Origin of the sequence: Deinococcus deserti VCD115, assembly GCF_000020685.1 — a bacterium.
In the GTDB taxonomy this organism is placed as follows: domain Bacteria; phylum Deinococcota; class Deinococci; order Deinococcales; family Deinococcaceae; genus Deinococcus; species Deinococcus deserti.
Genome location: NC_012526.1, coordinates 535,001 through 591,636 on the forward strand (window position 1 = coordinate 535,001; position 56,636 = coordinate 591,636).

Sequence of the window (56,636 nt, forward strand, 5' to 3'; positions counted from 1 at the left end):
GTAGGCCAGCACCCCCTCACGTTCGTGGGCCGCGATCCGGATCACATCCAGCAGCCCGTCCTGGGTGTCGGCACTGGTCGCCATGCGCAGCCGGGGCCCGGTGGCCTTGGTGTTCATGACCTCCAGCAGTACATAGGGCATTTCGGGCAGAGCTTCGCCGTCCAGCGACAGCGCTACTGTTACGGGCTCGAACTCTCGAAGAGCCGAGCTGAGCGCCTGAGCAGCCCGCACCGGGCTCTTGCCTTCCTCGGGATCGTACTCGGCCATGACATCGGCAAAGGCTCCGCAGCCGCAGGCTTCCAGGAACAGGTCCTCACCCCACGGTGCGGTCACGCGTCCAACATCAAAAGGCTGGATCAGCGCGTTGCGGTAGGACGCGACCACCTCCAGGGGATGTCCCTGGACTCCGAGCATGCGGCCGATATTGTTCGCCGTACCCATTGGAATGACTCCCAGGGTAATATCCGGCCGGCCGGCAAGGTGGACGGCAGCGGCGCGAATGGTGCCGTCTCCACCCGCCACGAACACAGTGCCGTGAACGTCCGTGAGCGCGCGTTCCAGATCATCCTCGGAATCGGTGGCGCGGTAGACCGGACGAAACCCGAGCTTGTGCAGTTCTTCGACCAGGTGATCCGGCGAGCAGGTCTCGCTGCCTCCTGCATTCGTGTTGAAGATCAGGGTTGCAGTTCCCTGAAGGTCAAGGCGAGCAGGTGGTATGGCAGGACTCATACTGTGACTGTACTGCGGCGCACCGATGCAGATCTTGAGGAAATCTCGTTGAAGCGGGCGGCTCTGGAAAACCCAGTACCATGAGCTCGGTTCATGCCGTATCAGCGCGGCGTATGAGGCGGATTCAGTCCTCGGGCAGGACTGCGGTGCCCTGCTGTTTCTGCATGGCTGCCCAATCCTCGTAAGCCAGGGCGGGCAGCAGGACGAAACTGCCGACGAACAGGGAAGCAAGTGCTGCCGGTACACGGATAGGGCTGCGGCCGTTGAGAACCAGATACAGCGCTCCCAGGGTGCTGAGAGCGCCGATATCCATGAACATCACGCGGGCAAAGGGGCTGCGATTCAGGGTTTCAGCAGTGCTCAGGTCGCCGGGCCGTCCACGTCCTGCAACCGCCGACACCACCAGCAGCCCGAACAGGACACCGTAGAGCTGAAGCCGGGCAGGACCAGGGGTCCGGTACTTTTCGAGGGCATTCAGGCGGGTCATGTCCCAGCGTACCTTCTGATGGTCTGGATCACATTTATGCTGGCCGGTGCAGGGGCAGACTGGCTCATGTCCAGGCCTTCCTCTCGCGCGGCCCTGCTGGGTGCCGCCCTGCTGACAACCCTCGCCTGCGCCCAGGGTGCGCCCCAGGTCCGTTTCACTCCTTACGTGAGCGGACTGCGCAATGTGACTACACTGACCCACGCTGGCGACGGCTCGGGGCGGATGTACGCCACGTTGCAGGGCGGGCAGCTCCGGGTGATTCAGGGCGGCCGGCTGAGCCCGCAGGTTTTTCTGGACCTGAGTTCTCTGGTTCGCGCGGGCGGCGAGCGCGGGCTGCTGGGCCTGACCTTTGACCCCAGATACAAACAGAACCGTCGCCTGTACGTGCATTACACCGACCGCAACGGGGACACGGTTGTGGCGCGTTACACCGCTGCCGCCGACTTCAGCCGTGCCGATCCGCAAAGCGGTAAGACCCTGTTCACGGCCAAGCAACCCTATGCCAATCACAACGGTGGACAGCTGGAGTTTGGACCCGACGGCTTCCTGTACCTGGCGCTGGGTGACGGTGGTTCGGGTGGAGATCCTCAGAACAACGGACAGAATCTGGCCTCTCCGCTGGGCAAGATTCTGCGCTTTGACGTGCGCGGGGACGATGCCAAGCCGGCTCCCGGCAATCCCTTCCTGAATCGTCAGGGCGCCAACCCCAATATCTGGGCCTACGGACTGCGCAATCCATGGCGCTTTTCCTTCGACCGTCAGACTGGTGACCTGATCATTGCCGATGTGGGGCAGAACGCATTCGAAGAAGTCAACCGCCAGCCCCGTGCCAGCAAGGGCGGCGAGAACTATGGCTGGCGGGTGCGCGAGGCCAGTACCTGCTTTGAGCCGTCCACCGGCTGCCGCACCCAGGGCCTGACCGACCCGGTGCTGTCCTATGGCCGCAACGAAGGCCAGAGCATCACCGGTGGCTATGTATACCGGGGGAAGGCCATTCCCGCCCTGAAAGGACAGTACGTGTTTGGGGACTTTGCCAGCGGGACGGTCTGGGCTGCGCGCGCAGTTGGCACCACCTGGAATAAGGTCAAAATTGGTGAAGTGCAGAACCCGTCCGCCTTCGGTGAGGACGAAGCGGGCGAACTGTACGTTGCCGAGTATGGCAGTGGGCGTGTGCTGAAACTGGGGCGGTAGTACAGAGCAGACGTATGGCGAAAATTCCGGTGGTCAAGGTCACGACCAACCGAATAACCCCTTTGTTTTCGCTTCCTATGACTATTGTGCCACTTGGCTTTTAAGCCCATGTCAAATTCATGCGGAAATTGAGAGCGGATCAGCTACTTTGAAGGTGGGCCCTGAGAAATCTGCTTCCCTTCCATTGTTTGAGGTGATCCGTGTTCGCTGTGAAATCTCCCAAAGCCAAGGCCACATCGGCCGCGCAGCCACAAACCCCCGTGTTGCCCCCAAGGCAGACGCGGGTCGCTCCACTTAAGATTGCTGATCAGACGTGGACACGCAGCTTTAGTGGTGCGGCCAAAGGCGTAAATTTTCAGTTGCGTATTCGACGCGACCCTACCGGGCATCTTCATGCGCGGTATCAGGTCTCTCCTGGGCAGCGGAGTGAAGGGTGGCACCTGGAAGGGCAAGTGCGCGAGGATCATTCGTTTGTTCTGAAAGGTACAGAGAATGAAGCTGTCTTTGAGGGAAGATTCAGTCCGTCAGGACAACTGCTGAGTACTTCCTTCCGGAACAAAAAATTCAGCGTAGAAACTCTGCGCCTGATTCGCACTGGATCATCCACGCCAACAAAGGTCAGTCCTCGCCAGTCACATCTTGCTTCACCGGGCGAGACAGGTGGCAAGCACGTGTTGGTGCCTACTCAGACTGCCCCTTTACAAGCCGGTCAAGGTGGGATTTCTGCCTCAGATCCAACCTCAACTGAAAAGCAGTGGCAGGCCATAAAGACAGGCTTAAAGGGTTTTGACACCAACCCTGAAGTACAGCAGGCAATTTTATGGGGTGCACAGCAGTTGCAGGTCAATCCAAACGACTTGGCCGCCGTTATTGGTTATGAATCGGCTGGAACGTTCAGCCCAAATGTAGAAAATGAGGCGGCGCGGCGCAAAGGAAAGAAGGGGGCCGTCGGTCTGATCCAGTTCACACCGAGTATAGGCATTCCTGCGCTAAATCAATTTCTGGATACATTCGCCGGGCGGGCCAAAGCCAAACAGCTGGGTATTGCTGTAACGTCGGTGACCCGGGACGATCTGCTCAAGATGACACCGACGGAGCAGATGAAGTTTGTCGTGCTGTATTTCAGCATACCGATCAATCGCTTAGCGCCAGGCGATAAATATGATGTGATTTATCAGGAAATTCTGGCACCGGGCCGCGAATCGGAAATCTGGTACCGCGCGTCGGATAAGAACAGGAATTATGTCGATAACAGCCAGTTTGATGCGAACAAGGACGGATTAATTACGCGCCTGGAAGCTGCCAGTGAGATTCGGGAGCAGGGCTTTGTGACCAGCTACTTCAAACAGGTTCCAGTGCAGGCACAGGCCTCTGTTGCAGGGGTCTCTTCCGGAAACGGTGCCCAGGGACCGCTTGGAAACTCAGCTAGGCAGCCGACTCAGCATCCTGAAGTGGAGCATGTGCGTCCACAGTCACAACCAGGTGTCTTGCCACAAGACTTTGATAATCGGCTCACGCAGCAACTTGAAACCTTCACGGAGAAGTTTGTTTTCCCTGTGACCGTCAGCTGGCAGGTGGGACGGGAGAGAAAGTCCCGGGAGCTGATGATTCGCACGCCGTATTTCATCTTCAGTGGTGACATGAAAGCTGAAGTCATGGCCAATCGAGCGAAAATGAAGGCCACAGACCGCCAGGTCTTCAATCAGGCGCCTAAGTTGGCTACTTATGGAAAGGGGAGCCCCGAGGAAATGGCCAGTTTCACCCAGACACTGGTAAACATGAATCCTTTTGGCGTGTCAGCACAGAACATCACTGTAGAACTGATCACGGGCTGGCTAAAGAAATACGGTATTGGTGTGGACTGCTCCGGATTCGTAACTCAGGCGCTGGACTATGCGACGACCAATCTAGTCGGAAAGGACCCACACCTTGGTGATGCTGGCGTTCGCGAATACCGAAATTCTGGGAGTCTACATGGGAGCAAAGGGGAATTTAAAAGGGTGAATTCTCCTGCAGAAGTGAAGCCGGGTGACACGATGTGGCTCACCGGCCATATTCGCATCGTAACTCGCGTGGGGCCAGGTCCAGGCGGAAGAGGGATCCAGATGATGGTCGCCGAGTCCACGCCCAACGCACAGCTGCCTGCGTCCCTGGCTCAGGGCGGTGTGTACCGGATCGGGGTAGATAAGGCCATCTGGTGGTTTCCAGAGACCGACCGATTTACGTGGTCGGGTGTCAAGAAGAAAGTCAGTGGGTACAACTGGGGGGTGCAGCAAGACGACAAGTGGAAGACGCCTAACACGCTCAGTCAGGAAACGTTTTATTTCAGCCGTTATCAACCGCTGGAAGCAGGTCGCAAAAAGTGAATTTTAACTATAAGTGTCCCGAGGCGTTTCATCCCAACCGAATGAGAGCGCTTGTGGCTTTAGCAACCCTGCTAGGTCTGAGTGGGTGGAGCTTCGCTGCCCTGTCTCCCTTCATGCAGAACTTTGTCCATAGTTATGGCCTTAAGATTGTTTCGGAGCGCACGCACGTTGTTAGGGACTGGAAGGCAGTGGAACAGGTATTCCGGGCACCGTCGGGCGATGTCATGGTCCACTCGGTGACTCCAAGATTCGGCGGTCAGGTCACAACCGGAAGGTTCCTGAAGTATTCGTTTTCCAGTCCCAGAGATAACGTAACTGCCATTGAGATGCTCAAGGCTTTTGCGTTGGACGAAGAGGTTGATCAGCTGACAGCAGCAGGGCTTGAATCATGCCTGGAGCGGGCCCGTCGCCTTAAACCGCCGCAAGTCAAAACAATGCTGTGGCGTAAGGCAGGAAACGAACTGGTCAAAGTGTATTGCGGCGTGAGTGCTGTAACTGAGTATGTTGTCTTTGATGCTCGTGATTTGAGCTCTTCCTACTGGAGACTGAGGTCAACTTGGTAAGTTCTGTCAGAGGGTAAAAAGGAGAAGCAACGACGTATCACGTCGTTGCTTCTCCTTTTTACGTATCAGACGCCACGGTCTGTCTGAAGCTGATTGCTCATCCGCACTTGCTGTAGCCGCAGGCCTGGCACTTCAGGCAGCCCTCCTCACGGATGATGGCCTTCTCCTCGCACACCGGGCAGCGCTCGCGGGCCATGCCGTCCACACTCACGCCCTGGGCAGTGCTGGCAGCGGGCGCGGCGTCGGTGCTGCCCCCGGCCAGACGCGGAAGCTGCGCGGCGTCCATATCCTTCTGGAAGGTTTCGAGCGCCACGGCGATCAGGTCAGCCTTGCTGCCCACCAGACGGCCGTTGTAGCTGCCGTACAGGCCGCCGTTGATGCCACGCAGGGTCTTGACGATCGCCTGGGCCGGCACGCCGTGCTGCAGGGCGATACTGACCACGCGGCCCAGGGCTTCGCTGTCGGCGTTGGCTTCGTCACCGGCGCGGCCGCTGATGACCATGACTTCCACGGGCTTGCCGCCCAGCTGGTTGACGGTCACCAGGAAGCTGCGGCGGTGGCCGCTGGTGGGATCGGTCAGCTTGACCATGTCGGTGACGCCGCTCAGGCGGGTGGGCCGCTCGTAGTGCGGGCGGGCGGGGGCAGTAGCTGGAGCAGGTGCGGGTGTTACTGGGGCAGCGACCTCGGGCACGTGGGGAGCTTCCGCGCGCTGCTCGCCCATGACTTCGGCGGCAGCCTGAGCGGGCTGGTCCTCGGCCTTTTTCTCCTTCTTCTTGCTGGTGCTCAGCACCTGGAACTGGCGTGAGCCGTCGCGGTACACCGTAATGCCCTTACAGCCGGTCCGGTAGGCTTCGGTGTAGGCGTCCTGCACGTCCTGCACAGTGGCGTTGTTGGGCAGGTTGATGGTCTTGGAGAGGCTGTTGGCCGCGAAGCCCTCGGCATCGAAGGCCTGCTGCACGGCGCCCTGCATGCGTACGTGATCCAGGGGCTTGATATCGTGAGCGCACACGAACACCTGCTGCAGCGCGTCGGGGATAAACGGCAGCCCAACCACCGAGCCGTGGTTCTCGGAGACAGCCTCGGTCACCTTGTCCCAGTCCCAGCCGTCGCCCTGAGCCATACCGCTGGCGGGCGGGTAGCTGGAGAGCAGTTCCACGAACAGGGGGTGCAGCAGCGCGCGGTACTCGCTGCCGATCTTGCGCCAGATAAAAGGGGAGAAGACCGGCTCGATTCCGCTGGACACGCCCATCAGCATGCTGGTGGTGCCGGTGGGCGCCACGGTCAGCACCGCGACGTTGCGGCGGGGTGCGTGGGGCACCTTGCCGGGGTGACGCTCGTATACCGGGTAGACGCCGCGCTCCTGGCCCAGGCGCTCGCTTTCGGCAACTGCTTCATCACGCAGAGCACCCATGATCTCGGAGATGGCCTGACGACCTGCTTCGTTGTCGTAGCGCAGGCCCATCTTGATCAGGGCGTCGGCCAGCCCCATGACACCCAGGCCCAGGCGGCGCAGGTCCTGCGAGGCCACGCGGTTGTCTTCCAGCGCGAACACGTTCACGTCCAGCACGTCGTCCAGGAAGCGCACGCAGGTGCGGACATCCGCGCGGAAGGTAGGGTAGTCGAAGTCGCTGCCCTTTACATAGGCGGCCAGGTTGATGGCCCCCAGGTCGCAGGGCTCACCGACGGTCAGCGGAATCTCACCGCAGGGGTTGGTGCTGCGGATCTCGTAGCGCGCGCCGAGGTTTTTCAGCGCGGAAAATTCGTTGACGCGGTCGTTGAAGATCAGCCCCGGTTCACCGGTGCTCCAGGCGTGCTGGGCGATCTCGTTCCACAGCCACTGCGCCGGGATGCCGGTCTTGCCACCGCGCAGGGTGTAGACCGGCACGCCGCGGGCGTCGTCCTCGGCGCGCACCGGGAGTTCGGGCAGGGTGCCGCTGAACTTGCCTTCCTGACGGGCCAGGTAGTACTTCCCGGGCACCTCCTGCGCAGCCACCGGCCATACGCCGCCTGCTTGCAGGGTGTCCCAGAAGGCGCTGCTGACCAGAATGCTGATATTGAAGGTGCTGATGTCGCCCTCGGCGGCCTCGCGGTCCAGGTCCTTGGCGGTCAGGAAGTCCAGCACGTCGGGGTGCTCGATGCTGATGGTCGCCATACCGGCGCCGCGCCGCGTTCCGCCCTGACGCACCACGCGCAGGACCGGGGCGTATACGAAGCGCAGCGTGTTGATGGGGCCGCTCTGCTCGGCGCCGCGGTTGGCCCACTCCAGGAAGTTGTCGAAGATTTCCAGCAGGAAGCTGACCGGGCCGCTGCTGGTGCCGCCGGACCCCTTGATGGGCGCGCCTTCAGGACGCATGCTGCTCAGGTCGATGCGGGGCTCCAGGCTCAGCTTGGCATCCTCGGCCACCTTGCGTGCCGCGCCGATAATGCCGGCCATGTCGTCGGGAACAGGCTGGACGCCTTCAGGGAGAGCGCGGACCACCGAGACCCCGTTGGCTCGCGCCAGGGCCACCAGTTCCGGGCTGACAACCTGTCCGTACACCACACGGGACCAGTTGCGCACGGCGACCGGCTGCTTATCGCCGTCCGGCTGGGTCGGGGGGCGCATCAGGCCTTCGATAAAGTCCTGCACGTCCGCGTGTGCGGCGCTCATGTAAGCCCAGCCGCGCACGCCCGCGTCCGGACGGCTGCCCTCGCTGCGGGGGTGATACACGTCCAGGTTCACGCCGTTGCCGCCGCCGACCTTGGTGACCAGGGCGAGCTTGCGGGCCACTTCCATCACGCCCTCGAAGCTGCTGGGCTCGTGCTCGGTGGCACCCTGCACAAAGCAGTTCAGGACGTTGCCGTGCTGTGTGCCGGCCCCAGCCAGGACCCGTCCACCAGGGCAGAACTTCTTCTCGGCCATCAGGTCGAAGTAGGCCTGGGCCCAGTGCTCGCGCACGCTTTCCTGCTCAGCCCCCGCGACCCAGTTGGCAATGCGGCGGAACATACCACCCACGTCACCGTCGGTGGGCTGCAGGTACTGCCGCTTGGCAATGTGCTGGGCGTTCTCATCGAAGTTGGTCAGGGGCTGGGCAGAAAGGGTGGTCATGGCAGCAGGGCTCCTTGGAATGACGGACGAAAAATGGCAACAGAACACCTGCACCTCGCTTTATTGGAGGCAGCAGGAGTAAAGATCAGACACCGTCTGGTGTGGAATGAATGTAACAGACCGCCGGATCGCATACAAGGAGTTGTACTTTGCCCCTGAACGGGGTACAAGATACGGACCTACCGGCTGATCACGTAAAACGGCGTCCTGGACAGAGTTTAAGACTTTATGAAGATCAGATCTCAGTCATGACGTTCGGCTTTGGCCTCGCGTTCCATCAGGCTGGCAATGCCGGCCTTGGGGGTCCATTCGCCCCGGGTCACCTGAGCGACTGCCCGCACGATGGGCAGATCGTGACCGTGGGCGGTCGCCCAGGCGTCGAGCAGCCCGGCCGTCCGCAACCCCTCGACGACCTTACCTCCCTGACCTGGATGCTCCCCGCGCGCGATGGCTTCACCGGCTGCTCGGTTACGGCTGTGGCGGCTGGTGGCCGTGGCCACCAGATCACCCAGGCCGCTCAGCCCATAGACCGTGTCCTCGTGGGCCCCCAGAGCCACCAGATACCGCTGCATCTCCCGCAGGCCCCGCGTGATCAGGGCAGCCTTGGCATTGTCGCCCAGACTCATGCCGTCAACCATGCCGGCCGCCAATGCGATCACGTTTTTCAGCACGCCGCCCAGTTCCACGCCTATCACGTCGGTGCTGGTGTACACCCGCAGGCTGGGCGTCATCAGAGCCGACTGTACGGCCAGGGCCAGCCCCTCGTCATCGCTAGCGACCACGGTGGCCCCGGGTAACCCACGGGCAATCTCCTCAGCGTGATTGGGGCCACTCAGAACGGCCACACGCGCAAAACCCATGTCCCGGGCCAGTTCACTCAGGCGTCCTCCATCCGGGGCAAGCCCTTTGGCGCACAGCACCACACCCAGCTGTCGGGGCAGCGCTTCCAGCAGTTCCAGGACACCTACGCTGGGCACCACCACCAGGGCGAAAGAGGCCTGCCGGACCGCATCTTCCAGGTCGGCTGTGACCTTCACAGCCTCCGGCAGCGTGACGCCGGGCAGATACTCCGCGTTCACGCGAGTCTGGGTCAGCTGCGCGGCGAACTCCGGCCGCCGGGCCCACAAACGCACCGGTGCGGACCGGGCGGCGTTGATCGCCAGGGCTGTGCCCCACCCCCCAGCTCCCAGGACCGGCAGGTCCGGTGACGCGTTCACACCCCCTCCTTCCAGGCGAACACCCAGACCCTCGCCACGTCAGGGGCCGGGTCAGCGTAATCGGGGTATTCAACAATCTCAAAGCGAGTAAAACCTGCCCGGCGAAGCAGCGGCTCCAGATCCTGGGGGTCGTAACCCCGCTCGCGGTGAGTTTCCACGAACTCCTGCTCGCCAAGCCGGCAGAAGGCCTGCACCACGCCCAGATCAGCTTCAGGGTCGTAGTGGTGTGACCAGTGGTAATGCACCTCCTCGCCTCCGGGCAGCGGCGCCAGTCCTTCAATGGTGTCTCCCTCCCACAGCTCACGCACGCCCAGGCGGGTATTGACGTCAAAGGCCAGCAGACCACCCGGAGTCAGGTGGGCCCAGGCGCGTTCCAGGGCGGCTCCCAGGTCTTCGGGCGTCAGCAGGTTGTTCAGGCTGTCGAAGACACAGGTCATCAGCCCGAAGCGCTCCTGCAGCTCAAACGTCCGCAGATCCCCCTGCACGAAAGGCACGTCCGGCAGCCGTACGCGCGCCTCCCGCAGCATCTCGGCACTGCCGTCGAGCCCGGTGACCCGCAGGCCAGCCTTCAGCAGTTCCCGCGTAAAGCCGCCGGTTCCGCACGCCAGGTCCAGCGCGGTAACGTCCGGCACAGGAACCCCACCATCGCGTGCATACGACAGAACAAAATCAGCCCAGTGGTCGTACTCAACGTCCGCCATGATCGCGTCGTACACCGCGGCGAGCGCAGTAAAAGGCGGCCTCTGCATGAGGGCAAGTATAGGCTCCGCTTTTAAAGGCTCCGTCAGGTACCGACAACGAAATGAGGTGGTTCTGAGGTCAATGGGAAGAGAAGGGCCCTGGCCCCGCTGTTCCGGCGCGGCTACCGTAAACGGGCAACAGTTGACATTGCCGTTGTTTCACCCTCTTTCAGGAGGTCCACCCATGAAACGCATGCTTGCTCTCGCCGCTCTCGGCACCCTGACCCTCAGTGCCTGCACCCTGGCCGGTAACCCTCTGCGTAAAGACGTGACCGGGAACCTCAAGGGGTTCAACCCCAACCAGAACATCCGTCTGGCCATTGTCGGCTTCAGCAGTGCCGGGCAGTACACCGCCGACGGCACCCAGAGCCAGATCATCGACAAGTACCTGACTGGCGGCTTTGCGCTGGACCTGCCCACCAACCTGCCCTACGGCACTTACCGTGTGGTGGCCTTCCGTGACAGCAACAACGACGGCCGCTTCAATACCGGCGATGTGGTTCTCAGCCGCGACAACGGCAAGCGACTGGTCTACAGCCGCTATGACAACCAGTTCTACCGTGGCACCACCAGTGGCTGGAACATCTACAACCCCAGCAACAACACCGCGCAGACCCTGACGCTCGACAATTACGACCTCGAAGCGCTTTGACGCGGACAGGCTAAAAAAGACAGGGAAATGCAAAGGAGAGGCCATGCGCCTCCCTTTCTTTTCTGGTTGCTGTCGCCTCCTGCTTCAGGAACCCAGCAGGGTCTCCAGTTGCGCTTGGCGGGTTTCAAGCAGATCGTCGGAAACCACAGGGTCACCCGCCACAACCTCCGTTTCTGCCAGCGGCACCCAGCTCACGCAGCCCAGCATGCCTGGAGTTTCCGGCAGGGTCAGGGGCTGTAACAGCGGCCGCACCCGCAGCAGCAGCGCATGTACCCACGGGCGGTTGCGGTAGTGAAACCGCCGCTCGATGGCTCCGGCAGTTAGGGCCTGCCAGGATTCGAGCGCCAGAGCCTGCTCCAGCGCCTCGACCTTGTGGACGGCGACCACCTCAGCCAGCGCTGGAAAGTGAATGGTGCCGGGCGAGGGATCGGGGCGCAGGAGGTTGTGGTACGGCGGCTGCAATTCGGCTGGGTTCTGATGCAGGAAGGTCGGATACAGCAGAAACTGACGGTGCTCGACCTCAAAGCCGTCATGGGTTTCCATGATGCCGCCCTTGCGGATCAGCAGGGCTATGCGGCCCTGGGAGAGTAGCTGGCACTGGGCGTCCCATTCCTTGAGTGCAGACAGCGGCATAAGCAGAGCATAGCCGGGTCGTGGGAGCATGTACCCGGCAGATTGCCTGTGTCTGGCCGGTGAGTCCGCCGGCTTTTGGCCTGCATCTTCATGGTTGGGGGGGCGTCCGCACCCAGGGGGGGCAGGTCAGGGTGGTATGCTTTCAGGCAGTTCAGCCCGGGGCAGCTTGCCTCTCCGGGCGAATGGGCGCCCACCGCCCCAGTTTTATTTCATCTTGGTCCGTCCCGCGCACAGGCCGGCAATCTGGCCGTGGCCGGGACGTGCACCTGAGGAGAGCTCTGTTTGGAACTCACGCCACGCGTCCCCCCACACAGCAACGACGCCGAAATCAGCGTGCTGGGCAGTATCCTGCTGGACAACGATACTCTGTCGCAGCTGGGCGATACGGTTGCCCCGGAGATGTTTTACCGGGAAGGCCACCGCAAAATTTTCACCGCCATGCGGACCCTGCAGGAGCGCGGCGAGCCGGTTGATCTGGTTACCCTCAGCGAGGACCTGAGGGTCAAGGGTCAGCTTGATGAGGTGGGCGGTCTGACCTACCTGATCGGCCTGTCGGATCAGGTGCCCACTGCCGCGTACGCCGAGCATTACGCTCGGATTGTGCAGGAGAAGCACACCCTGAGGCAGCTGATCAGTGCCTCGGGCAAGGCGATGCAGCTGGCGTACGACGCCCAGCTGCCGCTGGAAGACCTGCTGGACCGCGCCGAGAAGATGATCTTCGAGGTCGCTGAGCAGAAGAAGAAAGGCGAAGCTTTCCAGGCGATGGGCGAGGTCGTCCACGACACCTTCGAGTACATCACGCTGCTGCATGCCAACAAGGGCATTCCCGACGGCGTCAGCAGCGGCTTCCGTGACCTGGACGAGCAGATCTCGGGATTGCAGAAAGGCAGCCTGAACGTGCTGGCTGCCCGCCCGTCGATGGGCAAGACGGCGTTTGCCCTGTCCATCGCGCAGAATGTGGCGCTGCGCGGTGAGAAGACGGTCGCGGTGTTCAGCCTGGAAATGCCCAGCGTGCAGCTGGCCCTGCGCATGCTGTGCAGTGAGGCGCGCGTGGACATGAACCGCATCCGCAGCGGACAGCTCAACGAGCGTGACTTCGAGCGGCTGGCACACGCGGCCGGCCGCCTGGCCGAAGCGCCGATGGTCATTGACGACGAGCCGGACCTGACCCTCAACGGCCTGCGCAGCAAGCTCAGACGTATCGCCGCGCAGCACGGTCAGCTGGGACTGGTGGTCATCGACTACCTGCAGCTGATGTCGGGCGGCAAAAGCAATGGCGGCAGCGACAACCGACAGCAGGAAATCAGCACCATCTCGCGAGGGCTCAAGGGACTGGCGCGCGAGCTGGAAGTCCCGATCATCGTGCTCTCGCAGCTTTCGCGTGCGGTGGAGCAGCGGCCCAATCACCGACCCATGCTTTCGGACCTGCGTGAGTCAGGAGCTATCGAGCAGGACGCGGATATCGTGATGTTTATCTACCGCGACGAGTACTACAACAAGGAAACCGATCAGCAGGGCATCGCGGAGATCATTATCGGCAAGCAGCGCAACGGCCCCGTAGGAACGGTCAAGTTGCAGTTTCACAGTGCGCACGTGCGGTTTAACGACCTTGCGCCGGAGGGCGTGTAATGGCCGAGGACCAACTCAAGGGCGCAACACAGGGCGGAGCGCAACGGCGGCGCCGGCGCCGCCGCAATCCACGTGGACCAACTACCCCCCAGGCACCTGTGCCGGGGCAGGTCACGAACGTCACAGCGGTGCCGGTGGTGGCTGCTCCCAGCAAACGCGGCCAGAAGCGGCCGCTGGCCGCCCCCCGAATTGGTGTGGGCTGCATCGTCCTGCGGGGCGAGGAGATTCTGCTGGTGCGCGAGCGGGGCCGCTGGTCCTTGCCCAAAGGTGGTCTGGAAACCGGCGAGCTGGTGCAGGACGGCGCGCGGCGCGAGACCTACGAGGAAACTGGCCTGGTCGTGGAATTGCGTGACCTGGCGTTCATCGTGGAATTCCAGGCGCAGACCTGGGGCCACCACCTGCAGTTCTTCTACACTGGCCGGGAAGTCGGCGGGAACCTCCAGCCGCGTGATCCGGACCGCGACGTGCAGGAAGCCCGCTTTGTGCCGATCCGTCAGCTGCGTGAGTTCATCCGCTTCCGGCCGCGCCTTGTGGCCCTGGAGACCTGGCTGCGCGAACGCCGTCCACGTCACTTTGTCTTCAATCTGGACAAGGAGCCGGCGATGCTGCGCAAACGCCGCAGGGTGGGTGTTGGAGCTGTAGAGCCTGACATGCCCAACGATCCGGTCGAGGAAGCCGACCTGTAAGCAGGAACCAGGGGCCCGAGCGGCCCCTGAAATCTACATCTTTATTCTGCTAGTATCAGAATATGAACCGCTCATTCCGTATGCGCCGTGCGGGAAGCGAGCCCGCTCAGGCTTTTCCAGACAGTGGGCGCGGCTACCGGCACGCCTGTCCCAGCTGTGGGCAGAATCTGACCCTTTATGACCTGCGTGACGGTGACCAGGCCTACTGGTGCGACCCCTGCGGCAAGGGCCACCGCGCCAGTGATCCGCCGCCAGGAGCACTGCAGCCTCTCCCCGACGTCAGCTGAGGGACTTGCGCCCGCAGCAGGAACGCTATGCTGAAGAACGTATGACCTCCGAGCGCCCACCTGTTCTTGCCCCCCATGCCCTGGCAGGGCAGGTGATTGCCGTGACTGGCGCCGACCAGGGCTATGGCCGACTGGTGGCCTCCAGCCTCGCCCGCGCCGGGGCCAGCGTGGTCTTGATCGGCAACAACAGTGAAACGCTCGCTGCTGTCGCCAGCCAGCTTGAACTTGCTGGCGGCACCGCAGTGCCCATCAAGGCCGACGTTGCCGTGCCGCTGGACTGGCTGAGCGCCCAGACCCGGATTCTGGAAATCTTCGGCGCGCTGGCCGGGGTCGTGCATGTGGCGGACAAGCGTTCTCAGACCAACTTTACGTCGCTCAGCGAAAACGAGTGGATGGACCTGTTCAACTGCAATGTAAAAAGCAGTGTGGCCATAGCCCAGATCCTGCGCCGGCGGCTGCCAGCGACCTGGCTGACCCTGATTGGCCCGCACCTCGACGAGCGGGGCCTGCAGGTGCATCCGCAGCGCGGAGCCTTGCGGGGCCTGGTAACGGAGGCCCACGCCGAGGAGCTGCGGATCAACCTGCTGCTGCCCTCACGGGCCTGCAGCGGCGACGAAGTTCTGGACGCTCCTGTTGGCCAGACTGCAGTGAGCCTAGCTTTGCCGGTCATGAGTCACCTGCGCGGCAACGTGATTGATATTCCGCTGCCTCCTGCGCCGAAAATCCGGATCACGGATCCACAGCTGCTGTGAAGTGTCCTTACTGCTCGGCACCCGACAGCAAGGTCGTGAATTCACGGCCCAGTGATGACGGAGCCAGCATCCGGCGCCGGCGCGAATGCCTGAACTGTGCGCGGCGCTTTACGACGTATGAACGCGCGCAGCTCGAGCCCCTGATGGTGGTCAAGCGCAGTGGTCCGCGTGAGGCCTTCAACCCGGACAAGCTGCTGCGGGGCCTGACCCTGGCCACCGAGAAACGTCCGGTAGACGCCGACGCCCTGCGAGCCTTTGCTTACGGCTTTGAAGACGACGTGCAGGCCAGCGAGATTCATAGCGAGGAGATCGGCAAGCGGGCCATGACTTTCCTGCGGCCGCTCGACGACGTCGCGTATATCCGGTTTGCCAGCGTATACCGCGATTTCGACAGCCTGGAACGGTTCATCGAGGAAATTCGCGGGCTCAAGGACCAGAGCTAAAGCACGACAACGCCCGCGCACCCTGGTCAGGAAAGCAGACATGCCGTTCATGGGCCAGGGACACGAAGACCTGACACCTCCAATGCTGTTGAGGATTGCAACTTTCTGATCCGCGCAGCAACAAGGCCGTATACCTGAAATCCAAGGGTTTCAGGAGTGAACAGTCATGCCAGTTTCTGTCACGTCTCCCACCACCTCAAGTTCATTTCAAGCGACAAAAAAGCCGCGTCCAGTCGATGCGGCGCGGCTTTTCTGTCGTCTGGTCTACTTCTTGCGCAGCCAGTGCTGAACGGTGCCGACCACGCCGCGGCGGAAGAACAGCACCACCAGGACGAAGACCAGTCCAGTGACGATTCCGACCGGGAGGTTGGCGGTGGTAAGCACGTCACGCAGCAGCAGCACCAGCCCGGCGCCGATCACCGGACCGAAAAGGGTGGTGGTGCCGCCCAGCAGCGTCATCATCACGACCTCGCCGGAGGTGCGCCAGTTCACCACTTCCAGGCTGACCACGCCGTGCCCGAAGCTGTACATGCTGCCCGCCAGTCCCGCCAGCGTTGCGCTGATCAGGAAGGCAGTGAACTTAAAGCGCACCGGGTTGTAGCCGATGCTCTGGGCACGCTGTTCGTTGTCGCGCACGGCCTGCTGCGCCTGCCCGAAGGGACTGCGCACCGTGCGGTAGGCGATGTAGAAGCCCACGGCGAATACTGCCAGACAGAAGTAGTAGCGGGTTGTGGAGTTGCTGAAGTCGAGGCCCAGGAAGCTCGGGCGTGCGAAGCCCTGCAAGCCGTTCTCGCCTCCCGTGACATCGGTCCACTGCAGTGCCAGGAACGACAGCATCTGCGCGAAGGCCAGCGTGATCATGGAAAAGTAGATGCCGGCCGAGCGCACACTGAGGTAGGCGACCGGGAGGGCCAGTGTCAGCGCGACCAGCGTGCCTCCGAGCATAGCCACCGGTACGCTCTGCCCGTTGGAGAGCAGATAGGCCGTGGCATAGGCGCTGCTGCCCCAGAAGGCCGCGTGCCCGAAGGACAGCAGACCCGAAAAGCCAAACAGCAGGTCGAAGGCCACCGCAAACAGACCCCAGGCCAGGATGTCCAGAGCCAGCACCGGGTAGATCAGTTTGGGCAGCACCAGCAGCAGAATGCCCAGGCCGATCAGCCAGGCGGCGCGGGTGGTGCGTTCGCGGTCGGTGCGGGCCGCAGTGCGTGGAAGTACGGTCATCGTGCACCTTCCGGCAGGCCGAAGAGTCCGCTGGGCCGGATCAGCAGCACCACAGCCATCAGGATGAAGACCAGAGTGTTGGCAATCGGTGGGTATAGGGCCGAACCGATGGCCGCAAGGACACCCACCGCGAAGCCGGTCACGACACTCCCGAGGATGCTGCCCATCCCCCCGATGACAACCACGGCGAAGGTGGTGATAATCAGCTCAGCGCCCATGTACGGCTCGACCGAGTAGATCGGCGCGGCCAGCACACCGGCCAGTCCAGCGAGGCCCACGCCCACCGCGAACACGCCCGTGACCCACTTGCTCACGTCAATGCCAAAGGCGCGGGTGACAGTCGGATTCTCGGTGCTGGCGCGAATAATAGCTCCCACTCGGGTTTTCTCGATGACAAACCAGGTGATCAGGCAGACCAGCAGGGCCAGGACAATCACAAACAGGCGGTACTTGGGAAACATGGTGAAGCCCAGATTCACCACTCCCGACAGCTCGGCCGGCGGAGTATACGGCGCGCTCGACACCGCGAAGCGGCTGAGCATGACCTGCTTGACCAGGTCCTGGGTGAGCAGGGTCAGGCCAAAGGTCAGGAGCAGGTTGTAGCTGGGCTCCAGGCCATACAGCCGTGACAGCAGCCCCCGTTCGATGATCATGCCGATCAGCCCTACAAGGAGGGGCGCAATGATCAGTGAGGGCCAGAAGCCCAGACCGAACAGCTGCCCCAGGGCAAAGGCCGTGAAGGCACCCAGCATGTACAGCGCGCCGTGCGCGAAGTTCACGATGCGCAGCATCCCGAAGATGACAGCCAGCCCGAGTGAAAGCAGTGCGTAGAACGCGCCGTTGACCAGCCCGTTAAACACCTGAATCAGAAAATATTGCAGTGTCATTCAGTGGTTTCCAGAGGTCGGGTGTCCGGGGCCGGGGAAGCGCATGTGCCCCCGGCCCAGAGACTCAGACCGTGTTCAGAGCTTGCACTTGCTTTCGGCCAGGGGGGTGAACGCCTTGGAAGCAGGAATGGTGGCGACCTTCGTGAAGATGTCGCCAGCCTCTTTGGCCTGGGCCTTGGGCTTGACCTGCACGGTGTACACGTCCAGGGTCACGCGGTGGTCCTGCGAACGGATGTGGGCGCCGCGGGCGAAGAAATCGCTGAAGCGGTGCCCTTCGAGAGCCTTGACCACGGCGTCGCCGTTGTCGCTCTTGGCGCGGGCCACAGCGTTGAGATAGGTCATGGTGGCGCTGTATACGCCAGCCTGCGCCCAGGTGGGTTTCTTGCCGAAGGCCTTCTCGAAGCCGGCACTCCACTCGCGGCTGCGGGCGTCCATGTTCCAGTACCACGGCACGGTAGCCAGCGCGCCCGCGAATGCGTCCTGACCCAGCGCAGCCACGTCAGTTTCGAACAGCAGACCGATGCCCAGGCCGATGCCCTGCTGCTTGAGGCCGAACTCGTTGTACTGCTTGACCACGTTGACCAGGTCGTTGCCGGCCTGCATGGTGCCGAAGACCTTGGGCTTGAGGCTCTGGGCCTTGAGCAGGTAGGAGCTGAAGTCGGTGTTGGGGAACGGGGTGGCGTCGCTGGCGGTCACCAGCTTGCCCTTGTTTTCCTGGATGGCGGCCGTCATCTGGCGGTTGAGATCCTGACCGAAGGCATAGTTGGGGTAGATGATGTACCAGCTGTTGCCGCCGCGCTTGGTTACGGCAGTGCCGGTGCCGTTGGCGAGCATGTAGTTGTCGTAGGCGTAGTGGAAGGTGTACTTGTTGCACTTGTCGTTGGTCAGGGCGGTGGTGCCGCCGGTAACGACCATCACGGGAATCTTCTTGCCTTTGGCAATTTCGCTGGCTGCCAGCGCGGCGCTGCTGGTGGGCAGGTCCATCAGCACGTCCACGTTCTGACGGTCGATCATCTCGGCGGCCTTGTTGCTGGCCACGTCGGCCTTGTTCTGGTGGTCCACACCGACGACCTGCACCTTATTCCGGTAGCTCGGGTTCTTGGCCATAAAGTCGGCTGCGGCCATCTGAGCGGCCTTCACACTGCCGGGACCCGAGAGCTCGGAATACACGCCGGACAGGTCGGTCAGCACACCCACCTTGATGACGTTGTCACTCAGTTTGGCGCTCTGGGCCAGGGCCACAGTCAGGCTGGAAAGGGCGGCGGTAGCGATCAGGGCGGACAGTTTCGCTTTTTTCATGGGATTCCTCCAGGAGCAGGGGAGTAGGGTTTTCAGACACTCAAGTACTTCAGGAGTTCGTCGCGGCGGGATTCGACCTCGTCACGGCGGACCTCGTCGACGATCTTGCCGTCCACAAAGACGTAGTGGCGGTCGGCAAGGCGGGTGGCAAAATTCAGGTTCTGTTCGACCAGGAGAACACTCAGGCCCTCCTGCTGCAATTCGCGGATGATCCGGCCGATGCTCTGCACGATGACCGGTGCCAGACCTTCGCTGGGCTCGTCGAGCAGCAGCAGCCTGGGTCCGCTGCGCAGCACGCGCACCATGGCCAGCATCTGCTGCTCGCCGCCCGAAAGCTTGCTGCCGGGGTGGTGGCCGCGTTCGCGCAGCACAGGAAAGGCCTCGTAGGTGCGCGCCGCGCTCCAGCCTCCAGGACGGGCAGGCGGGAGTTCCAGGTTCTCGCGTACGGAAAGCGTGCTCAGGATCGCGCGTTCCTCTGGAACCCACGCCATACCGCGCGCCGCGATACGGTTGCTGGGCAGCCGGGTGATGTCCTGACCATCAAAAGTAATCTGTCCGGTGCGGCTGCGCAGCACGCCCATGATGCTTTTGAGGGTGGTCGTTTTGCCTGCACCGTTGCGCCCGATCAGGCTGACGACCTCGCCAGGGTGAATATCCAGATTGATGCCGTGCAGGACGTGACTCTGCCCATAGTAGGCGTGCAGGTCACGCACCTGGAGCAGCGGAGGGGACGCGGCGTGCGCTGCCGGAGCTGGGGAAAGGGAAGAGGCCGTCATCTCAGTGCCCCTCCTCGCCCAGGTACGCTTCGATCACGCGGGGGTCATGACGGACCTCCTCGTACTGACCGCTGGCCAGCACCGCGCCGTACTGCAGCACCGTGATGCGGTCGGCCAGTTCGGCCACCACGCTCATGTTGTGCTCGACCAGCACCACCGTGCGGCCCCGGGCCACCTGACGTACCAGCGCAATAACCCGCGCGACACCTTCGGAGCCCATGCCGGAAGTGGGTTCGTCCAGCAGCAGCACCTTGGGGTGCTGGGTCAGTGAGATGCCAATTTCCAGCTGGCGCTTCTCGCCGTGTGACAGGTCGGCGGCCAGCCGGGCATGGGCCGTTCCCAGCCCCACGTCCTCCAGAATCTGGTCGGCCTGCTCACCCAGCGATTCAAGTCGGGCCAGGGGGGTCCAGAACTGATGCGGCAGCGTGGTCGGCGACTGCAGGGCCACCAGCACGTTCTGCCGCACGGTCATGGACGGAAACACACTGCTGATCTGAAAAGAGCGTGACAACCCACGGCGAACGATCTCGAAGGGCCGCAGCTGGTCGACACGCTGGCCAAACAGGTGAACCTCTCCGGAGGTAGGTCTCAGAAAGCCGGAGAGCAGGTTGAACAGCGTGGTTTTTCCAGCTCCGTTCGGGCCGATGATGGCGTGAATTTCGCCCTCGTGGATCTGCAGGCTTACGTCGTTGGTGGCGCGGAAGCCCCGGAAGTCCTTGACCAGATGCCTGGCCTCGAGTGCCACGCCCGCATGCGATACAGGCGCCGGCGTGTCCTCATGAGTATGGCTGCGTGCCGTCATGGGCGACGGCAGGATGCGTCTGTCAGCATCGTCCTCCCTTTCGTGTTGTGGTACGGAAAAGAGAATAAGGCCTACGCGTTACACCGTGGTTACAGTTCCGGGGGTAAGGTGGGGGTAGCTTCAGCGCAACGGCTCGGGACGCGGCTGGATGGGACCGGCATCGGCCGGTGTGTGACCCTGCACGCCCTGCATCAGCAGGCGGATCTGTGCAAAGTCTGCCTCGATGTCTCCAGTAGGCTGCACGTACCCGATCACTCCGACCTGCCGCCGACCCCAGTCAAAGACCGTCACGGCGATAGGTACGCCAGCTTTCAGCGCCATGTAGTAAAACCCGGTCTTCCAGTATTCGGTGCGGGAGCGGGTGCCTTCGGGGGCGACCGTCAGCATAATCTCTGCGTCGCGGTTGATGCGCTCGACCACGGCATCGACAAAGTTCCCACCGGCACGGCGCCGGTCAATGGCTATTCCTCCCACCGCGCGCATGAACAGACCGATGGGAAACACGAACAGGCTGTGTTTCGCCACGAAGTGCACCGGGCTTCTGGTGGCCCATTTCCATAAGATCCCCAGCAGAAAGTCATGGTTGCTGGTGTGAGGCGCTACGCAGGCCACCACTTTCCGTGTGGGGGGTAAGTGCAGCACCGCCGTCCAGCCTGCCAGGCGCAGAGCCAGCACGGCCAGGCGCGACCCTATGGTATGAGGACGGTCAGGCCAGGTGTTGGACATCTCCGGGAGTATAGGGGCCGGAACCCGCACGACACCCTGAAGGAGCCAGGTCAGCGCCATTCAGTCGGACCTCAGGCAAATTCTGCACGTATCTGAACCTCTGTGAGTTCGATACGGCAACCTGAGCATTCACGACTTCAGGAAAGTTTTAGTTGTGCAGATAGGACTCAACCTTTGCGGGAGGTGCGTACCGACACACGGCCCTGCTGGGGCCTGTGTTGAATGGACGCAAGGATCAGTGATCCCACAATGGTCAGTCCAGCCAGGAGAAATTCCATGACTATAGTTTCGCTTTCTTTAGCTGACGTTAATGTGACACGCCACAGGGGTGAAGTGAGATTCTTCTCAAATCCTGTAGACAATGGTGGCTCGGCACAGGATCTTTCAGATCGTTGTAGACGGTAACGGGGATGCATCCAGTCTGTCGCAGGACCGCATAGCGCGCTCATTACAAGCATCCGGGTCAATCAGGATGCGCTGCCAGGCAGGGGGCCGGACACTCACGAAGGCCAGAAATGCGGAGGCGACCCGCAATCCCAGACCTTGCCCCACAAGCGCTATTTCCCCACTCAAAAGGTCTACAGCCCAGGCTTCTCCAGATGCTGTGGCGTAGTGCTGGAATTCGTGCTCTGGTCTCAGGGGCTCGGACTGCACGAACCCGGCTTATGAGTCAGGAACCGAGAGATCCGGATACGCTGCCCCAGGGTCTGAAAGAGTGACCGAAAATAGCGGCCTCGTCGCTTTCCTCGTCCTCCAGGAAAGCCCGCGCATGAGGCGTCTGCAGCCAGCGGGTCAGCAGCTGTAAGGTGCTTCAGGTGCAGCGGCTCAAAGGTCACTGGCACGTCGGCTCCAGTCATGCCGGAACGCCGTTCAGGTCCTCCAGGCTCAGGCCAGCGGCGTCCAGGACATCCCAGAACTGCTCGCTGGTGACGGGCAGGACGCTGAGGCGCGATCCTTTGCGGGTCAGGGGCGAGTCGGCCCAGTCCGGCAGACGCCGCAGGGCCTCAAGCGTGACCAGCGCCGGAAACGCGACCAGTGGTTCGACGTCTACCATGCTCCAGCGCGGCTGGGCTGGATCGGACTTGGGATCAAAGTAGGAACTCCCGGAATCGAACTGCAGGTCGTCCGGGTAGGCGGCGCGGCACACCCGCGCCACTCCTGCCACACCGGGGGGCCTGGCGTTGGAATGGTAGAAGAGGCACAGGTCGCCTTCACGCATGTCTCGCAGAAAATTGCGTGCCTGATAGTTACGCACGCCATTCCAGGGCTCACGGCCACGGCGCATGAGTTCGGCAAACCCGAACACGTCTGGCTCGGACTTGATCAACCAAAACCGCATATCCCCAGGGTAGAGCACCTGTGGGCAAAAGAGCCCCCGGCGCTGGTGCCGTCGCCACCGTTACGAACCTCACAGCGCCTTACACTGCCAGGGTGCGTGCCTCGCCCTGGCTTCCTGTCCTTCTGATCCTGGCCCTGGGAGCCTATCTGCTGCCGGAGCAGCGTGCACCCTGGACGCCCGTCCCGGGTGAGCGTCCGGCGCAGTCGGAAAGTGCTGCGCCAGGTGCCGAGCTGCCGGGCGCCTTACCGGAAACCTCGCGCGCGCTCTTCCGCCAGACTCGCTCTGCCACCGTGCGGGTGGAGAGTCTTGACCTGAAAACCCAGGAAGGCGGCATTGGCACCGGGTTTTTTATCAGTGATGACGGGCAGCTGCTCACGGCTTATCACGTGGTCTCAGGCGGAAGCCTGTTTCAGGTGACCACCCTGACAGGCCGGACGTACCGCGCGCGTGTTACCGGCTTCGACGAACAGGCGGATGTGGCCCTGCTGACCGTACAGGGGAAGGGGCCCTTTTCTTACCTGAAGCTGGCCACCCGGCCGCCACGGGTCGGTGAGACGGTGCTGGGCATCGGCAACAGCGGCGGGGACTTTCTGCAGCCGCGCCGGGGCCAGCTGCTGGGCCTCAATGTGGAAGCCGGACGTGCAGATTTTCCGCAGGGCACCCTGGAAATGGACGCCCCACTGGCGCCGGGAGACAGCGGCGGCCCCGTCATTGACGGCAATGGGCAGGCCATCGGTGTGATCAGCTACATCCGCATCGACGACAGCGGTCTGACCCGCCGCAGCTACGCAGTTCCGGTGGTCGAAGGCAACCAGCTGATCGAGGCCCTGCGTGGTGGCGAGAAGCGTGACGTGGGCGTGGCTGGGCTGATCTTTGACACGGTCCACAGCGGCGTCACCGATCCCCCCGGTGCGGTGGTCAACCGCGTAGCGCGCAACAGTCCAGCCGCGCGGGCCGGGCTGCGCGGCAGCGAACTCGACGACAACGGTAACCTCCGGCAGCTGGGCGACATCATCACGACTGTCAATGGCCGCGCTACTCCCAATGCCGACGCTGTCATCCGGGCCATCCGGGAAGCGCAGGTGGGGGACCGGATCACGCTGGGCTACGTCCGCGCTGGTCAACCCGCACAGGTCGAAGTCACCCTGGTGGCCCGCTCCAGCGTTCCTGACCTGCGGGAATAGCGCGGGGGCAAACCTCTCAAGTTCTGCTGAGCCGGCGCCCATGCGCACTTCACGCGCCAGGACCACACTGGGGGAATGTCACGTGCCTTCGTCAAGGAAGATGCCGGCGAGCGCTGGACGCCGGCGGCCACTCCGTCCACGTACCGCCTGATCTGGACCGCTGGATCACAGCCCGAAGTGCTGCGCGAAACTGATGATCTGCTTGACGCGCTGCACTGGCTGGCTGGGCGTGACCGTCCCGGCTTTGAGCTGCGCGACCGCTCAGGCGTGCTGCTGGCCACCGTAGCCTGAGACTGGACCTCATTGGAACTTCTACCAGTTTCCCTCAAGGGTGAACCGCACGGCACCGGCCAGACTCTGGCCCGGAGCGAGGACCCTCAGGTCCGCTCCCGCCACCCCCTGGTTGGCCAGATTCAGGGCGTCGGTGGCGTGTGATACCGGCTCCAGGGCCAGACTGCCGTCGGGCGCAGCAAACAGCACCACATGCGAGTACACGTTGTCGGCTGTGATCGTCAAGGCCCGCTGACCCCAGTCCAGGCGCGCAATACCGTCCCAGGCGGTGTACACCTGATCCGGTTGCCGATGTCCCAGTGGGGCCGGGCGGCGGAAATCCTCGTCCGGGCGAACCGGCCGGGCCTCGGCCTGCGGCAGCGCGCGGTCATCGGTGTCGTAGATCAGGGCGGCAGGCAATTCCAGGGCGGGGTCCACCCCCTCGTGAAGCCGGGTGAAATACGGGTGCAGGCCCAGCCCGGCCGGCATCGGCGTGGTGTCCACGTTGGTCAGGGTCACGCTGGTGTCCAGGTGCGGCCCGTGAAGCCGGTATTCCACGGTCGCTGTAAAGGCCCAGGGCCAGTTCACATCGGCAAAGTGCCGGCTGTCGAACTCACATACCAGCGCGGTGTCTGAAGGCCGGCTCACCTGCCAGGGCCGGTTACGCACGTCCCCATGCTGGGTCAGCCCGTCTTTGGTGGTCACCCGCAGCTGAACCTCGCGGCCCCCGAACACGAACCGGGCGTCCCGGACGCGGTTGCTGAAGGGCAGCAGGGTAAACGAGGCACACTGGCTGCTGCTCTGCACGCCCTGCGGATTCACCGCGCGCAGCACCGGCCGCCCCGAGGCGGCGCGCAGGTTCAGCAAGCTGGCGCCCAGGTCCGGCAGCACTTCCAGCGTCATGGCCGGGCTGGAGATGGTCTGCACGTTCAGCGCGGTTTCAGGTGGGCTCACTTCCGGCCCCGCGTCGCCTCGTACAGCAGGATCCCGGCCGCCACCGACGCATTGAGACTCTGCACCTTGCCGCGTACCGGAATGCTGACCAGGACGTCGCACTTTTCGCGCACCAGACGGCGCATGCCTTCACCCTCGGCCCCGATGACCAGGGCCAGCTTGCCGCTGAAATCCACCTTGCCCAGTTCCTGCGCGGCCTCACCGGCTGCCCCATAGACCCAGACCCCTTCTGCTTTCAGCTGGTCGATCAGGCGCGGCAGGTTCTTGGTCTGTGCCACCGGCAGGTAGCTTGTGGCCCCGGCGGCCGTTTTGGCCACCACAGGCGAGAGCGGGGCGCTGCGGCGTTCCTCGACCACCACACCATGGGCGCCCAGCACCTCGGCGCTGCGGATGATTGCTCCGAAGTTCCTGGGGTCGGTGATGCCGTCGAGCAGCACCACGACCAGATCTTCGCCGCGCGCCTCAGCGCGGTCCATGATGTCGTCCATGCTGGCCCAGGCCATATCCTCCACCTCGGCCAGGATGCCCTGGTGCTGGGTGGTTCCGGCCAGCTGGTCGAGCTCAATGCGCGGCGAGAAGCGCACGCGCACCCCGCCCACGCTCTCGGCCAGGGTCTTGACTTCGCGTACGAATGCCTCTTCCACGCCACGTGCCAGCAGCACCTCAGACACCCGTCCGTCCTTGAGTGCTTCCATCACCGGATTCCGCCCGTACAGCAACATGTCAGGCAGTCTAAAGCAGCCCCCCACCTGAAAGCCGTGCCCCGTCAGATCCGCTGACTCAGTCTGCGACTGGGCAGGCTGCACAACCGTTTACATGTCGTGGCTTTGCAGCCAGGTCAACAGGTCCGGCGTAGAGAGGGGCGGGGCAATCGCAAAGCCCTGCGCGGCGTCACAGCCCAGGTCACGCAGCATGGCCAGCTGCTCAGGCGTCTCGACCCCGACCGCCGTGACACTCAGGCCCAGGCGGTGCGCCAGGTCAACCGTACCCTCAACCAGCGTCACGCTGCGGGCGTCTTCGGGCACGCGGGCTGTCAGGGTGGGGTGCAGCTTGACAGCACTCAGCGGAAAGCGTGTCAGCGCAGCCAGGTTGGTGGAGCTGTCGCCGAAGTCGTCCACGCTCAGCTGAGCACCCAGCGAGCGCAGCTGCTCAAGCAGCCCCAGGGTGTCCTGACTGTGGTCCAGCAGGCTGCCGGCTGTGACCTCGATGTCTGGAGCGCCTTCGGCACGCAGCGTCGGCAGGAGCCTGCCCAGGCCAGCGCTGCCGCGCAATTCCGCCAGGCTGAGGTTCACACTGACCTGCCAGTCCGCGAAGGCTCCCGGCCGGGCAGCGCGGACCTCGCGCCGGCCCTGCAGCGCGGCGGTCACCACCCACTCGCTGACCTGGGTCAGCAGGTCCATGCGGCTGGCCACCGGCAGGAAGGCGCCGGGGCTCAGCACTCCCAGAGAAGGATGGTTCCAGCGCAGCAGAGCCTCAGCGCCCAGCGGACGGCCGTCTGACAGGCGCACAGCAGGCTGGTACAGCAGCGTGAACTGCTCGCCGCCCAGCGCCTGACCCAGCGCGTCTTCCAGCTCAAAGGTTCGTGCGACCTCGGCCCGCATGCCCGGGTGGAACACGCTGACCTGGGCGCGCCCCTGCTGCCGGGCGTGCTGCATGGCAATCTCCGCGTCGGCCAGTCGGTCGGCGTTGACCTGATCGGTGACCCCCAGCGCACACCCCAGCGGCACATCACGCCGTCCGGCCCGCAGTGGGGTGGCCAGCATGGTGCGCAGGCGCTGTGTGGCTTCCGGGGCAGCCATACCGGGCAGCTGTACGGCAAACACCGTATCGGCCAGCCTCGCCGCCTCGCCTCCATAAGCTGCTGCGAGATCGTTGAGACGCGCGGCGAGCTGAATCAGCAGATGGTCAAAGGCAGTGCGTCCCAGTGCCGCCGTCAGCGCCGCGAAGTCCTCAACTCCCAGGCAGGCCACCGCTTCCGGTCCGGTCGGCGGCCGGGTCAGAACCTCACGCAGGCCAGCGCGGTTGAGCAGCCCGGTCAGCGCGTCGTGGCGCGCGTCATGCCGCATCTTGGCCTGGGCATGCCGCAGGGCCGTCACGTCGCGTGCGCTGAGCAGCAGCCCTGGCTTGCCACTCTGCGTGCCCTCCAATGCCAGCACAGAGCCGCGAATCTGCATGGTCCGGACCGTGCCGCTGGGCAGGGCCAGCTGAATTTCCTTCTCAAAGTTCTTGTGCTGCTCGCGCCAGTCTGGGAGCGGCAGAGGCTCGCCCTGCGGCGTAAACGCGTGTACACCCAGGTCGGCCAGGACCCGTCCGAAGCCCAGGCCCAGCAGCCGAGCGGCGTCTACCCCCAGCAGGGTGGCTGCCGGATCACTGACGAACTGCACGCGTCCGCCGTGGTCCAGTGCCACTGCTGCGTCTTCCAGGTGAGACAGCATCTGCGCCACCAGTCCCGCCGGAGCTCCGGCGGCGTGCACCCCAGGCGGAGCGCTGCTGGCAATCAGCAGACCCGGGACCGAGGTGCGCCGGACACTGAGGGCCAGCGTGCCGCCCAGCGCCAACGAGACGTCCGCCTGCGCCGCACCTCCACCCGAGGCCACGCTGACCAGCTGCCGTACCGCTTCGGACGGCACGTCGGCAAAGCAGGGCCAGGCCCACAGCGGCGCTCCAGGAACCGCCGCCGCGGTAGGAGGCGCCAGCTCCAGCAGTCCGGTGCTGGCCTGCAGCACGGCACCGTCCTCTTTCAGAAGTGCCGTGGGAGTGTCCGTATCGAGCAGGGCCTGGATTTGCAGGGCCTGGGCATGCTCAGAAGAGGTGTCCTGCCAGAGCGCCATCACACCGGCCTGTCCGGCGGCGAAAAAAGGCCGCGTTTCACCCCGGACAGGCCGCGGGCCGTCGGGCAGCTGAAAGACGGCGTCGGGCAGACGCGTGGCCCGCCCGGCAGCGGCCTGCTCCAGTGCGCGGATCAGGTCTGGCTGTCCAGGCACAACCTCGCTCACAGCGCGCCCGACCACGGCTGCGTCAGTGGTCCTGAACCACTCCAGAAAGGGCCGGCTGACCTGCCGGATCCTGAGGTCTGACGAAAGCCACAGTGCCGGAACCGGCAACTGGGTAATCAGCACGTCGGTTTCATGGTTCGGGCCATCCTGGCGGGCTGCAGACAGAAGCAGGGTCAGCACCTGCTCGGCATCGGGGGGTACTGATCCCGCCTCGCTCCACAGCAGCCCCAACAGTGTTCCGTCACGGGTCAGCCAGGTCATTTCACCGCGGTCGAGCCAGGCATCGGGAGGCACCAGGTCTGCGCCCGGACGCGATCTGACGTTCTCGGCCGTGACGCACAGCACCTCACCTCCTACCGGCGCCATCAGCGTCGAGAGTGGGGAATGCAGCCGCAGAACATCGCGCAGAGCAGTATGGAGGGCAGGATTCGTATTGACCGGCGTCATGGAAAGGGGAACCTCGGTTCAGGCCGTGAATAGGCGCGCAGAGCAAGCAGGCCTGAGGTGAGAGCATCGTGCCATGCCGACTCTTACGTGAATCATGCAGCAGGCGGCCGTGCCTCCGTGTATTCTGGCGCTTTGTCCCTCAGATCGACAGAAGCCGCGGGCATCACCAGCCCAGAAGTCAGTCGTCCCAGCCGTCTTGGTCTTCCTGCTCGGCCCGGACATCAGGCCAGGTATAGATGCCTGGGTCGGTCGGATTGCTGGCGGCCACCAGATGACGGATTTCCTCGTGGTCAGGCTCTTCGAGGACCTGCATAAACGCACTGGGACTCAGCACTGTTTCGCGCAGGACCAGCCCCTGCTCCTGCGCCCAGGTCACCAGTTCTGCCAGAGCCTGGGCCCCTGTGGGTCCGAAGCGCGGGCCGAACGTGGCGGTCAGCACCAGTGGCTCGCCGGAGGCCGGGAGCAGAACCGCACCGTAACGGGCCAGTGGACGGTGCCCCTGCCAGTCGGTGACCAGCAGCAGCCGGCCTCCGTTCAGGTTCAGCGTCTGGGCGCCGGACAGGGCGGCATTGAGGGTCTCCAAGGGGGCGCCCGGCACGCCCAGCGGATCAAGGGTCGACATGTTCCGAGTGTACGGCAGCTGCGTAATGCGCTGCGGCGTGCGCCCAGGGAACAGGGCGCAGTATTTTCAGAAGTCCTCATGCCCCGCAGCCCGGCAGGTGCTCAGGGCTATCCTGCGGACATGAAGTTCAAGCTCAATACCCTGATCAATCAGGCCCGGGGCGGCCGTGTGGTGCGCACGCCGTTTGTAGATGGTGACGAGATCGACCGGCGGATGCTGCAGGACGACGAGGTCCGTCACAAGATCGCCGGTGGTTTTCCCGATGCGCGCCGGGTGATCCTGACGCTGCATCCCGCGCACATTCCTGAAGTGGACAGCGCCGTCACGGTGCTGCGCCTGACACCCGAGGACGCGGCGCCTGCCTGGGACCTGCAGGACTTCAGCGTGCAGCTGCGCCGCCTGGAGCTCAACGAGGACCAGTTGGGCGACCTGCGCGAGGACCGCGGTGGCTTTCTGCTTGCGGCCACCAGCAAGGCAGCCCAGACCCTGGCAGCCCTGACTGAACTGGGCGGCCGGCACGTGGACGTCGAGGAAGTTGGAGAAAGCGCCGGAAAGAGCAGCAAGGTGCGCGAGGTGGTTGTGCCCAGCATGCGGGTAGATGTGGTCGGGGCCAAGGGATTCGGCGTCAGCCGCGCGTATTTCCAGCAGGGCATCGACGGCGGCAAGGTTCGCCTGAATGGCCAGCCGGCGCGTGCCAGCAGCGAGATCCGCGAGGGTGACAGTCTGGCGGCCGAGGGGTTAGGCCGGATCGACTTCAAGCGCGTCGTGAATGAAACCAGACGCGGCAATTTCAAGGTCGAACTCGACGTCCACCGTTGACCAGCCATGATTGACCTGCTCTCCCGCATGCCCAGCGTTACGCCCGACGAGCTGACGGCCCACCTGACTCCCAGCCCCCGCTACGACCAGGTGCGCTTCGCCACCTATCAGCCCAACCCCGGCTACCCCAGCCAGGGCGAAGCGCGCGATGCCCTTGAAGCCTTTGTGCGGGCGCCAGCACCGAAACCCAGCGGCTTTCGCCTGTTCCGCCGTTCTGCCCGGCCAGAGGGACAGGGCCTGTACCTGGACGGTGGCTTCGGGGTAGGCAAGACCCACCTGCTGGCCAGCGCCTGGCACGCTGCTCCGGGCCGGGCCGCACTGATGAGTTTCCAGGACCTGATGTACATCATCGGAACGCTGGGCATGAACCGCGCCGTGGAAGCTTTCCGCAACCACGACCTGCTGCTGATCGACGAATTCGAGCTGGACGATCCAGGCAACACCCACATGGCCAATACCTTCCTGGGACAGCTGATGCCTGGCGGCACGCATGTGGTCGCCACCAGCAACACCGAACCCGGAGCCCTGGGCCAGGGCCGCTTTAACGCCCGTGACTTCGAACGCCAGATTCAGGGTATTGCCAACCGTTTTGTGCCTCATACCATCGACGGGCCGGACTACCGTCAGCGCGGCACCCGGCCGGAAGACACGCTTCAGCCTGCCGAATTCGCCGCCTGGCAGGCCCGGCAGAACCCCGATACCCTCAGTATCGTGCAGCACCGCGACCTCAACCGGCACCTGCTGCGCGTTCACCCCAGCCACTTTCCCCGCCTGCTCCAGGGCATCGGGGCGCTGGGTGTCGAGGGGCTGTGCCCAATGGCAGACCAGAACGTTGCGCTCCGGTTCGTGCATTTCATCGACAAGCTGTATGACCTGGGACTCAATGCGGCATTTACAGGGGCGCCGCTGGGGACGCTGTTCGATGAGACGTACCGGCATGGCGCGTATGCGAAGAAGTACAGCCGGTGTCTGTCGAGGCTTTCGGAGATGTTGCGGGAGGCTCGGGAGGGGGGATAAAAGTTTTTCTGGTTTGCCCCGCCCCCCAGCCCCCTACCCCAAAGGGGCAGGGGGAGCTTGCGTTGCACTGGGCAAGGTGAGAGGGAGGGTGGTGGGTTGCTCGTTGGTTCCCGCGTTCCTGCCTCGACGCCATGCTCCGAGATCTCGCAATGGCCCGCGCGCTGCGCGCACGACGGCCTGGGTTGCCTTGAGGGTTAAGGGGCAGGGCTTCTTGATTCAGACAGACAGGTTCTACTGAAAAAGAAAAGGAAAAAGCGGCTCCTTCTGACATCTCACCTTGCCCTTTCACAGGTTCAGCACCCGAAGCCGTCGTACGCGTAGCGCGCGGGCTCTTCCAACGGGTGTGAAAGCTGGCGTCGAAGCCAGACACGTCAATGAACAAAGCAGCGCCTCAGCTCCAGTCAACCCTCTTGCCCAGTGCAACGCAAGCTCCCCCTGCCCCTTTGGGGTAGGGGGCTGGGGGACGGGGTAAACAATTAGAGAAAAACCCTTACGCCGAACTCCGCCGGGCCCGTTTCTCCGCCTCAATAGCCCGCTGCAACTCCTGAATCTGCTTGAGCATGCTCAGCTGCTCGGCGGGTGGGGCGGCCATAACCTGTTTTTTCAACAGGTCAACTTCAGCCCGCATAGAGTCGATGCTCATGCTGACCTGGATATCGTCTACAGCAGCGGCCGCGTAGGCGTTGACGTTCTGCTCGTACTGCTGGGAGTTCGCCCGGCCGATGGTGCCGGCGTCACGTCCCTCGAACATCAGGCGGATCAGCAGCTGCTCTTCAGGCTGGCCACGGAAGACATCCAGAATCGCGTCTGGGCTGTGAGCACCCTGGGCGGCCAGCATCACCTTGCGCACGCTCTCGTTGCGCCACGGCGTGCTGCCGTCCAGTTTGGCCAGCAGGCTGGGGTCCACCAGCAGCTGACGCAGCAGTGCCAGCTCACGGTCTTCCTCGGTGCGGTGGGTACTCATGCCGGCCAGGTGCGTGTCGGTCAGCTGCCGGCGCTTGGCCTTGGACGCGATCCACTCCATCAGCGCCTCAGGTTTGATGCCGAGCTGCTCGCAGGCAATGGTCCGCATCTGCTCGGCACCCTCATCCAGGGGATCAAGGTTCTGCATGCGCGGCAGCAGCTGCATCAGCACCCGGCGTTTGCCCTCACTGGTGCTCAGGCCGTGCGCTTCCACGGCGGCCTGTACCCGGTAATGCACCTCATCCAGGCCGCTGGTCAGTGCCTGACGGATGCCCACGATATCCCCAGCCAAGAGGGCGTCGGCCGGGTCCTTACCGCTGGGCACGCTGGTGGCCCGCACGCGGAACTTGGCTCCCAGTACCTGATCCAGCCCCGACAGGGTCGCCTTGAGTCCGGCCTCGTCCTGGTCGAACATCAGGGTCAGCTTCTGTGCTCCCAGGCGTTCTAGCAGGGTGGCATGCTCGGCTGTCAGGGCCGTGCCCAGCGAGGCCACTGCGCCGGTAAAGCCGTGCTGGTGCATGGTAATAACGTCCATGTACCCTTCGACCACCACCAGCTCCGAACCGCCTTTCAGGTGCGTGCGGGCTTTGTCCAGGCCGTACAGCAGTTCACCCTTGCGGAAAGCTTCGGTCTCCGGAGTATTCAGGTACTTCGGCTTGGTGTCGTCCAGCACCCGCCCGCCGTAGCCCACCAGGCGGCCCAGGTGATCACGAATGGGAAACATGACCCGGCCCCGGAAGCGGTCATACACCCGTCCAGATTCGGGGTTCTCGATCAGCAGGCCGGCTTCGAGCAGTTGCCGTTCGCTGAGGCCTTTGGTACGTGCCCGCTTGAGCAGCCCGTCCCAGCCGTCCGGGGCGTAGCCCAGTTCAAATGCGGCAATGGTCTCGTCCGTCAGGCCCCGCCGGCGCAGATACTCCAGGGCTACTCCCGGCAGGTGTTCGCGGAAATACTCCAGCGCAAACGCGTTGACGTCATACAGGTCCCGGCTGCTCTTTTCACCGTATTTGGCCTCCACCTGAATCCCGGCCTGCTCGGCCAGCTTGCGCATGGCGTCACCAAAGCTCAGGTTCTCGGTGCGCTGCACGAACGAGAAGATGTCGCCGCCGGCCTTGCAGCCAAAGCAGTAATAGTAGCCCTGCTCGGTGTCTACCTGAAAGCTGGGGCTCTTTTCCTTGTGAAAAGGACACAGACCTTTCAGGCGGCCCTTGCCGGCTGGAGTGAGACGCACATGCTCGCCAATCACGTCCGCGATGTTGAGCCGCGAACGAACGTCTTCCTTGGTTCCTATGTGTGCCTCACCTCCTTTTTGCTTGGCGCGCCCGATCTCACCAGACTGGGAATCAAACAGGCGGCAGTGCCCCAGTGTACGCCCCGGCGCCGCCCTCCGGCTAGAGGGCGTGAAGGACGTCTGACACGCCGGAAATAAAGGGGGCAAAGCTAGGAGCCGTGCCAGCGCGGCCTGCCTCTATCCCGTTTCTGTACAGCCGCCCCCCGGTTGTCTCAAGGGACATGAAGTCTGACGCAACTCCGCTTAAACCCAGCCTTAGGTCGCCGTCACCCCCGGTCCATGCGTGCAAGTCAGCCTGAACGCATGACCGCACCATCCCTCCAGGGAAAGACCATTGCCATTCTTGCTGCCGACGGTGTAGAGGAAATCGAGCTGACCAGCCCCCGCGAGGCCGTTGAGCAGGCCGGCGCTATGACGCACCTGATCAGCCTGCAGGACGGCGAGATCCAGAGCATGAAAAACGACATGGAGCCCCAGGGCCGCTACCCGGTAGATAAAACGGCTGAGGAAGTCAACGTCAACGAGTACGACGGCCTGATCCTGCCAGGCGGCACCGTCAATCCCGACAAGCTGCGTCTCAGCCCGGACGCCATGCGCATGGTCCGGGCTTTTTATGACGAGGGTAAGCCGATCGGTGCGATCTGTCACGGGCCCTGGAGCCTGAGCGAGACGGGTATTGCCCAGGGCCTGCGCATGACCAGCTGGCCCAGCCTGCGTCACGAACTCACCCTGGCCGGCGCCCAGTGGGTAGACGAGGAGGTGGTGACAGATAAGGGCGTGGTTACCAGCCGCAACCCCGGCGACCTGCCAGCCTTCAATGCCAAGCTCATCGAGGAGTTCGCCGAGGGCGACCACAGCAGCCGGCGCAAGTGAGCCGTCTTTTTTCCCTATTCCAGGAGGCCCCACCATGACCCAGTCCAGCACTTATAAAGTCAGCCGCAGTGAGACCACTCACGGCCAGCACGGTGAACACCGCCTTATCCGCGGTCAAAATAGCAGCATGCGTCTGTGGCACAACGAGCAGCCTGCCGATACTGCAGAAAAACAGCCCAGCCTCAACAGTTACGAAACCCTGGGTTATGTCATCAGTGGCCGGATGGAGCTGACCGTTGACGGACAGACCTTGACGCTGGAAGCCGGAGACAGCTACTTCGTTCCTTCAGGCGCCGAGCATGTCTACCGGGTGCTTGAGACCCTGACGGCCGTCGAAGTCACCACGCCTCCCGCTGATCAAGCAGGGTAGGACCATAGCCGGGAGCCCCTTGCAGGGTTCCGACTGTAATGTCTTTTCGTGACTCTGGACTGAAATACGAGGCCTTGCTGTAGAAGAAGTATCAACGAAGGCGCCGTAAGTGGCGCCTTTTATTGTTGACATGCTCTGGAATGGCTCTGACTTCTTGCTGTTCTTTCAGCAATGTGATCCTAAAGAGATAGCCTGGGTTCGGTAGGGCCTGCACAGGAGCTGAACGGGACCGCGGATAACTGTGCCTGGTGGGATCTGCAATCCGAAAGAAAAGCTGCTTTTGTAAGGCTCCGCGCGCCGTTCATGCAAAGGAACTGCTTGCTAACGGCGAAGTTGGAGACACAACAGTCCCGGAACAGGCCATTCCAGGTACAGAAAAATGGGCCGCGCTTGCTGGCGTCCCGGTCGTTACGAGGTCAGAATCAATGGGAGGCGGCAGGCTCGACGAACGCGGCACTGTCGTAATACGTACGGAAAGTCTTGACCTGTCCGTCTTCTATATCGATCAGGCTGACGCCACGGTAGGCCAGCTCGTGTCCACCCTTAACCTGACCTGTGGCTTCCCACTCCATGACGCCCAGACCATCATTTTCCTGGCTTCGGGTGAACTCGCTGCGGATGCGGTCAAAGGCACTCAGGTATGCCTCCCAGAATGCCCGCGCGCCGTCCTGACCTTCCCAGGTCTGGGTGGTCAGATTTCTGAGTGTGACGTCGGGGGCATGCAGAGCGACCAGGGCGTCCACGTTTCCGGTCTGTTCTGCCTGCTGGAGGGCCTGCATGAAGCTGTCCGTGGTGGTCATGGAGGTACTGCACCATGAACTGCAGGTCGAAAGCGTTATCCGGCGCACGTTGTGGAGGACGGGTGAAGGGACGTTGAAAGGAGCGCCACAGGCAGAGCACAGGCTTTAAGAACCCTGTGTGGGAGCAGGTTTTGGCTTGTGTTACAGTTTTTGTTAATGAGCGAGACCGCATATTTCTTTGCCGGGTGGGAGCCATTGATCCGCATCCTGGTTGTGGGCACCTCGCTGTTTTTATCTGTCGTCCTTCTGCTGCGTATAACGGGCAACAGGACACTCTCCAGCCTGACAACGTTTGATTTCGTTGTCATGGTGGCCATCGGGGCAGTGTTTGGCCGGGCGCTGACAGCCAGGGACCTCTCCTACTCTGAAGCTTTTGCGGCCGTTACCCTGCTGGTCGTTCTTCAGTATCTGCTCTCATTGCTTAAATTTCATTCCCGTACGTTGGCCAGGGCCATAGCTTCACCGCCCGTGGTTCTGTACAGCGACGGCACCTTTCATGAAAAGGCGCTGCGCAGGGAGCGGCTGACCAGGGAAGACCTGCTCTCGGCCATCCGCGCCGAAGGGTACGAGACATTCAGTGACGTGGATCTTCTGGTGCTGGAGACGGCTGGACGGATTTCGGTGATTGTTAAGGGGAGAAGGGGGTAGGAAAGGGCTGTTGGTTTCGCCGGGCTGGTTGCCCCACCCCCCCAGCCCCCTACCCCAGACTCGAAGAGCTGCGAAGTAGAGGGGCAGGGGGAGCTTTCGTTCGCACTGGGCAAAAGGTCTGACTGGGGCTGGGGCTTTGCTGGTGCTGCTAACGTTTCCGGCCTCGACGCCATGCTGCCGCCCAGTTGGAACGGCCAGCGCGCTGCGCGCACGACGGCCTTTGGGGAGTGGGGCGGTAGGGGTTTGGACAGGCCATAAAAGAAGACAGCGCCAAAAGCTTTTGGCGCTGTCTTCCTTAACTCTGCTGGTTTACGCGCCGATGTAATCCTCAACCGGTGGGCAGGAGCACACGAAGTTGCGGTCGCCGTACACATTGTCCACGCGGTTGACGGCAGGCCAGTACTTCCAGCCCTTCTGATGCTTGCTGGGGTACGCGGCTGTTTCGCGGCTGTAGGCGCGGTTCCACTCGTCGGCCATCAGGTCGTCCTGGGTGTGGGGTGCGTGCTTCAGAGGGCTTTCCTCCGCCTTCAGCAGACCGTCCTGCACCTCCTGAATCTCACGGCGGATCTGCAGCATGGCGTCTATGAAGCGGTCGAGCTCGGCCTTCGGCTCGGATTCGGTGGGCTCGATCATCAGGGTACCGGGCACCGGGAAGCTCATGGTGGGCGCGTGGAAACCGTAGTCCATCAGCCGTTTGGCGATGTCCTCCTCGGTGACGCCGCACGCCTGCTTGAGGGGGCGGATATCAATGATGCACTCGTGCGCCACGCGGTTGCTTTTTCCCTTGTACAGGATGGGGTAGGCGCCCGCGAGCTTGCTGGCAATGTAGTTGGCGTTGAGCAGCGCCACCTGGGTGGCCTTGCGCAGGCCATGGGCGCCCAGCAGTTTGATGTACAGGTAGCTGATCGGGAGGATGCTCGCGCTGCCGTAGGGCGCGGCACTTACGGCGCCGGTCTGGCTGCCGCTGACATCGCGCACCACGTGGTTGGGCAGGAACGGGGCAAGGTGAGCCTTGACCCCGATGGGGCCCATGCCGGGGCCACCGCCACCGTGCGGGATGGCAAAGGTCTTGTGCAGGTTCAGGTGCGAGACGTCACTGCCGATCAGACCTGGCTTGGCCACGCCGACCTGTGCGTTCATGTTGGCACCGTCCAGGTACACCTGACCGCCGTGCTGGTGGATCAGGTCGCACACGTCCCTGACGTTCTCTTCGTACACACCGTGGGTGCTGGGGTAGGTGATCATCAGGGCGGCGAGGTTCTCGCTGTGCTTCTCGGCCTGGGCGGTCAGGTCGTCAAAGTCGATGTTGCCGTTCGCGTCGGTTTTCACAACCACCACCTGCATGCCCATCATGGCGGCGCTGGCGGGGTTGGTGCCGTGTGCACTGGCGGGAATCAGGCAGACGTTCCGGTGGTGCTCGCCGCGGCTCTCGAAGTACTTGCGGATCACCAGCAGGCCGGCGTACTCGCCCTGTGCGCCGCTGTTGGGCTGCATGGAAATCGCGTCGTAGCCGGTGATGTCGGCCAGCCACGCTTCCAGTTCCGCCAGCAGCTCGGCGTAGCCTTCGGTCTGGTCGGCAGGGGCAAAGGGGTGCAGCGCCCCGAATTCCGGCCAGGTCACCGGGATCATCTCGGTGGTGGAATTGAGCTTCATGGTGCACGAACCCAGTGGAATCATGCCGTGAACGAGGCTGTAGTCGCGGTTTTCCAGCATCTTCAGGTAGCGCAGCATGCCGTGCTCACTGCGGTGGGTCTGGAAGACAGGGTGGGTCAGGTACTCACTGGTGCGCTTGAGGCCCTCAGGAATGCCGTCCACGGCCTGGGTGTCCAGCGCCAGCACGTCCACAGTCTGCCCGGTAATGGCTTCGGCCACGTCTGCCAGATCAGCAGGAGTCACGGTTTCGTCCAGGCTCACGCTGACCTGGTTGCCTTCATAGCGGAAGTTGATGCCTTTGGCCTCCGCGCGCTGGCGGATAGCCGCTGCGTCACCTTCGAAGGTCAGGGTGTCGAAGAAGGTTACGCTGGGCGTCAGGCCCGCGTTCTGGAGGGCTCTGGCCAGAATGCCGGTCAGGCGATGCACGCGGCCGGCAATGGTGCGCAGGCCGTCGGCACCGTGGTACACGGCGTAGGCCGCGGCCATGTTGGCCAGCAGCGCCTGTGCGGTGCAGATGTTGCTGGTGGCCTTCTCACGGCGGATGTGCTGCTCACGGGTCTGCATGGCCATGCGCAGGGCAGTCTTGCCGCGCACGTCCTTGCTGACGCCGATCACGCGGCCCGGCATGGAGCGCTGGTAGGCCTCCTGACACGCCAGGAATGCAGCGTGCGGTCCACCGAAGCCCATCGGCACGCCCAGACGCTGGGCGCTGCCTACCACGATGTCCGCGCCCTGCTCGCCGGGAGGGGTGACCAGTGCGCAGGCCAGCAGATCAGCTGCGACGATCAGTGCGCCGCCGACTGCATGCACCTTCTCGGCCATGGGAGACAGGTCGCGCAGATCGCCGTAGGTCCCGGGATACTGGACCAGCACGCCGAACACCCCTTCAGGCAGCTCGGCAGTCGGGTCGCCGGTCACCACTTCGAAGCCGAAGTACTCGGCGCGGGTCTTGACCACGTCCAGGGTCTGCGGGTGCACGTCGTCGGCCATGAAAAAGACGTTGCCCTTGCTTTTTGCCTGACGCTTGGCCAGGGTCATGGCTTCGGCGGCGGCGGTGCCTTCATCCAGCAGCGAAGCGTTGGAGATCGGCATGCCAGTCAGGTCCATCACGACCTGCTGGAAGTTCAGCAGCATCTCCAGACGCCCCTGACTGATTTCAGCCTGGTACGGCGTGTAGGCGGTGTACCAGCCCGGATTTTCCAGCATGTTGCGCAGAATCACCGGAGGCGTGTGGGTGCCGTGATACCCCATGCCGATATAGCTGCGGAACACCTTGTTCTTCTGGGCGACGCGTTTCAGGTCAGCCAGAGCCTGAGCCTCGGTGACGCCCTCGCCGGCCTTCAGCTCTCCGCGGAACTGGATGGCTTCAGGCAGCGTGGTTTCGGTCAACTCGTCCAGGCTGGAAACGCCCAGTTCGGCCAGCATATCTGCCTGTTCCGCCTCGCTGGGGCCAAGGTGACGGGCAGTGAAGTCGTGGGTTTGAAGCAGGTCAGACAGCGGTTTCATGGAACTCCTTAGCAGGGGTGGGAGAGCTGTGGCACTCGGGTCAGAGACACAGACGAGTCACGGGCTGTGGGTCGCCCCCGAACCCGTGACTGTCTGCGCGCGGGGTTTTTAGTGAGCCTGGGCGTCGTAGGCGGCGGCGTCGAGCAGGTCCGAGCCTTCCTCGGTGACTTCCAGCTTGAACAGCCAGCCGCCCTCGTAGGGGGCGCTGTTGACCAGCTCGGGGTTGCCGCTGAGTTCCTCGTTGACAGCCACGATCCGGCCACTGGCGGGCGCGTAGATGTCGGAGGCGGTCTTGACGCTTTCCACGACGGCCACGGCCTCGCCAGCGGTGACTTCACGGCCCACTTCGGGCAGTTCGACGTACACCACGTCGCCCAGCTGCTCCTGCGCGTGATCGGTAATGCCGACCGTACCGTCCTCGGAGAGCCATTCGTGGGAAGCTGCGTATTTCAGGGTGGTGGGGGTGGTCATGGTGGTTGCTCCTGTAGGGAAGTGGACAGAGAAGAGGGTGGCCGGGGAAGGCGTGCGTCAGCGATGCAGGTCCCAGGCTACCTGTTAAGGGGCTTTGTAAAAAGGAACGTCCGTCCGGGTGGCCGGGTGCGCCTTGCCGCGGACCTCGACCTCGAAATCGGTGGCGTCGGCGGCACCTGCCTGCACCAGAGCCAGAGCAATGGGGTGACCCAGGGTGGGGCTGCTGGTTCCACTGGTCACGTGCCCGACCACCTGACCGCTCTGCAGTACCGGGTAGCCCTCACGCACCGGCACCTTGTCCAGCTTCAGGCCGATCAGTTTCTGCTGGGCCGGCTGCTGAAGGGCTTCGCGGCCGTAAAAGGGCTTGTCCTTGACCACCCAGGTGTAGTGACTGCTCAGGGGGTGAATGTCGTCCGCAAACTCATGGCCGTACAGGGGAAAGCCGGCTTCCAGGCGCAGCGTATCGCGGGCGCCCAGGCCAGCGGGGGTGACGCCGATCGCCATCAGCTTGTCCCACACGGTCTCTGCCTCACTGGCATCAATAAACACCTCGAAGCCGTCCTCGCCGGTATAGCCGGTGCGTGCCAGATGTACGTTGAAGCCAAACAGCCGGGCCGGGAAGTAGGCGTTCTTCTTCTTGCTGCCCAGGTCCACGTCCACGTGAGGTTGCAGCACCTCGGCGGCCTTGGGCCCCTGAACGGCGAGCAGTGCCCAGCGGTCGGACTCGTTGGTCAGCGTCACGCCAAAGCCCGCGGCCAGGGTCTGCAGGTGCGCCCAGTCCTTGTCGATATTGCTGGCGTTCACGACCATCAGGTACTCGTTCTCGCCGACCATATAGATATAGATGTCATCCACCAGACCGCCCCGGTCGTTGGGCAGCCAGTTGTACTGGGCGCGGCCGGGACGCAGCTTGCTCACGTCGTTGGGGGTGACGTGCTGCAGGAAAGCCAGTGCGCCTTCCCCCTGGATGCGGAACTCACCCATGTGCGAGACGTCGAACACGCCGGCCGACTCACGCACCGCCTGATGCTCGGCCTTGAGGCCGCTGTACTGCACGGGCATGTCCCAGCCGCCGAACGGCACCATCCGGGCCCCTGCACGGAGGTGGGCGGCATGCAGCGGGGTCCGCTTGAGCGCTGTTTCTGGGGTCTGGGTCACGGCAAAACTGTACCGGACCGGGGCTGAAGATGTCCGGCCCGCCTGGACGTGACAGCCTTCAGTCGCCGACCAGCGTCAGGCGCTCCAGGGTACCGTCCAGATGCACCGCTGGCAGACCCCGGTCTACTGCTTTTCGCAGTTCGGTCAGGGCCAGGGCGGTGCCCGGACCTTCGCCGTACATCTGACAGGCTTCGGCAGTCAGGACCAGCTCTGCTCCGTAGTTGCCCTGCGTCACGCGAAAAATACGGTCGTGGCCATCTTCGCGCCGGGTAACGTCCACCTCGTCCGGAAAGCCGGCCGCGCGCACCTGCTCCTGAAACTTCATAGGTCCAGGGTAAGGGCGTGCGCCCCCGACAGGTCTGCACATGAAAAAAACCCTCATGCCAGCTTGGCGGGGTGCGGCCTATGCTCGCGGCGTGACCCTGTTCGACCCGCCCGCGCCCCTGGCCGAACGCCTGCGCCCCCGCACGGTGGCCGAAGTGGTGGGCCAGACTCACCTGCTGGGTCCGGGCCGTCCACTGACCCGTGTGCTGCAGTCCGGCCGGCTGGGCAGCCTGATCCTGTGGGGACCGCCCGGCGTCGGCAAAACCACCCTGGCGCGGCTGGTTGCCGGGGAGGTTGGCGCGCATTTCATTGCCCTGTCGGCTGTTTCCGCAGGGGTCAAGGATGTGCGCGAGGCCGTCACCGAGGCTGAGCGGCTGCGGGCCCGTGGCACACGCACCATCCTGTTTCTCGACGAGATCCACCGTTTCAACAAGGCCCAGCAGGACGCCCTGCTGCCGCATGTCGAGTCCGGGCTGCTCACGCTGATCGGCGCGACCACCGAGAACCCCAGTTTCGAGGTCAACCCGGCGTTGCGCTCACGGGCCCGCACCCTGGTTCTGGAAGCACTGACGCAGGAAGACATCAAAGGCCTGCTGGAACGTGCCCTGTCCGACGAGCGCGGCCTGCCCGGTGTCAGCGTCGAGCCGGAAGCCCTGGACCTGCTCGCCCGGCTGGCAGACGGGGACGCACGGCGCGCCCTGAGCACCCTGGAAGTCGCTGCGACGCTGGCCGATCCGGTCACGCCCGAGGCAGTGACCGAAGCGTTCGGGCGCCACCTGCCGGCCATGGACAAGAACGGGGAGGACTTCTACAACCTGATCAGCGCGCTGCATAAAAGCGTGCGAGGCTCGCACGTGGACGCCAGCCTGTACTGGCTGGCCCGCATGATCGAGGGCGGCGCCGATACCGGTTATGTCGCGCGGCGCGTGGTGCGCATGGCTTCTGAGGACATCGGTCTGGCTGACCCCCAGGCGCTGCGACTGGCCATTGCGGCGCGCGACAGCGTGGAGTTTCTGGGCAGCCCCGAAGGTGACCTCGCGCTGGCGCAGGCGGTGGTGTATCTGGCACTGGCGCCAAAAAGCAACAGTGTCTACAACGCCTGGGGCGACGCCCTGCGGGCCGTGCGGGAAGGGGAAAGCCTGCCGGTGCCGGTTCACCTGCGCAATGCCCCCACGGCATTGATGCGCGCGCAGGGCTACGGCAAGGGGTACGCCTATTACTTCGATGATCCTGAAGGCTCCTTCGAGCAGCTCTACCTGCCCGAAGGGGTACAGCTGGACCTGTACGCCCCCACCGGCGAAGGCTGGGAAGCGCGCATGGCCGAACGCTGGCGCAAGCTGCGCGAAGCGCACGGGGAAGCCCGCGCTGAAGCTAAAGAGGAACCGTCCGGGTCCTAGCGGCCCTGAACGATCTGCCCCAGGCGGTCCTGCAGGCGGTGCATCGGAAGCCTGAACACCTCTCTGGCCTCGTCGTTCGGGGCGGTGTTGCCGGCTTTCAGCATGGCGTACTGGTCACGGGTGATCGGCGGATTGGGCAGCACCTGCATCAGCGGTACGCCCAGATTCATCAGTGCCAGAGGCACCGGCACGATGGGTTTTTTCTTGCCCAGGGCAGCCAGTTCCAGCTCCAGCAGCTCCCGGAAGGTGAATTCCTGCGGGCCGGTAAGCGCATAGACGTGACCGACTGTCTCCGGCCGGTCCAGCGCCGAGACGAAGGCCTGAGCCACGTCTTCCACACTCACGGGCCGGAAGGGAAAGCGGCCGTCGCCAATCTGCGGCACCACCGGCGCGGCCGACACCAGATTCTTGAGGACCCGTCCGAAAAAGTCGTCACCTACTCCGAAAATCAGGCTGGGCCGGAAAATCGTCCAGTTCAGGCCACTGCGCTGCGCCAGGGCCTCGGCCTCGCCTTTGGTCACGCTGTAGCGGCTGCCCGGAATCTCACCGGCACCCAGCGCACTCATGTGCAGGTAACGTGCCGAACGCGGTGTGGCGGCCAGCACATGCCGGGTGGCGTCGACATGCACGCGGCTGAAAGTCTGGTCGCCCTGCTCCTGAATAATGCCGACCAGATGAATCACGGCTCCCGGGTCCGCCTCGCCGACCGCGCGGGTGACGCTTCCCGGATCGGTCACGTCCAGTTTCAGGCCGCTGGCGCCGCCTACGGCCTCACCACCGCGCGATCCCGCGAAAACCCGGTGCCCCCGCCCCAGCAGCTCTTTCACCACGGCCCGGCCCACGAAGCCCGTCGCACCCGTCACCAGCACGTTTGTCATGGTGTGCATGTCAGCACGTCACTTCCATCCGGACTGTGAGCCACCCGTTTTCCTGGACGCAGGGTAAAGGTGGCTATAGGAGCTAAGCCACTCGGCGCACCATTCGTCTGGCAGGCATTGTTATGCTCCCCTTGAGATGCCGTTTGATTCCCGCGCCCTGTCCGCCCTGGATTTCCCCCGCGTCCGCGACGCCCTCGAGCAGCGCAGCAGCACAACGCTGGGCGCCGAGCGTGCGCGGGCCCTCCTGCCTTCGGAAGACGCCGGGCGTGTCGCACGCGAGCTTGATGAGGTCGAAGACGCCCTGTTCGGCGTCAGCCTGTCCCTGGGCGGCATTCAGGACATCCGTGAGCTGCATGCCCGCGCCGCGGAGGGCCGCGTGCTTGCCGGGCAGGAACTGCTGAACGCTGCCTACTCGCTTGACGGCGCCATGACAGTGCGCCGCGCCATCGACGCCAATTCGCGCGGACCGCTCCGTGAGGTAGGTCAGGGCCTGGGTGATCACAGCGAACTCGTGCGCCGCTTCCTGTCGGCGCTTGACCGCGACGGCGGCGTGCGTGACGACGCGTCCCCGCGCCTGCGGGACCTGCGCAAACGCATTGATCCGCTGCGTGGCCGCATCCGCGAAAAGCTCTCGGCCACTCTGGAGCGCTGGGCGGACGTTCTGCAGGAACACATCGTGACCATCCGGCGCGACCGCTACGTGCTGCCGGTGCAGGCCAGCCGCGTCGGGCAGGTGCAGGGCATCATCGTGGACGCCTCTGCCACCGGACAGACCTACTTTGTCGAACCGGCGGCCGTGACACAGCTCAACAACGAGCTGACCCGCCTGATTCTGGACGAGGAGGCTGAGGTCCGGCGCATTCTGACCGAGCTCTCCGGGCTGCTGGCGGGCGACTCGGAGGTGCCGATGACGCTCGCCACCGTGGGCGAACTGGACCTGATCGCCGCCAAGGCCCGGCTGGCGCGCGACTGGCGCCTCAACCGCCCGGAGCCGGTGCAGGACCACACCTACGATCTGCGTGAAGCGCGCCACCCCCTGATCGAGAACCCGGTACCCAACGACATTCAGCTGGGCGAGACGCGCCTGCTGCTGATCACCGGCCCCAACATGGGGGGTAAGACCGCGACCCTCAAAACGCTGGGGCTGGCGGTGCTGATGCACCAGTGCGGCCTGTATGTGGCCGCGGCCACTGCCCGCCTGCCGATTGTGCGAGACGTACTGGTGGATATCGGTGACGAGCAGAGCATCGAAGCCAGCCTGTCCACCTTCGCCTCGCACCTCAAGCACCTGCGCTACGTGCTGCGTCACGCCGCGCCCGACACCCTGGTCCTGATCGACGAGCTGGGTTCCGGCACCGACCCTGACGAAGGCGCCGCGCTTGCCCAGGCCCTGATCGAGACCCTGCTGTCCCAGGACGCACGGGGCATCATCACCAGCCACCTGTCGCCGCTCAAGCTGTTCGCACTGGAAACGCCGGGGCTCAAGAATGCCAGCATGGGCTTCGAGGTCAGCACTCTGGCGCCGACCTACCACCTGCAGGTAGGTCAGCCGGGCCGCAGTTACGCACTGGCCATTGCGCAGCGCATGGGATTGCCGTCCCAGGTCCTCGAGCGCGCCCAGACCCTCCTGGGCCCTGAAGCTGGCCTGATGGAGCGCATGCTCGAAGGCCTGGAAAGTGAGCGCGCCGATCTGGCCACCCAGCTTGAAACAGCCGTCATTTCCCGCCGGGACGCTGAGGCTGAGCTGGCCCGCGTCCGGCAGGAACGCGAAACCCTCGAAGCGCGCCGCAATGAGATGCTGGCAGAAGCTGCCCAGAAAGCCGAAACGCTGTATGCCGACGCCATCGAACGTGTCCGCACACTCCGGGCCCGGGCGCAGGAGGACAGCGCCCGTCCCCGGGTCATGCAGGAACTCCGCGAACTTCGGGCGGCTGCCCAGAAAGCACGTCCTGCGCCGCCCGTCCGGGAGGAACGTGGCGATCCCATCCGGGTGGGGAGCAAGGTCGAGGTCCCAGCCTACAACGCCAGCGGGCAGGTACTGGAACTGCGTGGAGACGATCTGGTCGTGCAGCTTGGCGTGATGAAGGTCGGTGTTAAACGCCGGGACGTGCGGCTGAAGCAGGAAGTGAAGGTGCCGGCCGCCAAAGGCAGGAATGGCCGCCCTGTAGCCTTTACCGGAACCGCGCCGAGCAGCTTTCAGAACGAACTGCAGCTGCGGGGTCTGGGTGTGGAGGAAGCCGTCGAGGAACTGCGCACGGCCATCCTGGAAGCACATGCCCTCAAGGAAAGTCCGCTGCGGGTGGTCCACGGCAAAGGGCAGGGCGTGCTGCGCCGGCTGCTGCGTGAGTACCTCAAAACCGACAAGAAGGTCGAGTCCTTCCACGACGCAGAAGCCAACCAGGGGGGACACGGGGTCACAATCGTGAACTTGCGGAAGTAGATAAGAGCTTTCGGCGAGGGGACGATGTCTTCACATCGTTCGTGCGTATCGGTCATGCATTATGCGGTGGTGTTAAACCTTCGGCGTTTTGTTGCTCCGGCCCTGCTTGGGTCTGTCCTGTCTGTGATGACCACGGCGTCCGCTCAGCTGGAGTCAGTAGCTGGCCGAATGAATCTTCCGCCAGATTACTTTTCACGGTTTGGCGGGCTGCAGCCTGTGATCTCCAATACTGAGGGGTATGGTGTCCGGTACTTCCCCCTGCCTTTCCGACAGGACATCCGGCTGAGTGTAGTGAAAGCCCCCACGTATGTGGACGTCGGTGTGACTGCCCGGTCTAACGACACGTCCTTTGCTATCGGCCGCTTTTACAACACCATGACCTTCGAAATCACCCGGAACCCCTATAAGGGCGTCCAGTTTGGCGGTGTAGTACGGGACAATGGTGGGCTGTCCAATTTTTCCGGTGGCTACGCGTTTACAGTTCTGAATGATCGAGTACGTATCCTGAACAACGTGGGCGTCGCATACAAAGGGGATAAGGCGGCACCATACACTCAGAGCGAAGTCAGCGCGGGTTATGGCAAGGCTTTTGGAAAATTCAATACGTACGTCGCTGCCACGGGCCGTTACTATTTATTCCCCATGCAGCAGCAAGGACAGGCCAGCGTGGACCTGTATGCCGCGGTCAATGTCTCGCCGGTCAGGGGCCTGTCTCTTGACGCTTCCCACTTTGAAAGCTTTACTTCCGGAACTGTCGCCATTCCTGATTTTGGTAGGGGTCGATATGAGGGCTCCACGCTGAGTGCCACGTACCGGCTCTCGTCTGGCTGGCCGTCGTCTGTGCTGGGGTTCGGGGCCGTCCGGACCCGCGTTTCGCGCGACTGGACGAACGACTATACGTATGTGCATGGAGACCTGTTCCTGAGGACCGATGTACTGCCAGCGATGGTCGGGCCCAGCATTGGTTACCGGTTTGGCCCCGGCAACGCTGAGGGCGCCTGGCTTCTTTCCTTGGTCGCTCTGCCGAAATAAGAACCCAGTGTGTTACGTTCGCGGGCGTGACTGAACTTTCTGCGCCGCCACGCCTATTGCCCTTGCTGGCAGTAGGCGTGGCGGCTTTTTTTACCCTGGGTCTGATTCAGGCGATGTACGGCCCGGCCTTTCCAATGTTCCAGGCACGTTTTGGCGTAGACACCGGCGCCGTAGGCTTAATTGCCAGCGTTCATTTCCTGGGCTCGTCCCTGGCACCATTTCTGGTGGGGCTGGCCCTCAGGCAGGTCAGTGCCAGACGTGTGGTCGTGGCCAGTCTGCTGATCCTGGCTGCAGGCGTGAGTGGTGTGGCCCTGGCGCCGTCGTGGGGGCTGGCTGTTACGGCCGCGTTTGTGGGTGGTCTGGGTTTAGGCGGGGTCAGCGCGTGCCTGAACGCCGCGTATGCCGCGCAGGGCACTCGGCCGGTCAATCTGGTCAATGCCGTTTTCGGTATTGGAAGTATGGTTTCGCCCCTGCTGGTGGTTTCCCTGGGCGAAGGTGGCCTGGGGGGTCCGTTTCTGGCGGTAGCGCTCAGCGCAGCCCTGACCCTGCTGGTGGCCCGGATCTGGGGCGTCCCAGGCATTCCGGCAGTGACCGGCGCTGGCGCTGGCGAGGTTACTATCACCCCCCGTCTAATGCTGGTGTTTGCTGTCATGATTGGCGTGTACGTTGGTCTGGAAGCTGGGTATGGTGCCTGGACGGTGCGCTACCTGGACAGCCGGGGGCTGCCGGGCGCGGCCCTGGTGCTGAGCGGCTTCTGGGGCGGAATCACCTTGAGCCGTGTGCTGACCGGCATGTTCGGAGCCAGGGTGCATCCGGCGTGGCTGGTCATCGGGAGCGCCGCTTTTGTGACGGTCTGCGCACTGAGCGCCCTGATTCCGCTGCTGGCCCCGGGCGCCAGTGTGCTGGCAGGGCTGGCCCTTGGGCCGGTGTTTGGCAGCATGCTGGCGTGGGCCTCAAGGGTCATGCCGGCGCGTCAGGTGCCTTTTCTGCTGACGGCCGGCTCAGCAGGAGGAGTGCTACTGCCTTTTTTGATGGGGCAGGGTGTCGCCGCCTTTGGGCCACTGGCTGTGCCGCTCACGTTGGCAACCCTGGGCTCGGTGCTGCTGGTGCTGTCTATGCTTACCCTGCGTCACACCAGACCCACCTGAACAGGCAGGTTGGCAGGCAAACGCGACTGTGCTCATTGCCGTCCTGGCGGGCATATGTCAGAATGCGCCCTGATTCACAGCCAGTTGACCCGTCCGTGACATTCGCAGGCCCCTGGCCCTGCATGGAATTGGAGGCTTCACAGTGACCCAAGCAATCAGACAGGTGAGACTCACGCGTGAAGGCTTTGAGCGCCTTCAGAAAACCCTGGAGCAGGAACAACAGCGCCTGGCGGAAGCCACCCGCATTCTGCAGGAACAGATGGAAACCAGTGCCGATACCGAAGACACTGGCCTGGAGGACGCCAAGCGCGAGAAGATGGCCATTGAGGCGCGGCTTGATGAGCTTGAAGACACCCTGGCCCGCGCCACCATCATTGAGGACCACGAGAACGATGGCCGTGTCGAGCTCGGTGCCATTGTCAATCTCTCCAACGAAACCACCAAGAAGGACATGAAGGTGCAGGTGGTCAGCGCCCCTGAAGCTGCCGTGCTGGGCGGCTCTCTGCCACGCATCAGCGAGGACAGCCCGGTGGGCAAGGAGCTGATGGGCCGCAAGACCGGTGACTCGTTTGTGGTCAACCTGGAAGGCGGCAAGCAGGTCAAGTACAAAGTCAAAAGCATCGAGTATTGAGTCCAGGCAGCAGGAGCTCTTTGCCCGGTTTCTGAGTTTGACTGAAGAGGCCGGCTCGGGGCTCGGAGAGACATTTCCTGGCACCGTAGGGTGCAGCCGACACAGGCTACGCGAGAGAGACCCTCTCGCGTAGCCTGCTGCTCTGGCACTTGCCCCCCTATACTTGCCGTTATGTCGGATGTTTCTCCCACCGCCGGGGCGCGCCGTGAAGGTCTGCATGAGCAGACAGTCGCCCGCCTGAATAACCTGGACGCGCAGGTCGCCGCCGGGTTTGAAGCCCACCCGTACACGTATGCCCGGACGCATCATGCGCGTGACGTGCTCGCGGCCCATCCGGCGAACGCAGAGGGCGTGCGCGAGCCGGGCCAGGAGTGGCCGGAGACCGAATACTCCCTGGCGGGCCGGGTCACTCTGATGCGGCACATGGGCAAGGCAGCCTTTGCAGATCTGCAGGACGAACATGGCTCCCTGCAACTGCATTTCTCCAGGCAGGACACCGAGAATTTCGATCCGACCAAGAAGATCGACCTGGGCGACATCATTGGCGTGCGGGGATTTCCCTTCGTGACCAAAACTGGTCAGCTGACCTTGCGGGTCACTTCCTGGCAGCCGCTGGTCAAGAGCCTGCATCCGATGCCCAGCAAATTCCATGGCTTGCAGGACGAGGAACTGCGCGCCCGTCGCCGCTACCTGGATCTGATGATCAACCCGGAGCGGCGCGAGGCTTTCCGGACCCGGTCACGTGCCATCCGCTATATCCGCAACTTCCTGGACAGCCGTGAGTTCATGGAGGTCGAGGGGCCAACCCTGCAGGTGGTGGCTGGCGGCACCGAGGCCAAGCCATTTACCACCCACCACAACGCACTGTCGCATGACTTCAGCCTGCGGATCAGCCTGGAGCTGTACCTCAAGCGGCTGCTGGTGGGCGGCTTCGAGCGGGTCTACGAGATCGGGCGCAATTACCGCAACGAAGGCATCGACCGGACGCACAATCCGGAATTCACCATGCTGGAGGCGTACTTTGCCTACGGCGACTATAACGACATGATGCAGCTGGTCGAGGAGATGCTGCATGGTCTGGTGACTGAGGTCAAGGGCGAGCCAAAGCTGAGTTACCAGGGACAGACCGTGGACTTCAGCCTGCCGTTCCGGCGCCTGGATTTCGTGACGGCGCTCAAAGAGGCCGCTGGCCTGGACTTCGAGCCGACGGACCTGGCGCGCCTGCGCACCTGGACCGACGAGAAGCACCCTGAGATGCGTAAGGTGCCGGACTACAAGCTGCTCGACAAGCTGTTTGGCGAGTACGTGGAGCCGACCCTGATCAATCCAACCTTCGTGACCGACGTGCCCCTGGCGATCAGCCCGCTGGTCAAGGCCCACCGCAGCCGCGAGGCCCTGGCGGAGCGCGCTGATCTGTTTGTCGCCGGTTTCGAACTGGCTCCTATCTACAGCGAGCTGAACGACGCCCTGGATCAGCGGGCCCGCTTTGAGGCCCAGACGCAGCGGCGCGACGCTGGGGACGACGAGGCGCACGAGCAGGATGAGGACTTTCTGCTGGCCCTGGAATACGGGATGCCTCCGGCGGCCGGCATGGGCATGGGCATGGACCGGCTGGCGATGCTTCTGACAGACAGTGACTCGATTCGTGACGTGCTCTTGTTTCCACTGCTGCGTCCGGAAGGCACAGCTGCCGAACCAGACGACCAGGTCGAATAAGCCCGCTCTCAGCAAGGGCCGGAGAAAATTCTCCGGCCCTGTTTTATTTTTGAATCTGATTAATTCGTTCGTTTGACAAACAAAATCGCATGAGTGCAAGATTGAGGAAAGCTCTGCTACATCCTGTTTCTCACCGCATGGTGAAGCCTTTCGTGACGACGTGCCTGTCTGTGGCCTCTGGAGTTCGTATGTCTGCGCCTGCCTCTGCCCCTCTTGATCTGGCTGCCATCCGGGCGCGGCATACCGCCTTGCTGCTGCAGCTGCTTTGGGAACGGGACCGGGCACGTGTCGACATCGCACGAGATCTGGGTATGTCACGCAGCGCGATCAGCAGCATCGTCAGTGAGCTGATCGGTGTCGGACTGGTGCAGGAAGGCAATACCCGGGGGAGTGGCCGGGCCGGTCGCCGGGCCACGTTGCTGTCACTGAATGCCCGGGCCGCAGCCCTGCTGGCTATAGACCTGGGTGCCAGTCACGTGCGTATGGACCTGATGGACCTTCGCTGCCGGACACTGGCCTCACGCACGGTGCCGCACGAGGTCATCTCCGGACCGGCCGAGACTTATCACCTGCTGCTGCGCCTGGCCGACGCGGTGCAGCGCGAGGCGCACGTACCAGCTGACCATGTTGCGCTGGTGGGCCTGGGCGTGCCGGGGCCCGTGGACCAGGACACCGGGCGCGTGATCCGCCCCCCCAACATGCCCGGCTGGGACGGTGAGCCAGTGCGCGAGGCCCTGCAAAGGCACCTGGGCCTGGAGGTTCTGGTGGACAATGACGCTAACCTTGGCGCCCAGGCGGAAGCGCGCTTTGGTCCGCACCGCGGCGTATCTGATCTGATTTACGTGAAAGCGGCCACCGGGATCGGGGCGGGCGTTCTGCTGGGAGGCCGGCTGCACCGCGGCGTCCGTGGCGGGGCCGGCGAGATCGGGCACATCAGCATCAACGAACAGGGACCAGTGGGCCGCAGCGGCAACCCGGGAAGTCTGGAAAGCTACGCGGCGGCGCAGGTGCTGGTAGCGACTGCCGAGGCGCGCCGCGCCGCCGGGGCTCCTACCCTGCTCACCGACCCGGTGACCCTGCCCGCCCTGGTCCGTCACGCCGAGACTGACCCTCTGGCGCGCGAACTCTGGGAGGATGTCGGCCACCACCTGGGCGTGGCGATCAGCACAGCCCTGAACCTGTTCAACCCGGCAGTGGTGGTGATTGGAGGACGGTTGGCTGAGGCTGGCCCGGTGTTTCTGAATGCCGTGCGTAGCAGCGCCCTGAGCCGCACCATGCAGATCAACGCCGAGCGGACCCGCATCGACCTGAGCACTCTGGGAGGAGACGCGGGCGTGCTTGGTGCCGGAGCCATGATGCTTGACCAGTTGCTGACCTCGAGCGGGTTGCCGCACCTATACGCCGTTTCACGCGTCTCCATGGCGGCGGTCCATGCCACCGGGCCACCGCCTGTGCCCACGTCTGTGCCCACCCCCCATCCGCCTGCACTCTTCTCTGGAGGAACACTATGAAAAAAGCCCTGATGCTCGCCCTTGCTCTTGCCACTGCCGGCAGCGCCTCCGCCGCCGGGAAAGTGGAGATCTTCTCCTGGTGGGCCGGTGACGAAGGTCCCGCCCTGGAAGCGCTGATCAAGCTCTACGAGCAGAAGTACCCCAGCGTGAAAGTGGACAACGCGACCGTTTCGGGCGGTGCCGGCACCAACGCCAAGGCCGTCCTGAAGACCCGCATGCTGGGCGGCACGCCCCCCGACAGCTTCCAGGCGCACGCTGGCCAGGAACTGATCGGCACCTGGGTGGTCGCCAACCGCATGGAAGACCTGACCCCGCTGTTCAAGAGCGAAGGCTGGAACAAGGCCTTTCCTCAGGACCTGATCAAGCTGATCAGCACCAAAGACGGCATCTGGAGCGTGCCGGTCAACGTGCACCGCAGCAACGTCATGTGGTACAACCCCGCCAAACTCAAAGCCTGGGGCGTGACCGCTCCCAAGACCTGGCCCGAGTTCCTCTCCACCTGCGCCAAACTCAAGGCCAAGGGAGTAGCTGCTCCGCTGGTCGTCGGCGAAAACTGGACCCAGCAGCACCTCTGGGAAAACGTCATGATCGGCACGCTGGGCGCTCAGAACTGGGAAAACCTCTGGACCGGCAAGCTGAAATTCACCGATCCCAAGGTGGTCGGCGCCTTCACCACCTTCGGCAAGGTCATGGACTGCACCAACAAGGACGCCTCGGGCCTCAGCTGGCAGCAGGCCAGTGACCGCATCGCCGCTGGTACCAGCGCCTTCAATATCATGGGCGACTGGGCAGCCGGCTACTACACCACCACCAAGAAGCTGACCCCCGGCAAGGACTTCGGCTGGGCACCCAGCCCCGGAACCACCAAGGTCTTCGTGATGCTGGCCGACTCGTTCGGTCTGCCCAAGGGCGCCAAGAACCGTACCGAAGCCATGAACTGGCTCAAGGTGCTGGGAAGCAAGCAGGGCCAGGACGCCTTCAACCCGCTCAAGGGCTCCATCGCTGCGCGTATTGACAGCGACCTGAGCAAGTACAACACCTACAGCAAGAGCGCTGCCGCCGACTGGAAGAGCAACAAGATCGTGGGCAGCATGGCGCACGGAGCTGTGGCGCCGGAAAGCTTCATGAGTGCGTTCGGTGCGATCATCGACCAGTTTGTTGCCGGGCGCGACGCGAAGGGCGCTGCCAACGCCGCGCAGCAGCTGGCCACGCGGGCTGGTATCGGCAAGTAAAGCCCCCCATTGTGGAGGAAGGGCACGGGAGGCGGCTTGCGGTGTCAGCACCGCGCGCTGCCGGCCGCGCCCTCCTCTTTGTGAAGCACCAAGAGAGGAGGCGCCAGATTGAGAGGCTTATCGAGAGACCGCCTGTGGTCCATCGCGGTACTGTTGCCCAGCGTCATTCTGCTGGGCGTGTTTGTGTACGGCTTTATCGGCCGCACGGTGTATGTCAGCCTGACCGACTGGGGGAACGACCCGGCCCAGGCCCTGGCGACCAACCCCGTGATTCAGTGGGTAGGTCTGGCCAACTATCAGGAGCTGTTTTCCGGCTTTCTGCAGGGGCGCTTCCGTCAGGAAATGGTCAGCACCATTTTCTTTACCCTGTTTTTCATCCTGGGCTGCCTGGGGCTTGGCCTGGGCCTGGCCATGATTCTCGACCGCAATCCGAAAGGAGAGGGGCTGTGGCGCACCATCTTCCTGTTCCCGATGAGCCTGTCATTTATTGTCACCGGCACCATCTGGCGCTGGATGCTGCAGCCGCAGGGCGGGGTCAACCAGATTCCGACCGTGGTGGGGGGCGAGCCCAGTACCTTCGGCTGGCTGAGCAGCACCGAGTCCATCTGGAAGTTTGACTGGAACAAGCTGCCGCTCCTGACCGCAGTCGTGGTCGCGGTGGTGCTGGGAGTGCTTGCCCTGCGGGCTTTGAGGGCGGCGCAGCGTACCAGAGCACTGGTAGCGGGGCTCTGCGCCCTGATGCTGCTGGCGTGGTCGCTGTTTGTCGGGCCCAACCTGAAGCTGCTGGCGGCGCCGGAACTGCACGGCTTCAACCTGGCCCTGATCGGCATCATTATCGCGGCCGTGTGGCAGATGAGCGGTTACACCATGGCCCTGTACCTGGCCGGTCTGCGCGGCATTCCCGAGGAAATCCGCGAGGCGGCCAAGGTCGACGGCGCCACCGACGCCCAGATGTACCGCCGTGTGATTTTTCCCCTGCTGGCGCCTATTACCCTGAGTGCCATGATTATCCTGGGGCACATCAGCCTCAAGATCTTCGACCTGGTGTACGCCATGTCGGGCCCTGACAACACCTTTACCAGCGTTCCGGCGCTGAACATGTACCTGACCAGTTTCCGCCAGAACCAGTTTGCACTGGGCGCGGCCATCGGAACGATCCTGCTGCTGCTGGTGGCCTTCGTGATTGTGCCGTATCTGACCAGCGCCTTCCGCACCGAGGAGAGCCACTGATGAATCCGTCGACCCGATTTACGCCGGGCCGGGCGGCAACATACGCCCTGCTGGTGCTGGCTGCCCTGTTCTTCCTGGTGCCCATCTACCTGCTGCTGGCCACGGCACTCAAGAGCCCCGACGCCATCAGCCTGACCACCACCTGGCACTGGCCGGCTGCGCTCAACTGGGCCAGCTTCGAGGAGGCCTGGGCCAAGATCGGCGGCAACATGGGCAACAGCCTGTTCCTGGCGGTCGTCGCGACCGTGCTGGCCGCCCTGATGGGCAGCATCAACGGCTACGCGCTGGCCAAGTGGAAATTCCGTGGTGCCAATACCCTGTTTGCCCTGATGCTGTTCGGAATGTTCATTCCGTACCAGGCGGTGCTGATTCCGCTGTTTCAGTTCATCAAGTCGCTGGGACTGTACGGCAGCATCTGGGGATTGATCCTGGCGCACGTGGTGTATGGTCTGCCGATCACGACCCTGATCTTCCGCAATTTCTACGCCGACGTGCCCGACGCTCTGGTGGAGGCTGCCACCATCGACGGAGCAGGCTTCTGGGCCATCTACCGCAAGGTCATCTTCCCGATCAGCATTCCGGGTTTCGTGGTCGTGGTGATCTGGGAGTTCACGCAGGTGTGGAACGAGTTCCTGTTCGCCGCGACGCTGACCAACACCAGTTCGCAGCCGGTAACCTACGCCCTGTCACAGCTGGCAGGAGGACAGGCGGTGTCGTGGAACCTGCCGATGGCCGGGGCGATCCTGGCTGCGCTGCCCACGCTGCTGGTCTACATCCTGCTGGGCCGTTACTTTGTACGAGGCCTGCTGGCCGGAAGTGTCAAGGGCTGAAGCACTGACGCACCTATCTGGGACGGAGGCATGTACGTGCATGCCTCCGTCCTCCCGTTTAGGCGCTACACTTCCGCGCAGTACATGACAAGCGCTGCTTCCACTGTTTTCGTCGTCACGGCGGAGCGCTCCCGCGCTGTGCGGCTGGCGGGCACGCTGGCGCAGGCTGACGTGCTGTTTATCCAGGACGCCGAGACGCTGCTGCGTGAGGCCCATGTTCGCGTACCTGATGTCGTGCTGCTGTACAGCGATACGCCCGGCGTGCCGCTTTCGCAGGTGCTGCCCATGCTGCGCCAGCGCCAGGAACTGAGTAATACCTGGTGGCTGGCAGTGGGCACCCACGGACTGGGAGAACTGCTCGCGGCCGGCGCTGACGCGCTGATCAGCGACGCCTCGCCCATTGAGGCCCTGAGCCTGCAGGTGCAGACCATGCTGCGCCGGGTCGTCCAGGCCCGGAGCGCGCATGACCGGGTGGGCCAGCTGCAGCGGCGCATGGACACCTGGGAGCATGAGGAGCGCGTACGCGATCAGCTGGTGCACATGCTGGTCCACGACCTGAAAAATCCCATCGCGGCCGTGATGGGCCTGCTGGAAATTGTGCAGGACGACACCCGCGTGCCTGAAGACGCGCGGGATCTGGTGCGCATAGCGCGCGACGAGACCCAGCATCTGCTGCATCTTGCGGCCAACATGCTCGATGTCCGCAAGATCCAGGCCGGCAAGATGAACCTGCGCCGTGAACTTATGTTCAGCCCCATGTTCGCCGAGGTGATCGAACAGGCGCGGGGCGATATCGGCAGTGGTCTGCGCGATCGCAACGTCCGTGTTGAGGTCCAGCAGGACATGAGCCCTGCCGACGCTGACCCCGAGATCGTGCGCCGCATCATGGCCAATCTGATCAGCAACGCTCTGAAACACACCACCAACGGCGGCGCCATCGGCATCTTCGTGTCCCTGCTCGAGGACGCGGTGCAGGTTGTTGTTCAGGACAACGGTGAAGGTATTCCCGAAGATGACATCCCCAATCTGTTTGCGGCCTTCGAGCAAAGCCGGCTGACCCTGCACGGCCGCTTTGACACCGGCATGGGGCTGGCCTTCTGCAAGATGGCAGTCGAGGAGCACGGCGGAACCATCGGGGTGGAGTCGCAGCGTGGTGCGGGCGCCACCTTCAGGTTCACCCTGCCGCTTTCGCGCGACACTGACGATGACGACGATTCCGCCGATCTGCTGGTGTGATACGTACTCCGGGTGAACAGTTGCAGGATAACTGTGAGCTCTATCCAGGAAAGAGCATGACAGCCAGAAGCGAAAGCTCCGCAGCGTTGCGGCTGGGCTGTCACGCATGACCCGGAATCCATAGGAGTCGGGAAGGTCCCCTGCCCAGCCCGGGTCTCTGGAACATGCGTTCCAGGGACCCACAATCCTGTCCATCCGACCTAGCCGGAATGCGGCTGTGAGGCGTGTAACCATGATAGAACAGGTGCGTTCGACAACCGTTTTTGAAGTTTGAGATCGTAGGCCTCCTCTCTTTTTTTCCTATCGCTCGTGCGGTTTTTCACGTGCGGGTGCAAAGAGACGAAGAGCAAGAGGCGAAAGGGGAGACCTTATCGAATACGCCAACTTCGTGATTATGCTGCTGGTTGCTCTAAGCATCGGCATTCTCGCTGTTCTGGTCAGCGCCCTCCTGGGACCTAAAAAGTCCAGCCGGACCA

Annotated in this window: 53 protein-coding genes (2 of these 53 running past the window's edge); 28 read left to right on the plus strand and 25 right to left on the minus strand. The window is 63.4% G+C overall.

Going from position 1 to position 56,636, the window contains the following annotated elements; translation table 11 throughout:
- Window positions 1-729, minus strand: partial view of a diacylglycerol/lipid kinase family protein gene (locus DEIDE_RS02660; RefSeq protein WP_012692418.1) — the 5' portion only. Its footprint begins 237 nt before the window's first position; only the first 729 of its 966 coding nucleotides appear in the window; the start codon lies at window positions 727-729; the stop codon falls past the left edge of the window.
- 124 nt (window positions 730-853) lie between these two features.
- Window positions 854-1,216: a hypothetical protein gene (locus tag DEIDE_RS02665; RefSeq protein ID WP_012692419.1), complete on the minus strand. Its 363-nt coding sequence runs from the start codon at window positions 1,214-1,216 to the stop codon at window positions 854-856.
- 66 nt (window positions 1,217-1,282) lie between these two features.
- Here DEIDE_RS02665 and DEIDE_RS02670 point away from each other — a divergent pair, with 66 nt between their 5' ends.
- The 3 genes from DEIDE_RS02670 to DEIDE_RS02680 all read left to right on the plus strand — a co-directional run bounded on the left by DEIDE_RS02670 (window position 1,283) and on the right by DEIDE_RS02680 (window position 5,336).
- Window positions 1,283-2,407, plus strand: a complete 1,125-nt coding sequence (locus tag DEIDE_RS02670) for a PQQ-dependent sugar dehydrogenase (RefSeq protein WP_041227366.1) — start codon at window positions 1,283-1,285, stop codon at window positions 2,405-2,407.
- Between the two features lie 452 nt (window positions 2,408-2,859).
- Window positions 2,860-4,773 carry a hypothetical protein gene (locus DEIDE_RS02675; protein ID WP_162485386.1) on the plus strand — a complete coding sequence of 638 codons (1,914 nt, stop codon included), beginning with the start codon at window positions 2,860-2,862 and terminating at the stop codon, window positions 4,771-4,773.
- Window positions 4,774-4,886: 113 nt separating this feature from the next.
- Window positions 4,887-5,336, plus strand: a complete 450-nt coding sequence (locus DEIDE_RS02680) for a hypothetical protein (protein WP_162485387.1) — start codon at window positions 4,887-4,889, stop codon at window positions 5,334-5,336.
- Between the two features lie 97 nt (window positions 5,337-5,433).
- Here DEIDE_RS02680 and DEIDE_RS02685 read toward each other — a convergent pair whose 3' ends face one another.
- The 3 genes from DEIDE_RS02685 to DEIDE_RS02695 form a co-directional block, all read right to left on the minus strand.
- A complete protein-coding gene (locus DEIDE_RS02685) occupies window positions 5,434-8,424 on the minus strand; it encodes an adenosylcobalamin-dependent ribonucleoside-diphosphate reductase (protein WP_012692423.1) in 2,991 nt (996 codons plus the stop codon).
- A 242-nt stretch (window positions 8,425-8,666) separates the two neighbouring features.
- Entirely contained in the window at window positions 8,667-9,641 is a 975-nt protein-coding gene (locus tag DEIDE_RS02690; RefSeq protein WP_012692424.1) for an NAD(P)H-dependent glycerol-3-phosphate dehydrogenase, read from the minus strand.
- Complete coding sequence (locus DEIDE_RS02695; protein ID WP_012692425.1) at window positions 9,638-10,390, minus strand: class I SAM-dependent DNA methyltransferase; 753 nt, start codon at window positions 10,388-10,390, stop codon at window positions 9,638-9,640. Before DEIDE_RS02695 ends, DEIDE_RS02690 begins: the two co-directional genes overlap by 4 nt.
- A gap of 175 nt (window positions 10,391-10,565) precedes the next feature.
- Between DEIDE_RS02695 and DEIDE_RS02700 the strand changes: the two genes are divergently transcribed.
- The gene (locus DEIDE_RS02700) at window positions 10,566-11,033 is read left to right on the plus strand and encodes a hypothetical protein (RefSeq protein ID WP_012692426.1); all 468 of its coding nucleotides are present in this window, start codon (window positions 10,566-10,568) and stop codon (window positions 11,031-11,033) included.
- 84 nt (window positions 11,034-11,117) lie between these two features.
- Here the strand turns inward: DEIDE_RS02700 and DEIDE_RS02705 are convergent, their stop codons facing one another.
- The gene (locus DEIDE_RS02705) at window positions 11,118-11,666 is read right to left on the minus strand and encodes a DUF1802 family protein (RefSeq protein WP_012692427.1); all 549 of its coding nucleotides are present in this window, start codon (window positions 11,664-11,666) and stop codon (window positions 11,118-11,120) included.
- A 282-nt stretch (window positions 11,667-11,948) separates the two neighbouring features.
- Here DEIDE_RS02705 and dnaB point away from each other — a divergent pair, with 282 nt between their 5' ends.
- From dnaB to nrdR, 5 genes are all read left to right on the plus strand, one after another.
- A complete protein-coding gene (gene dnaB, locus DEIDE_RS02710; protein WP_012692428.1) occupies window positions 11,949-13,295 on the plus strand; it encodes a replicative DNA helicase in 1,347 nt (448 codons plus the stop codon).
- Window positions 13,295-13,981, plus strand: coding sequence for an NUDIX hydrolase (locus tag DEIDE_RS02715; protein ID WP_012692429.1), 687 nt, complete (start codon window positions 13,295-13,297; stop codon window positions 13,979-13,981). The genes dnaB and DEIDE_RS02715 overlap by 1 nt, the downstream gene beginning before the upstream one ends.
- A gap of 62 nt (window positions 13,982-14,043) precedes the next feature.
- Entirely contained in the window at window positions 14,044-14,268 is a 225-nt protein-coding gene (locus DEIDE_RS02720; RefSeq protein ID WP_012692430.1) for a hypothetical protein, read from the plus strand.
- A gap of 41 nt (window positions 14,269-14,309) precedes the next feature.
- On the plus strand, window positions 14,310-15,020 hold the full coding sequence (locus DEIDE_RS02725) for an SDR family NAD(P)-dependent oxidoreductase (protein WP_012692431.1): 711 nt from the start codon (window positions 14,310-14,312) through the stop codon (window positions 15,018-15,020).
- The gene (nrdR, locus tag DEIDE_RS02730) at window positions 15,017-15,463 is read left to right on the plus strand and encodes a transcriptional regulator NrdR (RefSeq protein ID WP_012692432.1); all 447 of its coding nucleotides are present in this window, start codon (window positions 15,017-15,019) and stop codon (window positions 15,461-15,463) included. The genes DEIDE_RS02725 and nrdR overlap by 4 nt, the downstream gene beginning before the upstream one ends.
- A gap of 264 nt (window positions 15,464-15,727) precedes the next feature.
- On the opposite strand, the gene DEIDE_RS02735 is transcribed toward nrdR, so the two are convergent.
- The 8 genes from DEIDE_RS02735 to DEIDE_RS02765 form a co-directional block, all read right to left on the minus strand.
- Window positions 15,728-16,684, minus strand: coding sequence for a branched-chain amino acid ABC transporter permease (locus DEIDE_RS02735; RefSeq protein ID WP_012692433.1), 957 nt, complete (start codon window positions 16,682-16,684; stop codon window positions 15,728-15,730).
- A complete protein-coding gene (locus DEIDE_RS02740; protein ID WP_012692434.1) occupies window positions 16,681-17,571 on the minus strand; it encodes a branched-chain amino acid ABC transporter permease in 891 nt (296 codons plus the stop codon). The genes DEIDE_RS02735 and DEIDE_RS02740 overlap by 4 nt, the downstream gene beginning before the upstream one ends.
- Window positions 17,572-17,646: 75 nt before the next feature.
- Window positions 17,647-18,870, minus strand: coding sequence for an ABC transporter substrate-binding protein (locus tag DEIDE_RS02745; RefSeq protein WP_012692435.1), 1,224 nt, complete (start codon window positions 18,868-18,870; stop codon window positions 17,647-17,649).
- 32 nt (window positions 18,871-18,902) lie between these two features.
- Window positions 18,903-19,646, minus strand: coding sequence for an ABC transporter ATP-binding protein (locus tag DEIDE_RS02750; RefSeq protein WP_012692436.1), 744 nt, complete (start codon window positions 19,644-19,646; stop codon window positions 18,903-18,905).
- A 1-nt stretch (window position 19,647) separates the two neighbouring features.
- Window positions 19,648-20,448, minus strand: a complete 801-nt coding sequence (locus DEIDE_RS02755; RefSeq protein ID WP_012692437.1) for an ABC transporter ATP-binding protein — start codon at window positions 20,446-20,448, stop codon at window positions 19,648-19,650.
- Between the two features lie 120 nt (window positions 20,449-20,568).
- Window positions 20,569-21,174, minus strand: a complete 606-nt coding sequence (locus tag DEIDE_RS02760) for a lysophospholipid acyltransferase family protein (protein WP_012692438.1) — start codon at window positions 21,172-21,174, stop codon at window positions 20,569-20,571.
- Between the two features lie 384 nt (window positions 21,175-21,558).
- Window positions 21,559-21,828: a GNAT family N-acetyltransferase gene (locus tag DEIDE_RS19845; RefSeq protein ID WP_083764216.1), complete on the minus strand. Its 270-nt coding sequence runs from the start codon at window positions 21,826-21,828 to the stop codon at window positions 21,559-21,561.
- A gap of 199 nt (window positions 21,829-22,027) precedes the next feature.
- Window positions 22,028-22,513 (minus strand): EVE domain-containing protein, encoded by a 486-nt coding sequence (locus DEIDE_RS02765; RefSeq protein ID WP_012692439.1) that lies wholly within the window; start codon window positions 22,511-22,513, stop codon window positions 22,028-22,030.
- 92 nt (window positions 22,514-22,605) lie between these two features.
- Between DEIDE_RS02765 and DEIDE_RS02770 the strand changes: the two genes are divergently transcribed.
- Entirely contained in the window at window positions 22,606-23,697 is a 1,092-nt protein-coding gene (locus DEIDE_RS02770; RefSeq protein ID WP_041227367.1) for a S1C family serine protease, read from the plus strand.
- A gap of 75 nt (window positions 23,698-23,772) precedes the next feature.
- Window positions 23,773-23,988, plus strand: a complete 216-nt coding sequence (locus DEIDE_RS02775; protein ID WP_012692441.1) for a hypothetical protein — start codon at window positions 23,773-23,775, stop codon at window positions 23,986-23,988.
- A gap of 21 nt (window positions 23,989-24,009) precedes the next feature.
- Here the strand turns inward: DEIDE_RS02775 and DEIDE_RS02780 are convergent, their stop codons facing one another.
- The 4 genes from DEIDE_RS02780 to DEIDE_RS02795 form a co-directional block, all read right to left on the minus strand.
- Window positions 24,010-24,921 carry an aldose 1-epimerase gene (locus DEIDE_RS02780; protein ID WP_012692442.1) on the minus strand — a complete coding sequence of 304 codons (912 nt, stop codon included), beginning with the start codon at window positions 24,919-24,921 and terminating at the stop codon, window positions 24,010-24,012.
- The gene (gene rlmB / locus DEIDE_RS02785; RefSeq protein WP_012692443.1) at window positions 24,918-25,643 is read right to left on the minus strand and encodes a 23S rRNA (guanosine(2251)-2'-O)-methyltransferase RlmB; all 726 of its coding nucleotides are present in this window, start codon (window positions 25,641-25,643) and stop codon (window positions 24,918-24,920) included. Before rlmB ends, DEIDE_RS02780 begins: the two co-directional genes overlap by 4 nt.
- Before the next feature lie 90 nt (window positions 25,644-25,733).
- Entirely contained in the window at window positions 25,734-28,364 is a 2,631-nt protein-coding gene (locus tag DEIDE_RS02790) for a sensor domain-containing protein (RefSeq protein WP_012692444.1), read from the minus strand.
- A 178-nt stretch (window positions 28,365-28,542) separates the two neighbouring features.
- Window positions 28,543-28,986, minus strand: coding sequence for a DUF3197 domain-containing protein (locus DEIDE_RS02795; protein ID WP_012694511.1), 444 nt, complete (start codon window positions 28,984-28,986; stop codon window positions 28,543-28,545).
- Window positions 28,987-29,106: 120 nt separating this feature from the next.
- Between DEIDE_RS02795 and DEIDE_RS02800 the strand changes: the two genes are divergently transcribed.
- On the plus strand, window positions 29,107-29,805 hold the full coding sequence (locus DEIDE_RS02800) for a S4 domain-containing protein (protein ID WP_012692445.1): 699 nt from the start codon (window positions 29,107-29,109) through the stop codon (window positions 29,803-29,805).
- Between the two features lie 6 nt (window positions 29,806-29,811).
- Window positions 29,812-30,822, plus strand: a complete 1,011-nt coding sequence (zapE, locus tag DEIDE_RS02805) for a cell division protein ZapE (RefSeq protein WP_012692446.1) — start codon at window positions 29,812-29,814, stop codon at window positions 30,820-30,822.
- Window positions 30,823-31,312: 490 nt separating this feature from the next.
- On the opposite strand, the gene dnaG is transcribed toward zapE, so the two are convergent.
- Window positions 31,313-33,031 carry a DNA primase gene (dnaG, locus tag DEIDE_RS02810; protein ID WP_012692447.1) on the minus strand — a complete coding sequence of 573 codons (1,719 nt, stop codon included), beginning with the start codon at window positions 33,029-33,031 and terminating at the stop codon, window positions 31,313-31,315.
- Between the two features lie 348 nt (window positions 33,032-33,379).
- Here dnaG and DEIDE_RS02815 point away from each other — a divergent pair, with 348 nt between their 5' ends.
- On the plus strand, window positions 33,380-33,949 hold the full coding sequence (locus tag DEIDE_RS02815) for a type 1 glutamine amidotransferase domain-containing protein (RefSeq protein WP_012692448.1): 570 nt from the start codon (window positions 33,380-33,382) through the stop codon (window positions 33,947-33,949).
- A gap of 34 nt (window positions 33,950-33,983) precedes the next feature.
- Window positions 33,984-34,319: a cupin domain-containing protein gene (locus DEIDE_RS02820; protein WP_012692449.1), complete on the plus strand. Its 336-nt coding sequence runs from the start codon at window positions 33,984-33,986 to the stop codon at window positions 34,317-34,319.
- A 422-nt stretch (window positions 34,320-34,741) separates the two neighbouring features.
- Here the strand turns inward: DEIDE_RS02820 and DEIDE_RS02825 are convergent, their stop codons facing one another.
- The gene (locus DEIDE_RS02825; protein ID WP_012692450.1) at window positions 34,742-35,119 is read right to left on the minus strand and encodes a nuclear transport factor 2 family protein; all 378 of its coding nucleotides are present in this window, start codon (window positions 35,117-35,119) and stop codon (window positions 34,742-34,744) included.
- A gap of 156 nt (window positions 35,120-35,275) precedes the next feature.
- Here DEIDE_RS02825 and DEIDE_RS02830 point away from each other — a divergent pair, with 156 nt between their 5' ends.
- Window positions 35,276-35,767, plus strand: a complete 492-nt coding sequence (locus DEIDE_RS02830) for a DUF421 domain-containing protein (RefSeq protein ID WP_012692451.1) — start codon at window positions 35,276-35,278, stop codon at window positions 35,765-35,767.
- Between the two features lie 309 nt (window positions 35,768-36,076).
- Here DEIDE_RS02830 and gcvP read toward each other — a convergent pair whose 3' ends face one another.
- From gcvP to DEIDE_RS02850, 4 genes are all read right to left on the minus strand, one after another.
- Window positions 36,077-38,926 carry an aminomethyl-transferring glycine dehydrogenase gene (gene gcvP / locus DEIDE_RS02835; RefSeq protein ID WP_012692452.1) on the minus strand — a complete coding sequence of 950 codons (2,850 nt, stop codon included), beginning with the start codon at window positions 38,924-38,926 and terminating at the stop codon, window positions 36,077-36,079.
- 108 nt (window positions 38,927-39,034) lie between these two features.
- Window positions 39,035-39,397, minus strand: coding sequence for a glycine cleavage system protein GcvH (gene gcvH / locus DEIDE_RS02840; protein WP_012692453.1), 363 nt, complete (start codon window positions 39,395-39,397; stop codon window positions 39,035-39,037).
- Window positions 39,398-39,481: 84 nt separating this feature from the next.
- Entirely contained in the window at window positions 39,482-40,555 is a 1,074-nt protein-coding gene (gcvT, locus tag DEIDE_RS02845; RefSeq protein ID WP_012692454.1) for a glycine cleavage system aminomethyltransferase GcvT, read from the minus strand.
- A 58-nt stretch (window positions 40,556-40,613) separates the two neighbouring features.
- The gene (locus DEIDE_RS02850) at window positions 40,614-40,880 is read right to left on the minus strand and encodes a hypothetical protein (protein WP_012692455.1); all 267 of its coding nucleotides are present in this window, start codon (window positions 40,878-40,880) and stop codon (window positions 40,614-40,616) included.
- 91 nt (window positions 40,881-40,971) lie between these two features.
- Here DEIDE_RS02850 and DEIDE_RS02855 point away from each other — a divergent pair, with 91 nt between their 5' ends.
- Window positions 40,972-42,276 (plus strand): replication-associated recombination protein A, encoded by a 1,305-nt coding sequence (locus tag DEIDE_RS02855; protein WP_041227372.1) that lies wholly within the window; start codon window positions 40,972-40,974, stop codon window positions 42,274-42,276.
- Here DEIDE_RS02855 and DEIDE_RS02860 read toward each other — a convergent pair.
- Window positions 42,273-43,154, minus strand: coding sequence for a complex I NDUFA9 subunit family protein (locus DEIDE_RS02860; RefSeq protein WP_012692457.1), 882 nt, complete (start codon window positions 43,152-43,154; stop codon window positions 42,273-42,275). The genes DEIDE_RS02855 and DEIDE_RS02860 overlap by 4 nt on opposite strands.
- A 136-nt stretch (window positions 43,155-43,290) precedes the next feature.
- Between DEIDE_RS02860 and DEIDE_RS02865 the strand changes: the two genes are divergently transcribed.
- The 11 genes from DEIDE_RS02865 to DEIDE_RS02915 form a co-directional block, all read left to right on the plus strand.
- The gene (locus DEIDE_RS02865; RefSeq protein ID WP_012692458.1) at window positions 43,291-45,594 is read left to right on the plus strand and encodes an endonuclease MutS2; all 2,304 of its coding nucleotides are present in this window, start codon (window positions 43,291-43,293) and stop codon (window positions 45,592-45,594) included.
- 168 nt (window positions 45,595-45,762) lie between these two features.
- Window positions 45,763-46,626, plus strand: coding sequence for a hypothetical protein (locus DEIDE_RS02870; RefSeq protein ID WP_041227009.1), 864 nt, complete (start codon window positions 45,763-45,765; stop codon window positions 46,624-46,626).
- A gap of 26 nt (window positions 46,627-46,652) precedes the next feature.
- On the plus strand, window positions 46,653-47,774 hold the full coding sequence (locus DEIDE_RS02875) for an MFS transporter (protein WP_012692460.1): 1,122 nt from the start codon (window positions 46,653-46,655) through the stop codon (window positions 47,772-47,774).
- 142 nt (window positions 47,775-47,916) lie between these two features.
- Window positions 47,917-48,405 carry a GreA/GreB family elongation factor gene (locus DEIDE_RS02880; RefSeq protein ID WP_012692461.1) on the plus strand — a complete coding sequence of 163 codons (489 nt, stop codon included), beginning with the start codon at window positions 47,917-47,919 and terminating at the stop codon, window positions 48,403-48,405.
- A 171-nt stretch (window positions 48,406-48,576) separates the two neighbouring features.
- Window positions 48,577-50,121, plus strand: a complete 1,545-nt coding sequence (gene lysS / locus DEIDE_RS02885) for a lysine--tRNA ligase (protein ID WP_012692462.1) — start codon at window positions 48,577-48,579, stop codon at window positions 50,119-50,121.
- A 188-nt stretch (window positions 50,122-50,309) separates the two neighbouring features.
- A complete protein-coding gene (locus DEIDE_RS02890) occupies window positions 50,310-51,632 on the plus strand; it encodes an ROK family transcriptional regulator (RefSeq protein WP_012692463.1) in 1,323 nt (440 codons plus the stop codon).
- Window positions 51,629-52,864: an ABC transporter substrate-binding protein gene (locus DEIDE_RS02895; RefSeq protein ID WP_012692464.1), complete on the plus strand. Its 1,236-nt coding sequence runs from the start codon at window positions 51,629-51,631 to the stop codon at window positions 52,862-52,864. The genes DEIDE_RS02890 and DEIDE_RS02895 overlap by 4 nt, the downstream gene beginning before the upstream one ends.
- Before the next feature lie 108 nt (window positions 52,865-52,972).
- A complete protein-coding gene (locus tag DEIDE_RS02900; RefSeq protein ID WP_012692465.1) occupies window positions 52,973-54,094 on the plus strand; it encodes a carbohydrate ABC transporter permease in 1,122 nt (373 codons plus the stop codon).
- Window positions 54,094-54,924: a carbohydrate ABC transporter permease gene (locus DEIDE_RS02905; RefSeq protein WP_012692466.1), complete on the plus strand. Its 831-nt coding sequence runs from the start codon at window positions 54,094-54,096 to the stop codon at window positions 54,922-54,924. Before DEIDE_RS02900 ends, DEIDE_RS02905 begins: the two co-directional genes overlap by 1 nt.
- Before the next feature lie 84 nt (window positions 54,925-55,008).
- On the plus strand, window positions 55,009-56,160 hold the full coding sequence (locus DEIDE_RS02910) for a sensor histidine kinase (protein WP_041227373.1): 1,152 nt from the start codon (window positions 55,009-55,011) through the stop codon (window positions 56,158-56,160).
- Between the two features lie 394 nt (window positions 56,161-56,554).
- Window positions 56,555-56,636: the 5' portion of an NADH-quinone oxidoreductase subunit A gene (locus DEIDE_RS02915; RefSeq protein WP_012692468.1), read on the plus strand. The gene runs 254 nt beyond the window's last position; only the first 82 of its 336 coding nucleotides appear in the window; the start codon lies at window positions 56,555-56,557; its stop codon lies off the right edge, out of view.

Bases quoted from the DNA above. Each gene is read 5' to 3' on its own strand.
- DEIDE_RS02665 (WP_012692419.1), bottom strand. From the start codon at position 1,216: ATGACCCGCCTGAATGCCCTCGAAAAGTACCGGACCCCTGGTCCTGCC.
- DEIDE_RS02670 (WP_041227366.1), top strand. From the start codon at position 1,283: ATGTCCAGGCCTTCCTCTCGCGCGGCCCTGCTGGGTGCCGCCCTGCTG.
- DEIDE_RS02680 (WP_162485387.1), top strand. From the start codon at position 4,887: ATGCAGAACTTTGTCCATAGTTATGGCCTTAAGATTGTTTCGGAGCGC.
- DEIDE_RS02685 (WP_012692423.1), bottom strand. From the start codon at position 8,424: ATGACCACCCTTTCTGCCCAGCCCCTGACCAACTTCGATGAGAACGCC.
- DEIDE_RS02695 (WP_012692425.1), bottom strand. From the start codon at position 10,390: ATGCAGAGGCCGCCTTTTACTGCGCTCGCCGCGGTGTACGACGCGATC.
- DEIDE_RS02700 (WP_012692426.1), top strand. From the start codon at position 10,566: ATGAAACGCATGCTTGCTCTCGCCGCTCTCGGCACCCTGACCCTCAGT.
- DEIDE_RS02705 (WP_012692427.1), bottom strand. From the start codon at position 11,666: ATGCCGCTGTCTGCACTCAAGGAATGGGACGCCCAGTGCCAGCTACTC.
- DEIDE_RS02715 (WP_012692429.1), top strand. From the start codon at position 13,295: ATGGCCGAGGACCAACTCAAGGGCGCAACACAGGGCGGAGCGCAACGG.
- DEIDE_RS02720 (WP_012692430.1), top strand. From the start codon at position 14,044: ATGAACCGCTCATTCCGTATGCGCCGTGCGGGAAGCGAGCCCGCTCAG.
- DEIDE_RS02725 (WP_012692431.1), top strand. From the start codon at position 14,310: ATGACCTCCGAGCGCCCACCTGTTCTTGCCCCCCATGCCCTGGCAGGG.
- DEIDE_RS02735 (WP_012692433.1), bottom strand. From the start codon at position 16,684: ATGACCGTACTTCCACGCACTGCGGCCCGCACCGACCGCGAACGCACC.
- DEIDE_RS02740 (WP_012692434.1), bottom strand. From the start codon at position 17,571: ATGACACTGCAATATTTTCTGATTCAGGTGTTTAACGGGCTGGTCAAC.
- DEIDE_RS02745 (WP_012692435.1), bottom strand. From the start codon at position 18,870: ATGAAAAAAGCGAAACTGTCCGCCCTGATCGCTACCGCCGCCCTTTCC.
- DEIDE_RS02750 (WP_012692436.1), bottom strand. From the start codon at position 19,646: ATGACGGCCTCTTCCCTTTCCCCAGCTCCGGCAGCGCACGCCGCGTCC.
- DEIDE_RS02755 (WP_012692437.1), bottom strand. From the start codon at position 20,448: ATGACGGCACGCAGCCATACTCATGAGGACACGCCGGCGCCTGTATCG.
- DEIDE_RS02760 (WP_012692438.1), bottom strand. From the start codon at position 21,174: ATGTCCAACACCTGGCCTGACCGTCCTCATACCATAGGGTCGCGCCTG.
- DEIDE_RS02765 (WP_012692439.1), bottom strand. From the start codon at position 22,513: ATGCGGTTTTGGTTGATCAAGTCCGAGCCAGACGTGTTCGGGTTTGCC.
- DEIDE_RS02775 (WP_012692441.1), top strand. From the start codon at position 23,773: ATGTCACGTGCCTTCGTCAAGGAAGATGCCGGCGAGCGCTGGACGCCG.
- rlmB (WP_012692443.1), bottom strand. From the start codon at position 25,643: ATGTTGCTGTACGGGCGGAATCCGGTGATGGAAGCACTCAAGGACGGA.
- DEIDE_RS02790 (WP_012692444.1), bottom strand. From the start codon at position 28,364: ATGACGCCGGTCAATACGAATCCTGCCCTCCATACTGCTCTGCGCGAT.
- DEIDE_RS02795 (WP_012694511.1), bottom strand. From the start codon at position 28,986: ATGTCGACCCTTGATCCGCTGGGCGTGCCGGGCGCCCCCTTGGAGACC.
- DEIDE_RS02800 (WP_012692445.1), top strand. From the start codon at position 29,107: ATGAAGTTCAAGCTCAATACCCTGATCAATCAGGCCCGGGGCGGCCGT.
- zapE (WP_012692446.1), top strand. From the start codon at position 29,812: ATGATTGACCTGCTCTCCCGCATGCCCAGCGTTACGCCCGACGAGCTG.
- DEIDE_RS02815 (WP_012692448.1), top strand. From the start codon at position 33,380: ATGACCGCACCATCCCTCCAGGGAAAGACCATTGCCATTCTTGCTGCC.
- DEIDE_RS02820 (WP_012692449.1), top strand. From the start codon at position 33,984: ATGACCCAGTCCAGCACTTATAAAGTCAGCCGCAGTGAGACCACTCAC.
- DEIDE_RS02825 (WP_012692450.1), bottom strand. From the start codon at position 35,119: ATGACCACCACGGACAGCTTCATGCAGGCCCTCCAGCAGGCAGAACAG.
- DEIDE_RS02830 (WP_012692451.1), top strand. From the start codon at position 35,276: ATGAGCGAGACCGCATATTTCTTTGCCGGGTGGGAGCCATTGATCCGC.
- gcvP (WP_012692452.1), bottom strand. From the start codon at position 38,926: ATGAAACCGCTGTCTGACCTGCTTCAAACCCACGACTTCACTGCCCGT.
- gcvH (WP_012692453.1), bottom strand. From the start codon at position 39,397: ATGACCACCCCCACCACCCTGAAATACGCAGCTTCCCACGAATGGCTC.
- DEIDE_RS02850 (WP_012692455.1), bottom strand. From the start codon at position 40,880: ATGAAGTTTCAGGAGCAGGTGCGCGCGGCCGGCTTTCCGGACGAGGTG.
- DEIDE_RS02860 (WP_012692457.1), bottom strand. From the start codon at position 43,154: ATGACAAACGTGCTGGTGACGGGTGCGACGGGCTTCGTGGGCCGGGCC.
- DEIDE_RS02865 (WP_012692458.1), top strand. From the start codon at position 43,291: ATGCCGTTTGATTCCCGCGCCCTGTCCGCCCTGGATTTCCCCCGCGTC.
- DEIDE_RS02870 (WP_041227009.1), top strand. From the start codon at position 45,763: ATGAATCTTCCGCCAGATTACTTTTCACGGTTTGGCGGGCTGCAGCCT.
- lysS (WP_012692462.1), top strand. From the start codon at position 48,577: ATGTCGGATGTTTCTCCCACCGCCGGGGCGCGCCGTGAAGGTCTGCAT.
- DEIDE_RS02890 (WP_012692463.1), top strand. From the start codon at position 50,310: ATGTCTGCGCCTGCCTCTGCCCCTCTTGATCTGGCTGCCATCCGGGCG.
- DEIDE_RS02895 (WP_012692464.1), top strand. From the start codon at position 51,629: ATGAAAAAAGCCCTGATGCTCGCCCTTGCTCTTGCCACTGCCGGCAGC.
- DEIDE_RS02905 (WP_012692466.1), top strand. From the start codon at position 54,094: ATGAATCCGTCGACCCGATTTACGCCGGGCCGGGCGGCAACATACGCC.
- DEIDE_RS02910 (WP_041227373.1), top strand. From the start codon at position 55,009: ATGACAAGCGCTGCTTCCACTGTTTTCGTCGTCACGGCGGAGCGCTCC.